Origin of the sequence: Dactylosporangium sp. McL0621, assembly GCF_049995355.1 — a bacterium.
GTDB lineage: Bacteria > Actinomycetota > Actinomycetes > Mycobacteriales > Micromonosporaceae > Dactylosporangium.
In genome coordinates this window covers 11,478,063-11,535,203 of record NZ_CP188259.1, presented here as the reverse complement: position 1 = coordinate 11,535,203, position 57,141 = coordinate 11,478,063, and the positions used below count along the sequence as shown (strand labels likewise).

Genomic DNA, 57,141 nt, shown 5'->3' with positions numbered 1-57,141 from the left:
CCGCTCGTGGCACTCGTCGAGCATCACCACGTCGACGCCGGGCAGCTCGGGGTCGGCGAGCAGCCGCTGGACGAGCAGCCCGGTCGTGACCACCTCGATCCGCGTCTCGCGGCTGACCCGGCGGTCGCCGCGCACCGAGTACCCGACGCTCTGCCCCACCCGCTCCCCGCGCAGCTGGGCCATGCGCTGCGCGGCCGCGCGGGCCGCGATGCGCCGCGGCTCGGCGACGAGCACCCGGCCCTCGAACGCGAGCGGCACCAGCGTCGTCTTGCCGGTCCCGGGCGGCGCCACGAGCACGGTGGGCCCCCGCCGCACCTGGGCGACGACTTGATCCAGCACACGGGTGACCGGCAGGGATTCCACGACGCCCATCTTGTACCGTCGCCGGAGTGCCCGAGCTGCCAGAGGTCGAGTCCGCGCGTGCCGTCCTGCAGCGGCACGCCCTGAACCGCCCCATCACCGACGTCGACGACACCGACACGTGGGTCTGCCGCCCCCACGCGCCCGGCGCGATCCGCGACGCGCTGCTCGGCGTCTCGCTGACCGCCGCCAACCGCCGCGGCAAGAGCATGTGGCTCGACTCCACCGGCCCGGTCCTGGGCATCCACCTCGGCATGTCGGGCAAGATCGTGGCCATCGACGAGTCGGGCGGCGAGACCGACGGCGGCGACTACTGGCAGCGCGGCCGCGCCCCGGGCGACCACCGGTTCGCGCGCTTCTCGCTCTCCTTCGCCGACGGCACCCGCCTGCTGCTGGTCGACCCGCGCCGCCTCGGCCGCGTCCGCCTCGACCCGCCGGTGGAGCGCCTGGGCCCGGACGCGCGCGACATCACGCCGTCGCAGTTCCGCTCGGCCCTGGCCCGCGGGACGGCCCCGGTGAAGGCGCGGCTGCTCGACCAGGAGGCACTGGCCGGCGTCGGCAACCTGCTCGCCGACCAGATCCTCTGGCTGGCCAAGGTGAACCCGTCGCGGCCGGTGGACGAGCTGACCCGGCCCGACCTGGACCGGCTGCACCGCGCCGTGCGCAAGGCCGTGGAGTCGGCCGTCGCGGAGGGCGGCGTGCACACGCTCTCCGTCGTACCGGCCCGGCACGAGGGCGGCACGTGCCCGCGCTGCGGAACCCCGATGCAGCGAGCGACGGTGGGCGGCCGCACGACGTGGTGGTGCCCGCGCGAACAGCCCTGACTCCCGGTGTGAAGGTTCGGTGCGGGTCCTCGACCACCGCCGCGGCCGGGCCGCAGAATGGCACCGTGCGGCCTGCGACTGTTCCGCCTGACAAGACCGGCCCGGAGCCCGCGCGGTTGTGGGCGTTCCACCTGTTCGGGGCGGCCGGCCCGACCGCCGAGCTCGCCGACGGCAGCTTCGAGTCGCCGTCGTTCGCGCCCCTCGGCGGCGGCTGGTACGCCTGGACCGCGAGCTGGTGACCGGGTCCACCCTGGCCTCTCACGTCGCATCGGGCGTGCGGCGCGATGAGTCGGGGCGCCCTCGGTCGTTCCGGTTCTGGTCTGGTTGGCGGGCGGGGCGGACAATGGCCGGTGTGGCGTGGCTGAGCGTTGCTCCTGTGGACCGGGAGGAGCGTGGGGTCCGGCGGAAGGGCGCCGTGCTGGTCGTGGCCGCCCTGACCGCGGTAGCGGCCGTGGCGGCGGCGGTGGTCATTCTCCTCGACCGGGGCGAGGACGATCCGGTTCCGCACCGGGGCGAGCAGACGGCCACGTTCCGGTCCGCCGACGGCCGGATCGAGGCGGCCGTCTACCGCTTCGACCCCGCCGGCCGGTTCGGCCCGGTCACCGAGGTGGTTCTGCGCCCGGCCGGTGCCACGGCGAACCGTGACATGGTGTCGCTCGGCTGCACCGATGACGACGACGGCCTGAGCATCGTCGCGGTCACGGTGGGGGCGGACAGCATCGTCACCCGCAACTACAACGGCGCCGAGCGGACCATCGCCTTCGACCCGCGAACGCTGCGCCCGGAAGCCACCCTGGGCTCCTGCTAGGTCCCGTCCTGCCGATCATGTCGAGCCGAGACGAGGTCCAGATTTCGCCTGCGTGTGCCCCGCGGAGGCCTGGCTACCGGTGTTGTAACCCGGCCTTCGCGGGGTGCGCGCAGCGCCTTGGGCGGGCCGGCTTGGCGCAGCGCGCCGGGCCGGCCTGGGCGAGGGCCTGGGCCCGGCGCAGGCCGGCATGATCGGCAGGACAGGGCCTGAGCGCCGGGCCGCGCGGCGTTTGCCGCGCGGCCCGGTTCCGTGCTCAGGACGGGCTCACGCCTTCCTTGGTCAGGACGGGTTCACCCAGATCGAGAAGTAGGCGCTTCCCGAGTTGAGACCGCCCGCGGTGCGGCTTCGCACCAGCAGGGCGTGCGAGTAGGACGACTGCGGCGCCCAGGTGACCGCGGCCGTGCCGTCGGCGCCGACCGGGATCGTGCGCTCCGGCTCGCCGTCGAACGAGTACACGAACTCGGTGCTCCCGCTCAGGTGCGCGGTGAAGGTGAACGTGCCCGTCTGCCCGACGCTGCCGCCGTTCGGCCACTGGTACACGTCCGAGGTGACCGTCGGCTCGAGCGACTTCACGCGGAAGGAGTAGTAGCCCCAGTCCGACACCAGCCCGTTGGCGCTCGTGCTGCGCACCAGCAGCGCGACCCAGCCGCCGGGAGGATTGGCGGACGGGTCGGGCGTCCAGTGCACCGTGGCCGTGCCGTCGGCGCCCGCCGTGACCGTCTGCTCATCGCCGGCGCCGAACTTGTACGCGTACGACACCACGTTTGCCGCCGTTGGCCGGAACACGAACGCGCCCTCGATGCCGGGCCCGCCGCCGCCGTCACCGTCGCCGAGCGGGTAGTCCGCCGACGAGGCGGTCGGTGCGATCGAGGCCGGGTAGAACGCCCACCCGGTCTCCTCCGACTCGACGCCGTCCGCGGTCCGGCTGATCACCGTGATGCTCTGGCCGTACGGGCTGGTGGGCGTGTACGGGATCGTCACCGAGCCGTCCGGGCCGGCGGCGACCGTCTGCGGCGGCCGCTCGTCCTCCTGGTACTGGTTGAACTGGTAGGTGTACTCGACCACACCGTGCATGTGCGGCTTGAGCGTGAAGTGGCCGGCGGTGCCGACCGGCGCGCCCGGGGAGCCGTCGAACGGCCAGTCGGCCGACTCGACGATCGGCCGCGTGTCGATGAGGAACCACTGCGAGTTCTGGCCGGACTTCACGCCGCTCGCGGTGGTTGAGTACACGGTGAGCACGGCGCCGCTCGCCGGGGTCACCGTCACCTGCGCCGTGCCGTCCGCGCCCGCCGGCACCGTCTGGGCAGCGTCGTTGTCGAACTGGTACGTGTAGCTGACCGTGTCGGACATGTTGGGCCGGAACGTGAGGTGGTGCGGGTCACCGAGCCACGCGCCGGGGTCGGCGTCGTCGATCCCGGGCGCGTTGAAGCGCACGAAGATCTGGTAGTAGACCGTGTCCGAGACGTTGCCGGCGCGGTCGAGGCTCTCGACGTACAGCGTCATGGGCCCGGAACGCGACGGGGCGAACTGGATCGAGGCCGACCCGCCCAGCACCGGAGCGGCGATGTACTGGATCGGGTAGCCCTCGCCGTAGCGGTACCCGGCGACGTCGGCGACGCCGTTGGCGGAGAACGTGATGGTGCCGGGGATGCCGGGGCCGCCGTGCTGCTCGCCGTCGGACGGGTAGTCGGCCGAGGTGACGACCGGCGGCTGGGCGGGCCGCGTGGCGTCGACGGTGAACCGGCACTCCTCGCTCCACGGCGACACGTCCGCGTCGTCGCGCCCGCGCACGGCGAACGCGTAGGTGCCGCCGTCCTGCAGCAGGCCCTCCGGGACGCGGCCCCACGCCCGCGCCGGAGCGACCCCGGCCCAGTACTCGGGCAGCTCGACGCGGTCCTGCGGCCGGTCGACCGGCCACACGGCGAACGTGCCGTAGGCGTAGTCGCTGCCCCCGGTCGCGTTCACGTCGGGGTCGGTGAGCAACGCGTTGAACGTCGGCGTGGTCGTGGTGGTGTACAGCGGCGCGCCGGCGTCGCACGAGCGCCCGTCGACGGTGAGCTGCGTGGGCACCCCCGGCGCCGAGTTGGCCTTGATGATCAGGCCCGGGTCGTGCTCCACCCGGCGGCCGTAGTGCACGTTGCCCTCGAGCCGCTCGGCCACCCGCAGCTCGAACGTGATGGTCTTCTTCCCGGCCGCGACCGCGTTGCTGACCGCGTTGCCGAGCTCGGCCTCGAGGTAGCTGGCCGGGCAGACGGTGCCCCCGAAGGTCGCGATCTTGGCGCGCTCGCGCGGCGGCCGGTTCCACGAGGCGTTCGCCGCCACGGGGTCGGTGGTCCACAGCTGCAGGCTGCGCGCCTTACCGCAGTCGTTGGCCTGGGTCTCGGAGATGATGAAGCCGGTCGCGATGATGCGCTGGCCTTTGTACGTGCTGATGTCGTACGTGAAGTAGGACCTCGACACGTGCTTGCCGTTGGTGTCCTTCCACGCCCCGACCGGCGCGTCGGAACCCTGGTTGACGTAGGCCTTGCTGGGCGTGCGCGAGTCGGTGTACACCCAGCTGGTGGGCCGCAGTGCCCGCTGGGTCGTGGCGTGGGCCGCGCCGGGGGCGACCACCACCGCCCCGGCGAGCCCGACGACCACCGAGACCAGCCCGGCGACGAAACGTTTACCAGACATTTGGAGCTGCCACCCCCGTCGATTCGACGAATGTCGAATGAACGGTAGACCGGTCGGGCGATCCGGCGCAGCCCCGTTTCTCCAATGTGGACAGAGCGGCACAATCGCTGCGCGGTGGTCACATTCCGAGCGCGGCCGCCACCTGGCGGACGGCCTGGATCACCGGGGCGCCCACCTGGCCCACGACCGTGGCCACGCCCGCGACCGCGCCCAGCGCGCGGCGCAGGGTGCCCGGGTCCTGGCCCGGACCGGCCGCGAGGACCTGCAGCTGCTCGTCGACCAGCCGCCGGTCGGCCGGGGGCACCTGGGCGCGCAGCAGCTGCACGGCGCGCAGCAGGTCGCGGAAGGCGGCGTCCGGGTCGCGCCCGCCGTGGTGCTCGATGCGGCCGACGCTGTGCTCGCCGTACTGGTTGTACTGATCCCCGCCGACGTAGTTCACGAGCTCACCCTTCCGACGCTGTTGCGGCCGAGCTGGTTGTACTGGTCGCCCATCACGAAGTTGGTGATGGTGTGGGAGAACGTCGCCGCCGGGTTGTTGATGGCGGCGACGATCTCGGCGACCAGCGTGTTGAGCAGAGCGCGGTCGCCGCTGATGACGGCGCGGTGGGTCGCGCCGGCGGTCTCGATGATCAGGGCCCACAGGCTGCGCCGGCTCAGCAGCGCCAGGAGCATGACCAGACGCACCAGGATCAGCACGCCGACGAGGCCGCCGACGGCCTTGATCGCGAGGTCGGTCTGGTCGTCGGTCTGCAGCACGCCGCCGACGAACAGGCCCACCAGTACGATCACGCCGAGCAGGAGCCAGAAGAACGTGTGGGCGATGAAGCGCCCGACGGCGGCACCTTTGCGGTACACGACGTCGGCGGTCGAGACGCGCGAGATGTTCGAGAGCGGGTAGGCCTCGGAACCGATCCAGAGGACCCGCTGGCGCACGCCGACCTCGATCCGTTCGGTTTTCATGCGGTACAGATGCCGCGGTTCTCGTTTTGATACGTGCCGCCGCGGCGTATCACGCGGGGCGCCCCGGCATCCGACCGGTATGACTGAACCCATTGAGTTCGCGGCCGATGAGACCGCACCGCGCGACAGTCAGCCCGTCATCCCCGACTTCGAGGGCGCGCCCGACCCGGAGGCGGAGATCGTCCTGCAGGCGCTCGTCGCCACCGGCTCCTTCCGGGGCAACGCCGAAACGCCGGAGGGGTGAACGATGAGCGTCAACGCACCCGGCCTCACGCTGCTGCGCCGGTACGCCGACGAGCAGATCGGCAAGGAGCACTTCCTCGGCATCGTCGGCGATGTCAACCACACCTCGGGCTACCACCTGGGCCCCGACCGCATCCACGGCCCGGACTACTCGATGACGCTCGACCGCGACGTGACGGGCGCGCGGACGTTCCCGACGGCGGCGTGCGCGTACGACATCGGGATGGGCTGGCCGGCCGCCCGCGCCTGGCTGGCCTGGCTCGTCAACGAGTGCCGCTCCGGCGCCTTCCCGCAGGTCCGCGAGATCATCGGCTCCCTGGACGGCGTGCACAAGCAGTACTTCGGCCACAAGAACGGCTTCGCCACCGAGGGGTACGACGGCGACAACCACGTCTCGCACTCGCACATCAGCGTGTTCCGCGACACCGCGGCCACGGACCACAGCCCGCTGCTGCGCCGCTTCTTCGAGCGCACCCCGGGCCGCGCGGCCCCGCCCTTCCCGGGCCGCCTGCTCAAGTTCACCGAGGGCCAGCCGCGCCCGCGCGGCGAGGACGTGCGCACGTGGCAGGCGCGCATGCTGGCGCTGGGCTTCACGATCGAGGTGGACGGCATCTACGGCCCGAAGTCGCGGGCGGTGGCGGTCGATTTCCAGCGCCGGCACGGTTTGCAGGCGGACGGGATCGTCGGCCCCAAGACGTGGGCCGCGTCGTTCGCTCAGCCTGTCGGCTGAGCCGGGCCCCCGAGCCGGGTGGCGCGACGGTTGCCGCGCGACCCGGCTCATCGGCGGGGTACGGTCACCACGATCTTGCCGACCTGGGATCCGGACTCGAGCCGGCGGTGGGCCTCGACGATCTCCGCCAATGAGAAGGTGGAGTCGATGACCGGCCGCAGGACCTTGCGGGCGACGCCGCCGAGAATCCAGTCCACGGCGACGCTGCGGCGTTCGGGGTCGGTGGTCAGATCGAAGAGTTTGTACCCGCGGATCGTCAGGCTCTTGCCGATCAAGTCCAGCGCGGACACGGTCGTGGCCCCGGTGCTCAGCGCACCGTAGACGATCACGGTCCCGCCCGGCGCGGCGGCGCTGAACAGGCGCGCCAGAGCCGGTCCCCCCACCGGGTCGAAGATCACGCGCGCGCCCTGCCCGCCGGTGAGCTCGTTCACCGCCGCGACGACGTCTTGCTCGGTCGTGGCGACGACCGCCTCGGCGCCGATGTCCAGGAGCTGCCGCCGCTTGGCGCTGGTGCGGGTCAGGGCCACCGGCCGGGCCCCCACGCCGCGGGCGATCTGGATCGCGGCCAGCGCCAAGGCGACGCTGCCGCCGCCGAGCACGCCCACGAGGGGGGCGCCCAGCGCGCCCCCGCCGAACTGGACGGCGCCGAGCAGCGCCGCGGCCGTTCCGGCGGCCTCGCCGTGGCGGGTCATGGCCAGGGCCGGGGCGTTGGGGAAGGCGAGCCCGATCGCGGCGAGCACGAGGATCAGCGACGCCAGCAGTGTGGTCAGGCCGCCGAGGCCGGTCAGGGCGAAGAACAGCAGGACGGCCCCGGCGGCGGTGCCGGCGATCAGGGCGGCGCGCAGGATCTGCAGCGACGTGTACCGGCGCAGCAGTACCACGTTGAACTGGATGGCGCCGATGAGCCCGGCCACGCTGGCGGCGAAGACGAGGCCGAACTCCTGCTCGGTGAGCCGGTACTGCTGCTGCAGTACGAAGGACGATCCCGCCACGTAGGCGAACTGGGCGGCGGCGAACAGCCCGACGACGAGCACGAGAGCGACGAAGGCGCGGTCGCGGAACAGCCGGCCGTAGACGCGCGCGGTCGCCGCCGCACCGCCCCGGCGGCGGCGCGGCGGGGCAAGGGTCTCCGGAAGCCCGAATCGGTCGGCGACAGCCAGTCCGAGCTCAGCGCCCCCTTGTGGACGCCCATCTCGCGATAGGCATCCACAAGGGACGGTCAGGCCACTCCGGCAGCCCTCCGCCGCCGTCTACCCGGGCAGGCGAAAGAGTCGGTACCGACTCACGGTCGCGAAGCCGATGCGCCGGTACACCGGCTCACCCTCGCTGCTCGCCTGGAGTGTGGCGATGCGCCGGCCCGAATCCCGGGTGATGCGCAGGGCCTCCATGGTGAGTGCGGTCGCAACGCCCCGTCGCCGGTGGTCCCGGTCGGTCGCGATGCAGTACAGCGCGCCGATGTCCGTGGCGAGCGCAAGCGTGCAGGTGCCGACGGTCTTGCCGTCGACGATGCCGGCGAGCCGGACCACGCTGGTGTCGGCGTGGCGCATCTCGCGGTCCACCACCGTGTCGAGGTCGTCGGCGGGGAATCCGAGCGGCTCGGCGTATGCCCGCACGTAGTCGTACATCTCGGCCCGGTCGGAGACTAGGCGGATCTTCAGGTCGGTCGGCGCCGGCGCCGGGCTGGTGACGGTGGTCACGTCAACCGCCATGACCGGCATGTCGACGGTCAGCTCCGCCCCGCGGGCGAGTAGGCCCTCGGCCGTGCCCTCGTCGCTGTCTGCGCCGACCCACCAGCTCCATTGCGTGCCGGCCAGCTGCCGCCTGGCCTCCTCGATCGCCTCGTCCAGCCCTCGGTTGCGGATCCGCAGCACCCCGTTGAGGAGGCCCTGCTGGATTCCGGTGCGATAGATGGGCAGGTCGGTGTCGGGCGAGCTGCTGGCCCAGCCGCTCCAGTACCGCCGGTTGGCGGTCAGTTGCGGCTGCAGGTCGTGGATCGCGTTCGTGTGCATACCCCCAGGACTGCAGCCGTGGCCCGAAAGTTCGGTTGCCGGGGCGACATTTTCGGTCGCGACCCGGGTACGGGCGGCGGGCCCCTCGGGTGACGGCTGCGGCGACGGATTTGGTCCTCCCGCCAACCGAACTCTTTGCTCGCGAGCCGCGTCCAGGTGATGGACTCCCGCCCGCTTCCCGCTGGAGGGGCGTACGGATGGCGCGGAGTGACATGGCTGATCGACAGGTTGGGGAGACTGTGAGCAATTGGGGTACGGACGGATGGGTCGTCCGCTCTGGTGCGGGGGAACGCGTGGCCCTGGGCGGTCCGCATGTTCCGGAGGTGCTGCTGCGAGGCCGGGATGTTGCCGGCGCTCTCGGCGTCTTCACCTTCGACCACGCGGTCATCAGCGAGAACCCGCCGCACGCGCACAACGGCTTTGCCAAGATCGCTTATGTGCTCGCCGGCGACTACGAGTTCCGGGTCGGCGACGCAACGTTCTCCGGCGGGCCGGGCGACATGGTGGTCGTACCGAAGGGCAGCCATCACACCTTCACCACCGCGACGGGCGGCAAACTGCTGTTCGTGTGCTCACCCTCCGGGAACGAGGAGATGTTCCTCGAGATGGGCAAACTCGGCCCCGCTGCGACGATTGAGCAACTGAAGGCGCTCAACGAGCGGTTCGACACCGTCGGCCTGGCCGGCGACGACGCGTCCTGGCGGCAGGTCCAGCCCGGCCGTGAGGACGGCTCGTAGGTCGCCGATCGCGACGCCGTTCATGGTCGGTCCGCCGGCCGTGAACGGCGTTGCGATGTGTTCACGCACGGCGGCCACGGCGCCAGCCGTACTGGTTGCCCAAGGTTCGTTCCATCTCCGCACGGCCAGTTGACGGCCGCCGGATCCGCCCGTCGCGATGCAACGCGCCGCCTGCGTGGATGGCTAGCCTGGGATGTCCGAAGTGGACACCGGGGGACTGGTGGCCGGGGCGTCATCCGGCGGCGGGCATCGCCTGCGCCTGTTCCGGGCGGGCGGCGTGGATGAGGCGTACCTCCCGTACCAGGCCGCCCTGCTCGCGCAGCAGCCAAGTGGCGGCCGGCGGGCAGTGGTCGGGGTCCTCCGGGGGGTTGATGAACTCGTTCTCCCAGATCGTGATGCCCGGCCCGGCGACGACGTTGATTAGCCGGCACCGCACACCGGCGTCGTAGTCCTCGCCCATGGCGGCGAAGATGGAGCCCAGCCCGGTCTCTCGGGTGCCGCTGGGCCATCGCATGGCCATGTCCTCGGCCCAGCGGCCGTCCAGCTGGTGCAATGCCACGCCGTTGGCGACCGCGGACATGATTGCCGCCGCCTCCTCGCGCCGCTCGGCCGTCAGCCTCGAGGTGTCGTGGTGGCGGTCGTCATGCACGCGGGGGAGCGTGATGCTCAGCTGCCGCCGCACCTCGCTCAGCCGGCTGCGCACGGTCCCGACCGGTACTCCGCAGAGCGCGGCGATGTGCTCGTAGGAGTTGTTCTCGGTGAAGTAGCGCAGCATCGCCACCGGCTGCAGGGTCGGCGACAGTTGCCCCAGGCCGTGCCAGATCCAGTCACGCAGGGCGCTGCGCTCGATGCATGCGACCGGGTCGTCGAGGTCGGAGGCGTGCAGGTCTTCACCGGCTGTGCCAACCGGGACGGGCTTACGGGCGCGCAGGATCGTCCGGCAGTTGTTGCGTACGATCGCGTGCAGCCACGAACGGACGGCGCTGGCGTCGCGCAGCTCGCCGATACGGGCGAGTGCGGTGATGACGGAGTCCTGGCAGGCGTCCTCGGCGTCGGGGCCGTGGCCCAGGAGGTGCTTGGCCACGGCGAGCATGCCCGCGTAATGGTGCTCAATGAGCAGAGCGATGCTCTGCTGGTCGCCCTGCCGGGCCGCGTGGGCGAGTTGCTCTGTCTCAGGGGCGACGCCGGACAACGGGTAGCGCAACGGCACTGCTGAACGTTAGCGCCGCGCCCGGGGGACCAGCTGGGGGCGATGTACGCGGCCGAGCCGATGCTGCCGTCGTGTCTGATTACCCCGCCCAGGTCGCGACGTGAGCTGGGTCACCTTGAGCCGGATCAAGACGCCGGTCGTTTCGCGGAAGTCGCCGTCACGCGACGGTGGGTGGCCCACACCCGCATGTGGTGATCGAGACGGCAGCGCCGGCAGCGATCGTGATGCTGCCGTTGACCGTGGCGTTTGTGATGCAGGTGGATCCGGCGGTCAGGTTGAGGCCGCCGTTCTGGGTGCCCGTCAGCGTCCTGCTACAGGTCACTGTCTGGGTCAGCGTTCCGCTGCTGTCCAGGAAGAAGTCGTCCCCGCCGTGTGTGGCGCTGATCGGGTTCTGGCCGACCTGCAGGATCGGCACCGTCAACGCGCTGTGGCCGACGGCGTCCAGGCCACGGGTGCCGAGGCCGATCGTGCTGCGAAGGAACCGCACCTGTCCGGCCGGTGCCACGGGGCCGGGGTTGGCGGCGGCAACGGTGGCCGTGAAGGTGACGTCCTGACCGAAGTCGGACGGGTTCTTCGAGGAGGCCAGCGTCGTGACGGTCCGGCCCTTGGCGATGGTGAACGCCGCGCTGACGGTTGCCGCCGCGAAGCGGTGGCCGGCGTGCGACGGGCGACGTCGCGTGGCATGCCGTGGGGATGGTTCAGTCCGTCGGGGTACCACTCACTGGCTAGTTGTGCGGCGCTGCGTTGTGCGGCGGCGGTGTCGCGGTTGGCGGCACCGAAGTGGGCCGCGTTGTCGGGCATGCCGCCGACGGTGTGTTCGTCGATGCCGCTCGTGGTCGGGTTGTCGGGAGTCGCTGCGTCGGCGTGGGACGCATGGTCAGTTCGGCGACGGTGTCAACTGACACGCGGGTCCGGGCCTTCGGTGATTCCCCATGTCTCCGCGAGCCGGCCATCTTCAATGCGGAAGATCTCGATCAGCGTTGGCTGTGCGTCGCCGTCCGGGGTCGTGATCCCCTGGACGGACGAGCGGATGGCAACCTTGTCGCCGTCAACCAGGATGTCCTCGGCGACGACGCGCATGTCGGGGAACTGGGCCACGACCTTGCGCCAGACGTCCTTGCCCGCCTCGAACCCGGTGGTGCCGAGCGCATGGCTGAAGTAGCCAGGGGTGAACAGGCCCTCAGCCTGGTCGAATTGCCGGGTGTTGAAGCACTCCTGCATCCGCAGGACCAGGGCGCTCGCGTCGTCGCGCGTGGTCATGGGCGTGGTCTCCTTCTGGGTGGTGGATCCGGTCTGATGAAGGACACACATCCGTAAGCGGTGCGCCGCCCCGGTTATGACCGGCAGCATACGGGGCGGCGCCCCGGTTATGCTAGTGGCGCCATGTCCAGCCAACTGCCCAAGCGGACCCCAGCGAAGTCGTCGGCAGCTCACGGGAGCGACCGAGAGCTGCGAGCTGACGCGCGCCGCAATCGCGAGCAGGTTCTGCGGACGGCGCAGCGGCTGTTCGCGACGGAGGGCCTCGGCGTCTCGCTCGACGAGATCGCCCGCCGCGCGGGCGTTGGCCCCGGCACCGTCCACCGGCACTTCCCCAGCAAGGAAGCGCTGTATCTCGCCGTCGCGACCGATCAGTTCGAACAGCTCGTGGCCGAGGCGGAAGTGCTCGCCGCCACCGACGATCCCGAGGCCCTGTTCACACAGCTGTCCCGGATGATGGCTACAGGTGCCGAGAACGTTGCTGTCAAGAGCGCGCTTGAGGCCACCGAGCTCGACCTGCGCACCGCCGCCCCGAAGGTCGCGGCAGATCTCACCCGCCATGTCGCAGACCTGCTCGATCGCGCGCACGCAGCCGGCGCCGTGCGCCCCGACGTCACTGTCGACGAGGTGATGGCACTCGTCGCCGGTGCCTTCTCCGCGATCCGCCACGCCAACGCAGAGACCAGCCGCGAACGCTCGGCACACATCGCACAGATCATCCTCGACGGGCTACGACCCCAACGCCGTCGTCCCGCTGATGAACGACGCCCGCGGCATCATCTCTGACGATGTGAAGGCCCAAGTCATTGCCCTGGTGCCGAGATTGTGGCGGCGTGGCACCGTCACGAACGAGGAATGACGCTGGCAGATTCGCAGAGCGCCGTGTGCTGGCACCACGATTGCCAGTCGGCCGGAGCTGGCCGGCTGAGTGCGGCGGGGTGATCGCCGCGCGGTTGCCGTCGAATTCACGGTGGCCACTGGTGCCTGGTCGGGCGCAGCTGTACCGCCAGCTCTACTGGCAACCTGGGATATCGCAACTCGCGGAATGCCGCCTTCAGGGCTCATTGACCAACGCGGAGTGGGCAGCCCAACGATGCGGGGTGACCGCTGAGAGCAGCTGCGGGAGGCGGCGGTTCCGCCGCCTCCCGCTGCCAGGATGGGCCGCTATCGTGCGGTCGGCCGGACCGTGCGTGATGTGCCGTTCGGTGCCGGCGCCGTCAGGCCGGGGGCGGCGGTGTTGGTGCCGCCGGTGACGGCCAGGCCGCCGGTGGGCACGGACATGCCGAGGTGGAAGGTGCTGCCGGTGGGCGCGGTGCCGATCGGGATGACCGGGTAGGCGTTGCCGCCGGGGCGGACCGAGGTGGAGATGTAGTCGCCGAACATGCGGCCCTGGGAGGTGTTGGGGATCCAGGACAGGTTCATCGGGCCGGCGATCTGGGTGGCGCCGCTCCAGCTGGTGCCGCCGTTGGTCGAGGAGATGTACCCGGCGCTGAGCTGGCAGGTCGCGGCAGTGCACGAGGAGTTGGGGTAGAAGTAGTACGTCAGCCCGATGCGGGCCGACGTGCCGGATGTGGACGGGTCGACGCCGATGCCGGGGACGAAGTGATCGACCGTGCTGCCGGTGGCGTCGATCGGCACCCGGGTCGGGGCCGCCCACGTGGTTTCGCTTGTCGACTTCGACAGGACGATGTCGTTGCGCGGGCAGCCGGAGCGGAAGCGGCAGTCGGACCAGGTGACGTACACGGTGCCCGCTGCGTCGACCTCGGCCGAGGGGAGCGTCTCTTCGCGGAGGCCGCCGGCGACGGTGTGGTGGCTGATCGTGGACACCTGGACCGTGGAGTTCCACGACGCGCCGCCGTTGGTGGAGCGGAACGAGCGGATCGTGTCCGACAGCGACAGGTAGGGCACGAGGACGTGTCCGTTGGGCAGCACGACCGGCTGGCCGCCGAGCCCGGTGTGGGTGCCGCCGGGGGCGAGCGCGGCGCCCCAGGTCGCCCCGCCGTCGGTGGACGTCTTCATCCGGATCGAGTCGCCGGAGTTGGTGATGTCGTACTCGGTGTAGCAGTTGCCGTAGAACGGGCTGGTCGTGGTGTTGTCGCAGACGATCCAGTTCTTGTCCAGCGAGCCGGTGGCGGTGGTGACCGGGTTCGACCAGGTCAGGCCGCCGTCGAGGGAGCGGCTGGTGAGGACGTTGACGGCGGAGCCGTTGATGCCGAGGGTAGAGATCAGCCACACGTTGTGCCGGGCGTCAAAGGCGACGGAGGCGTCGCTGACCTGCAGGTAGGTGCCGCCGGCGTTCGTGGTGATGCCGGGCAGGAAGCCGTTGGTCCAGGTGGCGCCGCCGTCGCCGGAGCGGGCCCAGCCGATGTTGGACGCGCCGCCGCCGGAGACCCGGCCGACCTGGAACGCCGCGACGATGGTGCTGCCGGACGCGAACGTGTCGGGCTCGACCTCGGTCTGGTGCTGCGCCTGCGCGTCCGTGTACGGGTCGGTGCTGACCTGGGCGACCGGCACGTTGGCGGCGGCCGGTCCGGCGCCGAGCAGGACCGCGGCGAGGGCGGCTACACCCGTGGTGAGGACGCCGATCGGGACCGTGCGTAGGAGGGTGCGTGGATGCATGGTGACATCGCCTCTCCGGAGGGACGCGACGGCGAGGGGCTCACCGTCGCCAATCCCGTTGGTATCAGAACCATCACCCGGAGTAAATAGACTGCTGTCGATAAATGGCTGACGGTTTGGCTGTGGCCGGGTGGTCCGGCCACAGCCCGAGAGTGCTGTCCGGCTAGGGGTTGATCTCGATGTTGGTGAAGATGTCGGTTTCGCCGATGCCGGTTTGCGCGATGGCGCTGTCCCGGCCGTCCGTCCACACGGGGTAGACGGCCTTTGTGCTCGCGGCGAGGCCGTTGTAGTCGCCGATGAATGCGCCGCTGGAGAGGAAGCCCAGGTTGGGGTCCCAGTCCTTGGTGCTGATCTTGGCGCTGGTGAAGCTGGCCGCGTTGTTGCCCGACACCGCCTGCCACGTGTTGATCCGGATGTTGGCGGGGTCCTGGCGCCGATCGAACCAGATCGCGTAGAACCGGCCGTTCTCGTCGGAGGCGGCCCACGGCAGGAACTGGTCGTTGCGGGCCGGGGCGCCGTTGTTGTTCGTCGACAGGAACGCCGAGTCCGACCAGTGCAGGCCACCGTCCGCGGACGTCTGGTATGAGATGTCAGCCGCGGAGACTGGTCGGTTGATGTTGTTCTGGTAGACGTACAGCAGGGTGCCGGTCCGCGGGCTGTAGGCCAGCGACACCGTGTTGGGCGCCCGGAAGCTGGTCGGCGGCAGGGTGTCGTCGCGAGCGTCGTCGAGGAAGTCCGCGTACTGCCCGGGCTTGTCGATCTGCACCGGCTGCGGCAGGAACGTCGCACCGCCGTCGGTGGACTTCTGGAACAGCAGGTGCGGGTCGTAGGAGTCGTTGCACTCCTCGGAGACGAAGCCGACGTCGAGCGCGCCGCTCTTCTCCACCACCGGGACGCTGAACTGGTTCGCCGACAGGCCGGTGCCGTCGCCGCCCGGGTTGTCCGGCTGGATCGCGGTGTGCGCCCAGGTGGTCAGCGCCGGGTTCTCGGTGGGGACGGTGTCGGTGTACGACAGCTGCAGCGGGCAGTAGTCGCTGAACCCGTCCGGCTGCAGGTGGAACTTCGTGTACGTGACGTAGACCCGGCCGTAGTGCGGGCTGGTCGGCGTGTTGTCGACGGCGATGAGCTCCTTGTCGTTGAAGATCGACTCGTCGACGGTGCCGGCGGTGTAGTCGTAGTTCGACGCGGCGCGGGCGGCCTGCCGGCCCGGGGTCCAGGTCTGACCGTTGTCGACCGACTTGTACACCTGGACCTCGGAAAACGCCTGCGACCGGAAGAAGCACAGCTGCGAGAGGTAGAACGCGCCGTCGCGACGGCTGTACGCCACGCCCGGGTCGCCGCCGTTGCAGAAGTCACCGGTACCGCGGAACTGCGGCGTGATCCGGGTGCTCGCCCAGTGCCGGCCGCCGTCGGTGGTGCGCATGACCACCACGCCGCCGCTGACGTAGTCGTTGGCCGCGGCGACCGCGATCAGCGGATGGTTGACGTTGTAGGCAACCGCGGTCTCGTTCTGCGGCAGCGGCGGGTTGCTGTCGTCGTTCATCTGGACATTGCCGCTGTTGCTCTTGGGCGCGGCCACGAAGCCGTTGGCCTTGGCCTGGGTCGCGGCCCGCGAGTTGGCCGCGGCGGCGCCGGCGCCGGCCGCGGCGTACATGGCGCGCACCCCGTTGGAGATCCCGCCGGAGTACTGCTTGATGTGGCTGACCCACCGCGGGTCGCCGGCCGCGTGTGCCGCCGCGGGTGCGACCAGGGCGCCGGCGACCAACGCCAGCGCGGCCGCCGTGGGAATGGTTCGTCGCATGAGACCTCCATGCAGGCAGAAGGCTCAAGCCGACCTGCATCGCTTCGCCATCGTGCCGGTGCCGGTGAAGTCACAGGCCGTGCTCAAGATGACGAATCGACGCTAGCCCTCGCCGTGGCCGGCCGAACCCTTGCCGTTACCCGACGTGCACGGGTCAGCGCAGGCCGTTGTCCAGCCGCATGGTGATGGTGGTGTAGTGCCCGGCGGTCACGGTGACCGGCAGGTTGGTCGGCCGGCGGGCGGGGCCGCCGCCGATGAGCACCGGGCGCAGCAGGTAGCTGCCGGCGGGCACGGCCACCGTGAACTGGCCCCGGGCGTCGGTGTCGACCGTGGCGGCGACGGCCTGAGCGGTCGCATTGAGCACCGTGAGCCGGGCCTGGACCGGCGTGGGCGTGCAGGGCGGGTCGGCCCGGTCGACCGGGCAATTGATCATGACGGTCTGCCCGGCGATCCCGCTGCCGGTAGGGACATTGCGGGACGGGGCCGGCGTGGCCGCGCTCGACGGCGGCGTGACGGTCGATGGCTGAGCGGCTGACGGGACGGCGGACGGTGACGCTGGGGAAATCGTCCGGGTCAACGCCGGTTGCCCCGTGTCGTGCGGATCGGAGGCGCATGCGCCCGGCGCGACGAGCAGCGCCGCGGTGAGCAGGGCGAACAGTCTGCGAGGCATGACGATGTGATGCTAGCGCCGCCCGAGCCGTTCCGCCGGTCTGTCGGGAATATTCGGTATGGCCAATTGCGAATATCGGCATGTCTCACCACGATCAGTTCTATTCCGATCGACTGTCTCGTACCGGCATTCCGTGATGTGGCATCTCGTTGCTGGCGGCGAGAACGACTATCTTCGGAGGACGGGGTGACCGGCCGCGGCCGTATCGCTGCACGCCGCTTCGAGCAGGTCAGCGTGCTGTTCCGGGCGCTGGCGGTACCGGTGCGCCTGGCCATCGTCGAGCTGCTCATCGTGCACTACGGGCTGCAGGTGCATGAGATCGTGGCGGCCATCGTCGTCACCCAGGCGTTGGGGTTAGCTCGTTGGTTTCGGGGCCGGCGTTGCGGGGGGATCTCGGTCGAGATCGAGGCGGGTTCGCCGGTGCCGGTGTCGGTCACCTTGTAGGAGCCGGTGCCGACCTTCTGCACATGCCGCGTGCCGGCCGCCGGGGCCGCCGAGGCGCTGCCCGGCAGGGTGAGCGAGCCGAGGACGGCGGCTAAGGCCGCCGCCGCGACCATGGCGCGTCTTGTGGACCTGGGTCTCCGTTCGTCAGCGGAATGGAGGATGCCGAGACCCAACGCGCCCGATGTCCCGGTCGGGGATCGAGATTCCGCGAGGGCCCAAGCGCCCGTCTCGACCTGAACGCCGACGTTTGGAAAGCTTCGTTTCGAAATCCGTCGCTTAGATCACTACAAATGTGCTATGCCGCAAATCCGATATCCCCAACCTCAACCATCCACTGATACGTAACGGTGTCGCCTTATACCCTTTCCTTCACCCTCCATCAGTCCGTTATTGATCCGCATGCTTTGATGTTGGCGGGCCGGGGGATGAACGATCAGCCGTGTAATGCGCCGGCGACCCTGACCGGCGCCTCGGCTCTGGAGGGAGCGGGCCTTGCCGCCTGCACTGCCACCCATAAGGCATCGACGTGTCCTCATCGTCGCGGGCTTATCCGCGATCGCGCTCACTATGGCCGGCGCGCCCGCCGGCGCCGCACCGGGCAAGCCGCGCCCGGCCCGCGCCAACGACCTGGCCGCCACCGCCCACCGCAATGCGAAGGGCGCCTCGACGTTTTCGGCCAAGGCAGCCGGTGACGACGACGAAGAGGGCTCCAGCGACATCATGGAGCAGGCCGACCAGTGGAACGAGGCCCGCAGCGCGCCCGGCATCGTCGCGCCGGGCGCCTACTCGGCCGCGTGGGCGCAGCTGCAGTCCCTGCCACACACCGGCGGGCGCTGGACCGACGAGACCGGGCTGCCGTACAACTCGGACGACCCGCGGTACCGCGACATCAACTCGAACTCATCCGGCGGCGCGGGCAACGTGACCGGCCGGGTCGTCGGCATGGCCGCCGACGATCACGGATACGTGTACGCCGGCTCCGCCAACGGCGGCGTGTGGCGCTCGTCGACGGGCGGCGGGCACTGGCAGCCGATCTCCGACAAGCTGCCCGCCCCGGCCACCGGCGACCTGCGCCTCGACGACCGCGGCCGGCTGTGGTTCGCCACCGGCGAGGCCAACACCAGCGCGACCAGCTTCGTCGGCACCGGCGTCTACCTGCTCGCCGACCCGCGGCACGGCGAGTTCCGCAGCTCGGACCGGGTCGGCGGCACGGAGCTGGAGAACACCACCATTCGGGCGCTGCGCTTCGGCGGCGACAAAGTGTGGGCGGCGACCAGCCGCGGCGTTTGGACGCACTCCACCACCAACCTCAGCGGGCCGTGGCACCTCGAGTTCGCGCCCAACCCCTCGTTCCTGCCCGGCGGCGCCGACGCAGGCGATGACGCCGCGGCGTACAAGAACATCGCCAACGACGTCGCGATCGACCCGCGCGACCCGTCGAAGGTGGTCCTCGCCATCGGCTGGCGCAGCGGCGACGACTACAACGGCTTCTACACCAAGGTCGGCGGCACCTGGCAGAAGACGACCCTCGCGGGCGACATCGCCAGCGACCCCGACAACCTCGGGGCCGTCACGTTCGGCCGGTCCGCGGACGGCTCGAAGTACTACGCGATCGAGCAGTCGCCCGAGATGCTGGCCACCAACGGCGACAGCAACCTCTACGGCGTGTTCGTCTCCGACAGCGGCTCGCCCTTCGGGCCGTGGAAGCTCGCGGCCGACTACCACAAGCTGGCCGCGTCCGGCTCGGCCAACACCGCGCCGGGCTACATGCCGGGCATTCAGGCCTGGTACAACCAGTTCGTCCAGGTTGACCCGAAGGACCCGAAGCACCTGTACATCGGGCTGGAGGAGGTCTTCGAGTCCAAGGACGCCGGCGCCACGTGGACGACGCCCGGCCCGTACTGGAACTTCAACTTCGCGTGCTGGAGCATCGACCCGTCGAAGCAGACCGGCGACTGCCACCAGACCGTCCACGCCGACCAGCACGCGGCCGCGATCGGCAGCAACGGCGGCAAGCCGTACGTGGTCGTCGGCGACGACGGCGGCATCTACAAGCGTCCCGTCAACGGCCAGGCGGACGCGTCCGGGCACGCCACCGACTGGGTGTCGCAGAACGACGGCAGCATGGACGTGCTGCAGTACTACTCGGTCGGTGTCGGCGCCGACCGGCAGGGGCACAACGCGGGGGTCGCGATCAGCGGCGGCCTGCAGGACAACGGCGAGTCGATCCTGCGGCCGGGCGACCGGGTGATGGGCTCCAACTTCGGCGGCGACGGCGGCGACACCATCGTCGACCCGAACAACGGGTGCAACATCGCGGCCGAGTACGTGTACCTGGCCCTGTCGGTGACGAACAACTGCGCGGTCAACGACGGCTCGTGGACGACCGACCCGAGCAAGGTCTCCAGCCGCAACATCGCCCCGCCCGACAACGCGCTGGGCTCGGCCGGCGCGCGGTTCATCGCGCCGATCGCCGCCGACCCGAAGAACGTCAACGACTGGGTCGCCGGCGGCCGGCACGTGTGGATCCAGCACAAGGGCTTCAACATCCAGTCGGGCGCGGACTGGGTCAACGCGTTCGACCTCGGCCCGGGCCACGTCGCCACCGGTGTGTCGATCTCCGGGGGTATGGTCTACGTCGGCTGGTGCGGCCCGTGCAACAACCAGGGCTTCACCCGTGGCATCGCGGTCGGCAAGGCCGACGGCACCGGCTGGCACCAGCTCACGCTGCCGGTCGACGGGGTCATCCCGAACCGGTACGTGTCCGGCTTCGACGTCGACCCGGCCGACGCCAACCACGTGTTCGTGGCCATCAACGGCTACTCCCGCAAGTGGACCGAGGGCCCCGGCGCCGGCGTCGGGCACGTCTTCGAGTCCCGCGACGCGGGCGCCCACTGGACCGACATCTCGGCCAACCTGCCCGACATCCCGGCCAACGCGCTGAAGGTCCTGTGGGGCGGCGGCCTGGTCGTCGGCACCGACCTCGGCGTGCTGTACCGCCCGCCGGGCCAGGCGAACTGGAAGGTCCTCGGCCGCAACCTGCCCACCACCACCACGATGGAGCTACGCAGCGGCCTGTTCGGGCTGCGGCTCTACACCGCCACCCACGGCCGGGGCATCCAGTCCTACGACCTGTGGCAACTGCTGCTCTTCGGATAGTCCAGCGGCACAGCACCACCGGTGGCCCGGAAGCTTCTGCTTCCGGGCCACCGGTCTTTTCGGCTTCCCGGAACGGATTAAGCCGGTGGAGCGCGACCGCCGCTCGCGGTGGATGAAGCATTGGCTGCTGGGTACGACCAGCATTCAGACCGGTGAGGTCTTCGCACGGCCAGAGCCGATCTTGTATGTCAGCCACGACGCCGACGACGGACTCTGGCAACTTATCGGCCCGAGCCACGCCGACCCCGCAACGGGCAAGCTCAGCCACCTTCACCACGCCGTGGAGCACGACCTCACGTTGCTCAACGTGCTCGACCTCGAGCCGGACGAGAGCGCCTACCGGACCGGGCCGGACGGGAGACCGGCCCGGGCCGCCCGCGCCGCCGATCACGCTGCTGCCCGAGGCGCTGCCGTACGAGGCGCTGCTGTACGAGCACGTAAGGCGGCCGTCGCGTCAACCGCCCGCGACGGCCGAGTGCGGTTCGGCGGTCAACCGGCTGTCGCGCCCGATCGCGACGAGCTGCTCGAGGGTCAGCACCGGGTCGGCCTGCGATCCCGGGGCGGCGCCGGCCTGGCCGCCTTGGTTATCCGCCGCGAGCACGATCGCCTGGCCGTCGGGGCGGTCGACGATCACGAAGTTGGAGCGGATGCCGTTCGCGTTGGTCACGCGCTGCAGCACCTTGGTCCCGTCGGCCTCGGTGTGTACGTTGCACGGCCCGGTCTCGCCCTGCGCGAAGCACTCGTTCGGCGGGTGAAAAGCCGGCCCCCGGGTGCCCAGGTTGGCCACGAGTCTGCCACTGCGTCCCTGAAGCTGCAGGTTCGCCTCGGCGCGGTAGCTGTCGCTGGCGATCGTGTCTGTCCACATGTACTTCGGGTTGAACGCGTGGGCCGGAATAACTATGCCGGGGGCGTGGGCCGTCATCGCCTGCGGGAGTTCCTGTGCCAGGTACATCTCCACGTAGTTCGCCCGGTCCCGCGCCACCGGGCCCTTTGGCTGGGAGGTCCCGCTCGCGCCGCCCCCGGACGGCGGCCCTGGGCTGTCGACGACAGACGGGGCGGCCACCGCCGCGCCGTTCGAACCGGCGCCGTTGCCGCCGGGACCGCCGACACCGCTCCCGCCGGTCGAGCCGCTGGCGAGCACCACGGCGGCGCTGACCGCGGCGGCCGTGGCGGCGCCGCCCGAGCCCACCGTGGCCAGGCGGCGCACGACCGCGCGGCGGCGGCCCCGGGCGATCACCTTGTCCACGTCGATCGGCGATGGCGGTACCACGCCGATCGCCGCGTCGAAGTCTTCGCGCATCATCACACCTCCGGTGGTCGTGTACAAATCAGTTCTGATGCCCGCGCGGGGTGGTCGCAACGGGCGCAGACGGCCGTCATCCCCCCACCTGCGACGGGTCGGGCAGCACCGCTCGCAGGGTGTCCAGGGCGCGGGCCGTCTGGCTCTTCACCGTGCCGGGCGAGATGCCGAGCACCTCCGCCGTCTCCTCGACCGAGTGGTCCAGGTAGAAGCGCAGCACGAGCACCGCCCGGCGGCGTTTCGGCAGCGAACGGAGCAGGGCCAGCAGGTCCCCGTGTTCACCGCGCGGGGGCACGGCGACGTCCGCCACCTCCGGCAGCTGGTCGGCGGGGACCTCGCGCCGCCACGGGCGCCGGCGCTCGTCCAGCCAGGCGTTGACCAGCATCGCCCGCACGTACGCGTCGATGTTGTCGGCCTGACGGGCCCGGCGCCACTTGTCGTACAACTTGGCCAGCGTGGTCGAAACCAGATCGTCGGCCGTGTGCCAGTCGTGGCACAACAGATAGGCCGTGCGCCGCAGGACGTCCATCCGCAGCATGACGTACTCGCGGTACGCCGCCTCTTGGGATCGCTGCACGTCCCTCCCTTCCTATGTCTCTACATTGCGGGACGGAAGGACGCGGCGATCAGGTTGCTTTTGTCAGTAGCGCGGCGCGAGCCGACGGTTCGTCTGCAATCAGACCTACGACCGCAGCCCGGCCAGGCTTGGTCGTGGTGACCGGTGGGGTCCTTCGTATCGCGGCTGCCCGCGGCGGTTTGGTGTGGCTCTCATCTGGCATGCGTCCTGCCGGTCACCGTGGCGCGGAGAGGCTCAAGAGGGTCTGCCCAGCTCGAAGTAGCGCTGCCCTCCTCGCCGACACAACCTGTCGAATCGAGGAGGACGGCGTGGGACGCGTCATCATCGGCATGGACCCGCACAAGCGGTCCGCGACCGAGATCATCAACGACCGGGAGAAGATCCTTGCCCAGGGCCGGTTCGGCACGGACCGGCCGGTGGACGGCGTTTCGGTCGCACTACGCGATCGAAGCGTTCTACTGCCAGCCGGGACTGGGCGGAGAGCATGAGAAGGGCGGTGTCGAAGGGCAGATCGGCTGGTTCCGCCGTAACCACCTCGTCCCGGTCCCGCAGGTCTCCTCCCTGGACGAGCTCAACGCCATGGTCGACGCGTGGGACGCCGCCGACGACGCCCGGCGCGCATCGGCACCCGCGTCCACACCGTCGGGGAACAGTTCGCCATCGAGAGGCCGCTGCTGCCCGAGGAACTGTTCGAGACCGGGACCTGGCTGACCCCGCGGGTCGACCGGTTCAGCCAGGTCACCGTCCGCACGAACCGATACTCGGTGCCGGTACATCTGGTCGGCCGGCAGGTCCGTGTCCACCTGCACGCCTCCGACCTTGTCATCTACGACGGCCGGGTAGAGGCCGCCCGGCATGAGCGGCTGATGGCCAAGAGCAGCGCCCGGCTGGACCTCAACCACTATCGGGAAGCGCTGCTGCGCAAACCCGGTGCACTGCCCGGCTCCACCGCGCTGGAGCAGGCCCGCGCCGCTGGGAAGTTCACTCCCGTCCGTGAGGAGCTGTCCGGAGCCGCGGCTCTGGTGCATCATGGGCGCCGATGGAATTCGCGCTGTTCTCCGATTACGAGCAGATCGAGCTGTATGACGTGGCCTCCGGTGCGCTGCTTGCCGACCACTGGGCCCCCGACGACGCCAATCCGTTAGGTGACCTGTTCGCGCTGGCCGACGACGCGGTCGCGATCTGGACTGGCGTTAACGACGACGTCGTCGTCACCGTCGAGGTGCTGGCCGCCCCGGCGCCGCTCGACGTGGACGCCTTCGCGATCGTCGCCGAGTGCAGCCTGCGCTCGCCGTCGGGCCGGCTGCGCCTGACCTGCCCGACGTACGGCGAGCACGACGGCGACCGTTTCGACGTCCCAGCCGGCGGCCTGCGCCTGCGGGTGTCGCTGACACACGAACTGCTCGCCGCGCAGTCCCGCACCGGCAGCCCGTTCCCGCTGCGTCTGCAGCTCTGGCCGGCGCCGCCAAAGCCGCCGGTCGTCGTCAGGGACTTCGGCGTACCAGCGCACGCCGAGCCGGTGGACGGAATACCTCCCCGCCAGGAGTAGGCCGGATCAGCTCCGCGGGCAGGTCGTCCCTGCTCTGCCGGGATCGATCCCGGCTGGTCGGGAAGAGCGGGCTGGCGCCATCCGCCACGGCGCCCACTGTGGATCCGGATGGTCGGCGGGTGTCTCGGTCGTCGGGGCTGCGAACCCGAGGCCGTTTCGGCTAGCGTGGCCGCGGACTCGGGGGAGGGCAGGACGGTGACACAACGCAGGACGGCAATCGCGCTGCTGGTCGTGGCGGTGCTCGTGGTGTTCGGCACGGCGGCGTGCAGTTCGAAGGCGCAGCCCGCGACGGCGCAGCCCGCGGCGGTCGTGCCGTCGGCCGCTTCCGGGGAGCCGTCGCTGCCGCCCGAATCGTCTACGCCGTCGACGTCGTCGCTCGCACCGTCGGTCCGGGCCTCGCGGACGGCGGGTCCGTCCGGCACGCCGAAGGCGTCCGCGGAGAGCGCTTTTGCCGTCCGGCCGCCGGGCGTCGGTTCCGGCCCGGCCGGGTCCAGGGCGCACACGGGGTCGACGGCGGTGGCGTTGACCTTCGATGACGGCCCTGACCCGGTGAACACTCCGAAGATCCTCGAGGTGCTGCGCGCCAACGGTGTGAAGGCTACGTTCTGTCTGGTCGGCTTCCGCGTGCGGGACCATCCCGAGCTGGTGCGGCAGATCGTCGCCGGCGGGCACACGCTGTGCAACCACTCCTGGCAGCACCTGACGGACCTCGCCCAGCGGGACCAGACCTATGTCGACTGGGACCTCCAGCACACCAACGACATGATCCACGCCGCGGTCGGCAACGACGTGCCGATCAAGTATTTCCGCGCTCCGGGCGGCAACTTCACGGCCGATCTCGTGGCGAAGGCCCAGTCGATGGGCATGGCCCCGATCTATTGGGATGTCGACCCGCAGGACTGGAACCACAAGAACGACGCCAGCGACGCCGCCCACATCGCGCGGGTGATCGGCGAGGTGAAGCGGCAGGTGCGGCAGGGCTCGATCATCCTGTCGCACGACAACGTGCAGCCGGACACCATCGTGGCCTACCAGACACTGGTGCCGTTCCTCAAGCGGTACTTCACGCTCGTCGCGCTGCCAACCTGACGCGCCGGCTGCGCGGTTGCTGGGATCGGCGGACTGCACTGGGGTTGGCCGGTCGCTTCGATACGCACGACTCCGCTGCAGGCGCCGCCGGTTTGACGAGACGTCGGCGACGGTCGTGGCTGGTCCCGGGCTTGTCGGCGGGGCTCTGTTCCGTCTGGCCGTGGGCAAGATCGAGGCTTGAGCGATGAAGCTCGCTGCCCGGCAACTGCCGAGGGTGCCGCCGAGGTCGGCGTTCGCCGGGTTCCGATTTCCGTCTGAGGTGATCGTGGTCGCGGTCCGCTGATACCTGCGCTACGGCCTGTCCTACCGCGACATGCTGAAGGTTGAGCCCACCGAGGTGGTCACCGACGCCGCCGCGGTCTACCCCGCCGTCCTGGACGAGCTGATCCCGTCGGCGTGGCACCACGTCGAGCAGTACGCCAATAATCCGATCGAGGCTGATCACAGTCGGCTGAAGCACCGGCTGAAACCGATGCGCGGGCTGAGAACGGAGCAGGCAGCACAGGTCATCATCGCCGGACACGCCTTTATACAGAACCTTCGACGCGGCCGCTACGAGCTCGCCGTCGACGCCTCGCCCGCGCTGCGGGTCGCCACCGCGTTCACCGAACCCGACAGGCGATCTGAACGCCGGACACCCGACACGGGCTCGACCGGTCCGCCGATCCCTCAACGCAACGGCACCGACCGAACTGCCCAGACGATCATCGCCGGACACGCGTTCATGCAGAACCTCCGCCGCGGCCACTACGAACTCGGACTCGACGCGCCGCGCGGACTCCGCGTCGCCGCGGCCGTTCACCGAACTCGCTACCGCTATCTGAAGACCGGCCGCACTCGCTCAAACGCACCCTCCGATCGGCAAACGCAACAACGCCCTTGCGGGTGAGTTGGCCCGGCCGGGCGGCGGAGCGCCGCCGCCCGGCCGGTGCCGCTATCGGACCATGAAGACGTAGTAATACGGGTCGGAGGTAGTGCCGTCTGGACTTACCGTCCAGACGTCCAGTTCGTACCAGCCGGCCGAATCTGGTGTCCAGTTGATGGTCGCTGTGCCGTCGGGCCCGACTGGCGCGGTCTGCGTCGTCGTCTCGAAGTCGAACGAGTAGGCGAACTGCGTGCTACCGGGCACCTTTGCGGTGAACGTGAAGGAGCCGCTGACGCCGGCTCCGCCCGCCTCGGCGCTCTCTGGGTAGTCCGTCGAGCTGACCGTCGGCGTCGTGTCGAAGTAGAAGTAGCTTTGGCTTGCCGGGGACACCCAACCGTTCGACCCCGTGCTGGTGACTGACAGCCATGCAGGTCCGGGCGTGGTGAACGTGATTTGGGTGCTGGCTGTGCCGTCGGCCGCCGCCGCGACAGTCTGGGCCGGGCCATCGTTGATCTTGTACGTGTAGCTGGTCGGGAGATACCCGGAGCGGTCGATGACGCCAGGAGCGAAGCTGACCGTGAACGGTGTACCGAAGGCCGGCGTGCCCGTGTAGCTCACGGCGGGCCACGTCGCCGAGACGAAGAACCGGTAGTCCGTCGTGGGCGAAAACCAGCCGGCCCGGTCGACGGCCGTGACCAGCAGGTCATCGACCGAGGGTCGGGGAGGCGTCAACGAGGCGGTTGCGGTGCCTCCAAGCGTGTTCGCTGGAACGTATCCGGCCGTGCCGCCGCCGCCCCACTCGTAGGTGAAGCCGACCACGTCAGGATCATTCGCGGTGAACACGAAGGTTCCCGGGATTCCTTGTCCCTCGGACGTGACCCCGGTCGGATAGTCCGCTGAGCTGACGCCCGGTGCGTGTGTCGGCGGCTCGGTATCAACCTGGAAATAGCACGGGGCCGACCAGAGCGACGTAGCGGCTCCGTCGGAGGCACGGATCTGCCACGCGTAGCTGCCACCGTCGGTGAGGACACCGGCCGGCACTCTCCGCTGGCCGACAGAGCCGCTCGGCACATCGGGCATGCTGAACGTGGTCCGGTTGTCGGGTTGGTCGACCGGCCAGATCGCCACCTCCCCAGAGGTTTGGTCCCGGTCCGGGTCCGAAAGCGTCGCATAGAGCGTCGGCTGGGTGGTGTTCAGGAACGGTCCCGGAGTTTGCAGTGCGCAGTCTTTCCCGGCCCCGAAGCCGTCACCATTCCGCAGCCCCGTCGGCGCGTTCGGGGTCCTGTTGTAGGTGATCGTCAAGCTGACTTTGTTGGCGAACCACCGGCCCAGCTTCGCATCGCCCTCATGCGGCGCCGGTACGCGAAGTTCCAGGGTCAGAACGCTCCCGCCGCCGGCCAAGGCGTCACGCAGACCTGCTGTTGCATCCCAACCGAGGTACGGCATCGGGCACGTCGTTCCGGCGGTGTACCCGACGGTGGCCAGCTTCTGCTGCTCCACTGCCGGATTCTTCCACGTGGTGGCGGAGCTGACCGGGCCGGTTTCCCAAAGCTCGACCGCGCGGTCCACGCAGTCGGTCGCCCGGGTCTCGGCCGCGGAGAACACCGCTGTGGAGATCTGAGCTCCCCGCAAGCCGGAGATGTCGAACGTGAAGTATGCGCGGGCCTTGTGGTCATTGCCGTCCGCGTCGGTCACCCCACCGACGGGTACGTCGCCCGACTCGTTGACATGACTGCTCTTCGGAGTTGCCGAGTCGACATACGCCCACGACGAATTCTGGGGGGTGACAACGCTGCCCGCGCTGGCCGGTGCCACCACCACAACCGCGAGTACCCCCGTCGCAGTCAGGCTCGCCGCCGCAGCGGCGCCAAGCCTGACCAGCCATCTACCTGCGTCCATTGATGGGTTCCTCCCGCCCAGAAGAGGATCTCCATGGGCGGGCTCATGTTCCCAGAGCGCGGGGAAGCTGTCCGCCCCATTCGTGGCGCTCGCTGCGGCTGATCATCACTAGCCGCCGGTTCTGCAGGGCCACCGCGGTCGCCTAGTACGTGCTGCCGGCCGTCACACCATCAGGACAGCCGTTCCCGATCCAGGTCAGAGCTGCGGTTGCCGATCGTTGAGCTGCTTTCGGTCGTCGGGCACAGTCCCACTCAACCGCCGCATCGCGCTGTACACCAGAGCCCGTCACCCCGTTGTGCAGCCGATGCCGGTCACCCGGGCGCCGTTGCGTTCTGGGATCTGCGGACGCGGTTGACCCGTGTCGGGTCCGCGGTCAGATTGCTTGGGCGAGTTCGGTGAACGCAACGGCGACGCGCCGAGCGAGCGGGGCGTCGACGGCGAGTTCGTAGTGTCCGCGGCGGAGGTTCTGCATGAACGCGTGTCCGGCGACGATCACTTGTGCTGTGTTGTCGGTTCGTAGTCCGCGCATCGGTCTCAGCGGCGCTGTTGCATTTGAGCCATCGTCAAGATCGCCTGCCGCAAGAATTTCGGCCGGGTCCGCGCTAGCGTGCCGCCGAGGCAACAAAACAGGATATAACGGACAGCGACAGGGACGCTGGGCAGCGACTGCCGACCTCCGGCGGACCTCGCGACGAAGAATTTTCGGTGCTCGCTCGACGCGATCGCTCAATGCAACAGCGCCCGATCAGGCCTCCGATCAGCGCGGCGAGGCAGAGCCCGTTGCCTTCCCACACAGGATCGGACGCGCGGGTCGTCGGGAGCGTCGATCGGGCCACAGCGCCTCATGCGGCGCAGCTGGAGGACTTGTGCCGGCTCGAACTGGATCTGTCCGGCGTCACGTTTCCTCTCCTAGCGCCGGTCTGTCCACCCTGCGCGGCGCTCGTCCCTGTGCGGGTTGCCGCGCTGGGCCCAGGCACTGCCTGGGCCGCAGATCGTCGTCGTCTGTGACGTCGACACGTTCCGGGCCGAGTTGACCATCGACGCATCGGCCCTGCGGTAGGCCGGCAGCGCCGCACCGTGCACCACCGGCGACATCACCCGAATCGGTGTCGTAGCGGTCGGCGCGCCGACCAGCAGTACGTACTCGTGCTGCGATGGCCAGAAACTGTGACCACTCCGGGCCGTCTATTTGTTGCGGTTGGACCGAACCTTCGGTGCGATGCGCATTAACGCTGCCCCCACTGCTACGAACGCGAACCCGGCCAGAACAACCCACATTGTGTTTGCCCCGGTTGCGGCCAGTCCACCGCTAGTGGCCAGACCGCCACTGATGATGCCGCCGCCTGTGTACCCATCCATCGCCTACCACTTTCTCTCTCGACGCAGAAGTGCGTCCGTGAACGCCTTCGCGTGTACCAATTGGAGGAACATGTCGAACACCAGCTCATACATGCTCGCGGCCAGAACCATGTGCTTCCAACCGCGATACCGCACCGTCACTACCCGTTCCAGAACGAAAACGGCAGTAACCAGCATCCAGAGGGGACGGAGGTGAAATCCGCCCACGGCCGCCGCGTATATCAGCGAAGCCAAGTATGTGAATGTAACGAGTACGCCGAGCATGGTGAACAACTGCCGGCCCCAGTAACGCCACGTGATACGGGTGAGGCCGTATTGAAAGCAGTTCTCGACGGCTCCGCGTTTCCAGCGTTCGCGTTGCTTCCACAGTGCACGCCACGTCGACATAACTTCGGTGACGAGGGTGCATTCCTTCGGGCTGAGAACCTTGTAGCCAAGGTGCAGTAACGCGAAGGTCAATTCGTTGTCCTCGGTAAGGACGCTGGTGTCATAGACACCACCCATCCCGTCGCCAGGAGGCAAGATGCCCGCAATGCGCCCGCGACTGACGGCCTTGAGGGTGCCGACCCGAAACAGCGCCGCCGTGCCCGTAACGACGAGGCACTTGCCGTTGAGGCGTGCCACATCTCGGGCATAGCGTGCGTACTCGTTGCGCTGCAGATGACCTACGAATCCGCCGCCTGGACCGCCTCGGAAGATGCCGCCGATTGCGCCCATGTTGGGGTTGGCGTTCAGCTTGGCGACCGCGTAGTTCAGGAAGTCCGGATCCAGTTCGCTGTCAGCGTCTACGACCATGACCATGTCATGGTCGGCCATTTGTGGTAGCAGATCAGCAAAGACCTGGTTGAGCGCCCCCGCTTTTTTGTACCTGTTGTGCTGAGTAACAAGAACCTGCGCACCAGCCCAATAGGCCAGTTTCGCGGTCTTGTCGGTGCAATTGTCCGCCACCACGACGACACGGCTCGGCCGGTACGTCTGATTCTGCAAGGCGTCTACCGCACCGCGGATACCTTCTTCCTCGTTGTGTGCCGGTATCACGACGATGAGCCGGCCCTTCGGGGTTGCGCGACCAACAGCGAGGACGCTCTCGCGTCGCGGACGCTGCTCCGGTTTGCGAAGCGCAGGGCGACGGTATTCCCGCGAGGGCGGACTCACTGGCGTGCTGCCGTGCAGAGTCGCCGCCCCAGCGTTCGCCGAATCGAACACCAGGCGGTGACGGCCTGCAACCGGTACCCCGGCGTGGGGTCTGTGGGTTGTTGTGGCCTGAGCCCTGATCCACCGATCAGGTTTCAGTGATCAGCTTGCGGGACCTCATGATCGTGGGTGTTCGCCGGAGCATGCTGGGGTGACCGGCCGGGTTGCCGGTGCGCTCGATGGCTCGTCGGGGGACGGAACTGGTGGGTGGCCGGCGCCGGTCGCGGTATGACTGTCTGTTGTGGACGGTTAGGCGGGTGGGGCGTGGGCGGTGGTGAACAGTCGTAGCCAGTTGTGTTGCCAGGGCCAGTGCTGCGGCAGGTGGAGGGTGATCTGGCGGGCGTGGCGGGTGATCCGGGCGGCGACGTTGATCAGGTGCCGGCGGATGGTGGCGGCGCGGGCGGTGTGGTGGGGTCGGCCGGCCAGGGTGGCGGCGGCGCGGGTGAGGTTGTGTGCGATGGCGATGCAGGACAGCCAGGCGTTGTTGGCGTTGAACCGGCCGGACGGCAGGTGGGCCAGGGGTCCGTCGATGAGTTCGGCGAAGACTTGTTCGATGACAGCGTGGGCGCGGTGCTGGGCTTCGGCCTGGACGAGGACGTATGGGCTGTTAGTGAACGCGGCGTGGTAGCGCCATACGGTGAACAGCGCACCCTGTCCGTCCAGTGTGGATTTGTTCAGGTCGGGGACGCGACGCACGATGAGCCGGGCGGTGATTTCGTGGCGGGTGCCTTCGAACGCGGTGTAGGTCGTTTCGGCGATCTGGGCGCGGGAGATGAACCGCTGCTGCTCGTCGTCCCAGACCGGTTGCGGATACCGGATCTCCACCCAGGCGTCGTCGCTGATCGTGGTGAGCGTCCGGCGGACCTTGGCGTCGATGCGGACCGTAATCGAGAACCGCACCCTGGCCCGGCGGCAGGCGGTGATCACGCTGCGGGAGTAGAACGCTGAGTCCGCGCGGAGCACGATCTCACTCGCCGCCATCGTCGTTGTCGTCGCGGTGGCCGGGGTCGCGGGCTGGGCGGCGAGGACGGCCTTGGTGGTGGCGATGGCCTCGGCGACCAGCGAGGCCGCACCGCGGGCTGAACCGGTACTCCCGGCCCGCAGTTGCGTCGCGGCGATCACCGGCGCGACGTCCGGGGTGCTGATCGTGGCGATGAGGGGGTTCAGGCCGCGGAGCAGGATCTGGTAGCCGCCGACCTTGGCGTGACCGAACGCAGCACCCTGTTTCTGCTTGCCGTACACCCTGCGCAGCAGGGAGTCGACGTCGACGAACGTGACCGCACCGGCACTGGGCAACAACGGCGCGCGTTGAGCCAGCCGGACCAGGAACTGCCGCGCGGCAGCCTGCAGTTGCCGGACATGGCCGTGGGTGAACGCGCGCAGGAACGACCCCAGCGTCGAAGGTGCGTACACCCCGCTGAACAGTCTCGGCATCCCGCCGTGGCGCAGCACGTCCAGGTCGTCGATCGAGTCCGCGCCGGTGAGCATGCCGGCCACGATCGCGGCGATCTTCCCCGACGCGTTGGACCCCTTGTCCGTCGGGACATGCAGCCCAGCAGCGACGACGCCGTGCAGGTCGCACCGCTGGGCGAGGGCCATCACCGGCTCCAACCCGGCACACGAGACCAGACTCGGATCATCGAACGATGCGCGCACCCGTGCCGCGCCGTGCGATATTCTCACCTCGACGGTGCCCTTTCGAGCCGGACGATAGATGCCTCAAGAACCTCTATCTTTCCAGCTCGCGGGGGCATCGTCGCGCCCCACCTGTCACAGCCACGTCAATTCATCGGTGGATCAGGGCTGAGTTCCCCGGCCTACCCACGCCCAAGTTCCCAAGCAGAACCCCTTCCCGCGTCGACGTTCGGCCGCCGTGCGGTCGTCAAGAGAACAAGAGCATTTCGATATACCAATCCGCAATGGGGTCGGATTGGCACAACACCGCAATACAGGGTCACCGGCGTCCGCGTCCACAATGGATGCGCACGTCACGGTCGGCAAGGCAACCCGTCGATATCTCACCCGGGATTCACCCCGGGTGAGATGACGAGCGGGGCGGGGCGGCTGCGTCACCGCTGACACCGGAGGCGGGCTGCCGGCGGCCGGGGTGCCCGGTGAGCAAGACGATCGCGTAAGTCGTGTTTGCTGCTGGCCACCGCTGCGATGGCGACCCCGGCGTCGTGCGGCAGCAGCGGGCCTGCGCCCGCTCGGCTGATAGCGGCGGGCGCGGCCGACCGACGTTGGGCGCTTGCCAGAATCCGTTGGTCGCGGTGCGCGGCGCGATCGTGGCGATCGCGCGTCGGTCAGGTAGTCGCCGCCGTCGAGGAGGATCACGTCCAGTGTGGCAGGCAGCGCGTCGAGCGGCGCATTAGCTGCAGGCTCGTACCGGGCCACCGGCCGCAGCGCGATGGCCCGTTCGCCGGCGCCCATCACGATCTTCGTCAGCGGCAAACTGTGTGGCCGACGGCAACGAGCAGCCGCTGCGCAGGCCCGGTAGCTCATAGTTGATCGACGCTTGGGCGGTAACCGTGGAATTCAACCTGCACGTGCAAGGCCGCATCGACGGCGGCACCGTCATCGTCGTCCGCAGAGACCTGGACTACGCCGCGGTGGACCGATTCTGGACCTGCGTCGAACAGGCACTGCAACCGCCGCCCGGCATTCTGTATGTCGACCTGCTAGTAGAGGTTGAGCGCACCGCCGTCGACGCCGCAGCCGAGAGACTGTTCGGCTGAGTGTCCCGCATCGTGTCAGCCGTGCGACAGGGTGTTGCATGGCTGACGCGATGCTTGGGCAGTGGGACGCCGCAGCTGAGAGGCCGTTCGGCCGAGCGCTCCGCTATCACGGTAGCCGTGCGACACACTTGCTAAAATACCCAACACAAGCTTGGGTCTTTCCGTAGAAACACGTAACGTTATCCGGGAAGTCGTTACGACTCGACGGCAAGAAAGTGGCCGGATGGGATCGCAGCCCACCCGGCCGGTGTAACTAGTCGTTGCTGCGCTCACGATCAGTGATCGCGATTGCGGCGGTCAGGCAGGCGCTACCTACCCTTGCGAGTCCAGCAAGGGTAGGTTCGCTGCCTGCATCGGCCCATACCGACGCTGCTGTGAGAACCCGCTGGACCGCGAGCAGTAAGCGCTGCGTGCGGTGCCTTCCCTGCTGGGTCTCGCTCGGGCGGAACGCCGGATGGTTCTCCGTTGCCATCTCACCCTTCTCCCGGCCCGGGGACATACCGGCGCCAGGCGCCTACGGCGCCGGGCTGGCCAGGCTGGGTTGCATCTAGAGGTGTGTCGACTAGAGGAGTGTCATCCGCGCGCTAACGTACTCCGCGCAATTGCCAAATTGGCGCTGACACGCCAGCGGCGTGGATTAGTAACGCCAACTTCAGCTATCGGCCTTCCCGCGATACCGCGGACGCTTGGCTGTACAACTTGGCTGTACGGTCTCGGGAATGACAAAGACCCAAGTCCGGCTCTGTGCCGTGACCTGGGCCTATCTTGAGTACGCCGCGTAGGACTTGAACCTACAACCCTGTACCGTTCGATAACTCGGTCAAAGGGTTCTGACGTGCGCTTTTGTGCGTCCCCGCCGCGCTCGTCGTGGGCAGGCTGACGGTCATGATCCTGTCGTTCGGGTATCTGGTGCTGCGCCAAGTCCTGCACCTGGTGATCCTGGGGCTGCGCGGCGAGCGGTCCAAGGAGATCGAGATCCTGATACTGCGTCATCAGGTCGCGGTGCTGCGCCGTCAGATCCACCGGCCAGACCTCGCAGCCGCCGACCGGGCGGTGCTGGCCGCGCTGTCCCGGCTGCTGCCGCGCCGGCGATGGCCGACGTTCTTCATCACCCCCGCGACGCTGCTGCGCTGGCACCGCAACCTGATCGCTCGCAAGTGGACGTATCCGCGCCAGCGTCCCGGGCGTCCACAGGCGCGAGCGGAACTCCGTAACCTGGACCTGCGCCTGGCCCAGGAGAAACAACCTGGGGCTGCCGGCGCATCCAGGGCGAACTGGCCGAACTGGGCTACCGGATCGCGGCGAGCACCGTGTGGGCGATCCTGACCAAGGCCGGCATCGACCCGGCACCTCGCCGGGCTGGGCCGACCTGGACCCATTTCCTCACCACCCAGGCCAAGGGCATCCTGGCCTGCGACTTCCTGCACGTTGACACGATCGGACTGACCCGGATCTACGTACTATTCCTGATCGAGATCGAAACCCGGCGGGTCCACATCCTCGGTGCCACTCCGAATCCGACCAGCGCGTGGGTCGCCCAGCAGGCCCGCAACCTGATGATTGAACTCGGGAGAGGGTCGAGCAGTTCCGGTTCTTGATTCGCGACCGGGACGCGAAGTACACCGCCATGTTCGACCAGGTGTTCACCGCCGGGGGCATCAGGATCATACGGACGCCGCCGCAGGCGCCGAGGGCGAACGCCTACGCCGAACGGTGGGTGCGGATGGTACGCCGCGAGTGCCTGGACCGGATGCTCATCTACAACGCACGGCACCTGCTCACCACGCTGGGGCAATACGTCGCGCACTACAACGAACACCGACCACATCAAGGGCGCGACCAACGCCCTCCAGCCCCTTGAGACCTTGCCGGCACCAGTCACCGATCTCGCCACGGTCCGGGTCCGCCGCCGCAAGGTCCTCAATGGACTGATCAACGAATACTCGCAGGCAGCATAGCCAGAACCGAGGTTCCGAACGGTACAGGTCGGACTGGTCTGCGGTTGTCGGCATCGGTCGAGCCCATCGATGGGTCGGCGGTGCTTGGTGCTGGTGCTATCCGGTTAGCCTGCGAGGGTTTGCAGGACGCAGCTGACGTCCGGAGCCGGTTTGGCCCCATACCCCCTCGACCCGAACATCGCCCGACGCATCCAGGCTGACACCTGACCACCGACGGACGTTGAACCTCGCCCGAGTCTCCAGTAGCCGGCACCGCGCGGTGTGGACACCAGCTGGCGACGCTTCCTCCGGACTCAGGCGGACGGGCCGCAGGCCACCGATTTCTTCCACCTCGACACCATCGCGCTGCGGCGAATCTACGTGTTGGTGGTGATCAAGGTGGTCACCCGCAGGGTGCACGTCCTCGGCTGACTGCGAGCCCGACCGGGGACTGGACCACGCAGCAGGCCCGGAACCTGATCGTCGACCTTGGTGAGCGGGCAAACTCAGTCCGGTTCCTGATCCGCTCTAGTTGCGGTGTCGGCGAAGGCCGGCCGTGCGGGCGGCCTGGCCCGCGGCGGCCCGGTCGGGGGCGCCGATCCGGTCAAGAAGCGCCGATACCTGGTTGCGCACCGTCTTGGGCGCGAGGTGCAAGGCGCGGCTGATCGTCTGGTTGTCGGCGCCCTCGGCGAGTAGTTCGAGCAGGTCCAGCTCGCGCTCGGTGAGGTCGGCGAACGCCTCACCGCCACGCGTCGGCCGGCTGGCCGCCATCGCCCGCGCGACGCGCGGTCCGATCTCCGGCGCGAGTACCATCTGGCCGGCCGCCGCCGCGCGTACCGCGCGCTCGATGTCGGCGCTGCCGGCACCTTTGACCAGGAACCCGGCCGCGCCGGCCGCGAGCGCGTCGGACAGGTGTGCGTCGTCCTCGTGCATGGTGAGGACCAGGCATCGGCAGGACGGCAGGTGGCGGGCGAGTTCGGCGATGACCCGCGCTCCGTTGAGTTGCGGCATGTCAAGGTCGACGATCGCGACGTCGGGGCGAAACTGGGTGGCCAGTTGGATCGCGGCACGACCGTCGGCGGCCTCGCCGACGACCTCGAGGTCACCGCGGCGCTCCAGGACGAGCCGGAGCCCCTCACGGACGATGGGGTGATCGTCGGCGATGAGTACTTTGATCGGCCTGGTCACGGTGCCGCCCGCCTGGACAAGGGCAGTCGGGCCAGGACCCTGGTTCCCGTACCGGCACCGGCGGTGACGGTGACGGTCCCGCCGACCGCGGCCGCCCGGTCCCGCATCGACCGCTGCCCGGTGCCTTCGCCGGGGCCGTTGTCGGCGTCGAAGCCCTCGCCGTCGTCGCTGATTTCCAGTTCCAGTTCGCTGCCGGTGTCGCGCAGCTGGATACGGCAGCGGTCCGCCCGGCTGTGGCGGATCACGTTCGTCATCGCCTCCAGGCTGATCTTGTATGCCGCGTCCTCGACCTCGGGCGGCAGATCCGGCAAGAGGGTAGGCATGTCGAGGTCGAAGGTGGGCGCGTTGGGCGAGCGCAGCCGGGCCGCCGCCGCGGCCACCGCGGCAGGCAGCCCCAGTTCCTCCAGCTCACCAGGTCGCACCTCCCGCACGATTCGCCGGACGTCTTCGGTGGCGCGGGCGGCCTCCTTGTGCATGCGTCGGGCCAGTGTTCCGAGCTCACCGTCGCCGGCGAGATCGGCCGCGACCTCCAAGTGCAACGTCAGCCCGGTCAGCGTGGAACCGAGTCCGTCGTGCAGGTCACGGTGGATGCGGAACCGCTCCTCTTCCCGAGCGACGAGCAGCCGCTGCTGCGCGGCGCGTAGGTCGGTGAGCAGCCCGACCACCCGGGCGGCGACGCCGCTGTGCCGGGCGAGGTCCGACAGCAACTGCCGGTCCAGCGGTGAGAGCGTCTTCGCATCAGGCCGGGGCGCCACGACCAGCCGGCCGACGACCTGGTCACCGACGCTGATATTGAGGCTCTCCACGTGCGCCGTCTCCGCGTTCGCTGGGCGCCGTCCGCGCTGCCGGGTGGCCTGCCATCCGGTACCCGACCACAGCTCCACCGCCACGTACGGCAGCCGCAGGCTCTCCGCAGCGGTGTCCACAACGGCGGCCAGCAGCGACTCCGGGTCGTCGGACGCTTCCAGCCGCAGCCCGAGGCGGTGCAGCACCAGTTGCGGATCTCCGCCCGTACCGAACAGCCGACGGGTGATGACCCGCTGCGCGGCCGCGCGAACCGGGGCGAACGCGACCGCGACCAGGCCGGCGCCCGGCAACGCGGCGGCCGGGCCGGTCTGGCCGCTCAGCGCGACGGTCACCGCGGCCGCGGCCAGGTACAGCCCGAGCAGCACCGCGCCGCAGATTACCGCGACGAGGCCCCGGTTGAGCGCGAGGTCCAGCTCGAACAGGTCCCGCTTGCCCACCGCGACCGCGACTGACGCCGGGAAGACCAGCAGCACCAGGCCGAACCCGAACGTGCCCGCCGGTATCGCGATCCACCTGCCGATCACCATGACGGCGATGGCCGTGGCGAAGCCGAGCACGACGATCTGGGCCCGGCGGCGCGCCTCGGCGTCTTTGCGCAGCCATATCCAGCGCACGATCATGACCAGCAGAGCGACGAGGACGCACGGCTCCCAGATCAGCTCGGCGACGAGGTCCATCCCAGCGAGATGCTCGAGCTGCGGACCCGCGACCGCAGCCCGCACGGCGAACCCCGCGGTGATCAACAGCGGCGCCGTCGCCACCGCCAGCCACGGTCGGCTGCGGAACCAGACGACGGGCCTTGGGAAGGCGAGCGCGAAGAGCAGGGCGCTGATCCCGGTGACGAGGTAACCGCCGATCCCGAGGAAGGCCCAGACGCTCACCCAAGGCCGGGCGACGAGGTCAAGCGGCGTTACCCACGCCCAGGACGACACGTCGTCCGACGCCCAGCCGGCGGCGAACACCAGGAACGCGTGCGCCGCGAGCACACCCGGGCGGCGCAGGAACAGCCAGCACGCGAGCCCCAGCATCGCCAGCGACACCAGCACGGCGTCGGGCTGCCCGGCCGTGACCAGGTTGAGCAGGTCTGGGTGGGCGGCGATGCGCACCGGTACGTCGCGGACCTCGGTGTTGTGCCGGATGCGGTAGGTCAACACGTCGCCGGCGTGGACCGACCGGGCCGGCGCGCCGCCGTGCAGGTACGCCGAGACCGGTACGCCGTCGACGGCGAGCAGCAGGTCGCCCGGCTGGATCCCGGTGACCGTGCCGACCGGCTGCAGCGCCACCGCGCCAGCGGTCTCTCCCGTGCCGGGCGGCCCCGTCAGCAGGTTGTCGCTGGGCAGCAGCGCCTTCACGGCGAACAAGAGCGCGGGTACACCGATCAGCCAGATCACGATTCCGACGGCCCACCGCCGGGATCGGCGGATCGTTCGCTCTTCGGCCATGCCCGCCTCCCTCCATAGCTAACCCGATCATCTGGTACCCGGCGTCCCTGCGTCGTCGGACGGATGTCCCGAACATCGGGGACGCACAGGTAGAGACGCCGGGACGCCGGTGATCCGACGCTGACCGGGCCGGAGGTTCGAAGGCTCCGGATCGATGAATGGAGGGATCCACATGCGAACAATCGGACCGGTGACGGGACTGGTCGCCGCGGCGGCGGTGGTGCTCTCGGCAGCCGGACCGGCGGCGGCGAGCAGCTCGTCCGGGCGGGACCGGGTCACGGTGCACCCGGGGGAGTCCATCCAGCGCGCGATCGACGCCGCGCCGGCGGGCGCGACGGTCGTCGTGGCCGCGGGTACCTACCGGGAGAATCTGCTCATCACGCGGCCGGTCACCCTGGCCGGTCAGGGATCGGTCACCCTCGTACCGCCCGCGACGCTCGCGCGCAACCTGTGTACAGACGACCCGGACGCCATGGTGGACGACCAACCGTCGCCGGTGGGGATGTGCATCCTCGGCACGCTGGCGCTGCCTGACCCCGGCGAAGGTGACTTACCGACCGTGGTGACGCCAGTCGCCGACGTGCACCTGAAGAACCTCACCGTGGCGGGCTTCGTCGAGGGCATCGAGGCCGTGGGTACCCGAGGCATGACGGTGGAGTCGGTGACCGGCCGGGCCAACGCTGACGCGGCGCTGCTGAGCTTCTACGGTGACGGCACTGTCCTCTCGCACGTCACCATGACGGGTACGGCCGGGTTCGCCGCCGCATCGCTGCGCAACTCGCGCGATGTCCGCGTCTCGGCGAGCCGCTTCACCGGGAACAGCGGGATCGGGCTTGCCCTGCTCGACACCCGTACCGGCACCTTGTCCGGCAACGTCATGACGGACAACGCCGTTGGTCTGATGGTGGCCGACACCGGCGACCCCCACCCGACCGGCGACATCCGGGTCACCGGCAACGACGTCAGCGACAACACGCGCTACTTCCCAGGCGACGGCGACGCTCCGTCCATGAGCGGAGCCGGGGTAACGCTTCTCGGTACCCACGAGGTGACCGTCTCCGGTAACCGGATCGTCGGCAACGCGCCGAGCAGCCCGGCCGCGTTTGGTGGCTTCGGCGTCGGCGTTCTCGACGCGAGCGCCATGACCGGCGGCGCTGCGCCCACCGGCAACCGGGTGACCGGCAACCGGATCAACGGATCGCCCGTCTCCGTGAACTACGACGGCAGCGGCTCCGACAACACCATCCGCGGCAACCAGACCAACTGACCTCGACCCCTGGAGACGATCATGGCTGACCACCGATCCCGACTGCCGCTCGTTGGCGTACTCGCCGGGCTCACCTTCGGCGTGGGACTCTTTACCCTGTTCACCATCCCCGGTGGCGGCGAGGCCACCGACCAGCAGGTCACTGACTTCTACAACTCCGGCGGAAGCCGGGCGACGGCCCTCGGGCTCTACTTCGTCCTCGTCGTCGGTAGCTGGCTGATGATGTCGTTCTACACCGGGCTGGCCGCTCGGCTGGACGACGACCCGCTCGCCGGATTCGTCCGCCGGCTGGCCTCGATCGGGGCCGCGGCCGTGATCATCGGCGGTGCGATCGCGCTCGCTCCGTCCAGTGTGCAGATCAACTCCGGGCGGCCGTTCGTCGGCGTCCCGATCGCGCAGACGTTCGACCACGCCGGTCTGATGGTCGCCATCGTGGGCGGCGTGTACTCCTTCGCCGCGGCCACGTTCGTGCTGTGCCTGCGGGCCCGCCGCACTGCGACGCTGCCGGGGTGGATCGCGATCAGTGGCATGGTCATCGCTGTCCTGCTGCTCGCTTCGATCGTGGTCGCGCCGGCGCTCCTACTGCCGCTCTGGGTGATCCCCGCCGGGCTCGGCGCGCGGCGCGCGCCGGCTGCCACGGCCGGGTTGGGCGAGGCGCACGCGGTCGCCTGACCGAAGAGCCAAGGTCAGCGCAGCCCCGGTTCAACCGGCGCTGCGCTGGCTGCTCGGAAGACACGGACACGCCACCACAATGCCGTACTCACACGTGACAGGGCCGTTCCTCATCAGATCCAGGGCATTGGGTCAACGGGGCGCCCGCCCAGGCGTACCTCGAAATGCAGGTGTGGGCCTGTCGACGCGCCCGTCGATCCGACCTGACCGATCACCTGACCTGCGCTGACCTGCTGGCCCGGTTGGACCAGGATGGCTTGCTGGTGGGCGTAGCAGGTGGTGAGCCGCTGCCCGTCGACCTGGCCGTGGTCGATGCAGGTGTACCTGCCGTTACCGCCGGACCAACCGGCTCGCGTCACCCGGCCACTGGCGGCCGCGATGATCGGGGTGCCCGCCGGCGCGGCGATATCCATGCCGGCGTGCAGTTGCCAGACGTGGTAGTACGGGTCGAACCGGTTGCCGAACGGGCTGCTGACCCGGCCTGGCACCGGCCGGCGAAGCTTGCCGCCGCCGTACGTCGTTGCGGCCGCCGGCACCGGCGTGTCGATGCTCAGCGTTTCCCGGACACTGTCGTTGACCTGCTGCTGCAGCGACTGTGCCGCTGACTCGCTGCGCGTCAGTTCGGCCTCGCCAGAAGCAATCGCCGCGGACAGGGCAAGGACCCTGCCCTGCGGGCTGTCGAGCGCGCCACTGAACGGCACCGATGCGGTGACCGGCGGCGACGCTCCGGCCGGCGCAGTCGGGGCGGTGAGCAGCGTGATCAGCGAGGAGACCGGGTCGAGTTGCGCCTGCGCGATCGCCAGATCGGCGCGCATGCGGGCAAGGACGTTGTGCAGGTACTGAACCCGATGCTGGACCTCGTCCAGCCGGGCGACGACACGCGCGTGGGCGCTCGTGGCCGGATCGACCGACGGCTGTGGGTACAGGTCAGCGGCCGGATCGTTGGCGATGATGCCGGCGGCAACGTCGGCGGTCACCATGGGGGCTGAGTTGACAGCACCCGGGTCGGTGGCCTCCGACGTGCCCCCGGTGGGCAGTGGGGCCTGTGGTGCCGCAGGCGAGCCGGGCCGCCCGGGCAGGCCGGTCGGCGGGGTGGTCGGAGGACGGGTGGCCGTTGAGTGGTTGCCGGTGGGGAGCGGCAGCGCAGGCGGGCTCAGGCTCGGCGGCGAGGGCACGGCTGGCAGCGGGGGCAGGACCGGCAGCGAGGGCAGCAAACCGTCTGCCGCGGCGGACGGTGGGCCGGGCAACGCACCGGCGCCCGCCGTGGTGCTTGTCATCATGACCAGCGCGGCAACCACAGCTGTCAACAGCGCCGCACGCACGTACCGCGTTGGATGGTTCATCCCGAGCCCCGCAACCACGTTCGTCGTACCGATCGTCTACATGCTGTATCGGTCGGGGCGACCGGTTCGCAACACTCAGGATCATGAACGGCGACGCCGGAGCAGGATCAGAGTCGCCAGCGCGCCCAGCACCAGCACGGCGGCCGCGACCGGCACCAGGTAACCCGGCCTTCGCCCCACGCTGTCCGAAGATCGCGCGGCGCTGGGCCGGCTCGTCGGGCTACCGTTCGAGCCCGGTATCAGGTACGCGTTGCTCGCCGCGTTGTTGGACACGTCGGCGTCGGGCGGTTCCGACGTGACGTTGACGAGGTTCCGGACGAGTGCGCCGCGGGCGGTTCCCGGCTTGACGGTACCGGTGATCATCACCCTCGGCGGTGCGGCGTCAGCGTTCGGGAAGTCCACGACCCCCAGCTCACAGACGACCGTGAGCGCATCGACGATCGAGCAAGCCCCTTGGCTCGCGCTCGCCGCGACGCCGTCGAGGCCAACCGTGGTGCTGAACGTGAGCCGTACTCCCGTCAGATTCCCTGTACCGGTGCCCGACACCAGAATCGTGTGCGTGACCAACTGCCCGTCCACCGCGCCGAACGGTGCCGACGTCAGCACAGGCACGACATCGACGCCGCCCGACGGGGCTAGAGCGACGACCTGACCCGCCAGCGCGACGGCGACGCTGACGAGAGGGACAGCACGCGACAGCAGCACACCCGAACTGTAGACACACGCGCGCCAAGTTGCGGACGACCGACCGTGCAGGCCGAGGTACACCAGCCCGCAGTCCTGAGGGCCGGTCGCGCCCGGGCTGGCACAGCGCGCACGGCTGGTGTTGGACGGCGCTTAAGTGGGGGACCTACAGGCGGTCCGGCGGCGTTCGTGGTGACCACATGATCGAGCCTGATTGAGGCTTGGTCTCCGGCGGCACCATGAACACCAAGTCCGTCGAGCGGTGTTGTCCCGCAGCGGCGGACGCTGGCAGCCCGGACGGCACAGCCGGGCGCGGCGGGCGCACACCATAACGGCACCGCCGCCCTGCTTATGGTGTACGTGTAGTCGATCATCTGGGTGGGTCGATATCGGTCCTGGCCGCTAGTTCGGCGCTGAGCGCTTACGATCTTGTGCCGGATTGCTGTGGGGTATGAGCTGCCCGGGTGCATGTGGCGGGTTACCAGGTGAGTCCGGCCGAGCGGTCAGAGACGATGCCGCGATTGAGAGAGGTTCAAAGGCTTGGGCGCCGCGCCGGATATGGAACTGCCTGAGGTGGCGGGCCGCCAGGTGGCTCCATCTGATGCATCGCCGCGCGTGATCGGACCTCGCCCGTGAGGCCGCGCATGTAGCCGACGTTGCGCGGGACGTTCCACCACAGCCCCGTCCGGCTCTTGAGCAGTCGCTTGATGATGTGCTGAGGGCGGTAGAACTGGGTTTTTGCCCACTCGTAGCCTGCGAGTAGCTCGTCGGGCGCCATGAGCAGCGGCCGGTGCACGACGTGCGTCTTGCCGTTGTAGTGCCGCCAGTCGTGGTCGACGATCCGGCCCTCGGCCTGCAGCCGGGTGTAAGCGGGTGTGCCAGGGTAGGGCACCATCAGGCTGATCGTCGCGTTGTCCAGGCCGATCTCACCCATGACGTCCACGGTCCGGGCGAAGATGTCCTTGGTGTCATTGTCGAACCCGAACATGATGCCCGCCTGAACGGCGATGCCGTGCGCATGGAAGCGCTTCAGAAGCTGCTTGTATTCGCTCACCCGGTTGTGGGCCTTGTGCGCACCGGCGAGGCTCTCCTGGCTGACGCTCTCGAGGCCGAGGAAGAGCGCTTTGCACCCGCTCTCGGCGGCGAGTCGCAGGAACTCGTCGTCTCTGACCGAGGCCATGGTCGTCTGGCTGGTCCACCACTTGTTGAGAGGTGTCAGCGCCCGGAAGAGCGCTTTGGCGTACCGGGGATTGGCGCCGATGTTGTCGTCCCAGAAGACGATGCCCTTGTCGGGGATGGCGGCGACCTCCGCCGCCACTTCCTCGACCGGCCGGAAACGCATCTGGCGGGCCTCGGGGTAGAGCACCGGAATGGTGCAGTAGTCGCATCGGTGCGGGCAACCGCGCGTCGCGATAATTGCCCCGCTGGTCGCCCACCACCTATTCCAGCCGCCGTGGCGGATCAGATCGCGCCGGGCCGGCGGTAAACCGGCGAGGCTGGCAGGCTGCGGACACCGGTAGATCTTGGCGCCGTTCGGCAGAACTTCGACATTCGCGCCGGTAGCCTCGTCGATGACGTGCCGGCCGACGGTATATCGAGCCTCCTCCTCGATGTCGTGCAGGACACGCGGCCACACCGTCTCGGCCTCGCCGACCACAACGATGTCGGCGAACTTTGCGACTTCGAGAGGCATCAGCGTGGCATGCGGACCGCCCATCGCCACCATGACGCCGTTCGCGCGGAAAGCATCGGCCAGCTCGTAGGCGTGTGGCGCGCCAGGCGTGGCAGCGGTGATACCCACCAGGTCGTAGCGTTGTCCGGTGTCGACAGTATGGGTGATTTCGTCGGTGTGCGTCACCGTCCAACTCCCGGGCGTGAGAGCGGCGAGCAACGGCATGGTCAGCTGCGGGAAGCGGATGAGCTCGCGGGCCCGGGCATGGAGAGTGAGTGGGTCTTCCGCTGTGACTAGATGGACGTGCATGTCCGCTCCTCGATCAGCATCTGGGCGCGTGCGGCGTCTGGACTGAGCCCTTCCATCGTGATCATGCTGGTCATGGTGGGGTGTGGCGTCAACGCTCGTCCCCAGTAACGGGAAGACCCGGTTGCGCCTCAGCGAGAATGACATCGGCCCCGGCGCTCGATCTCGTCGGCAGAGCCTACGACGTGGCGGAGAGACCGATTTCTTTCGTATCCTTACGGTCAGTGCACAGTAGACACCAGGTACCTCGGTCGGCGCCTCCGGAAGAATCAAAAGTCGCAGCATCTCCTTCTTGACCTCGATCTCAGCCTCTCGATCAACCGAATCGTCCTAACTTGATCTTTAACCTGTGCGGCGTGGCCGAGGGTTGGTCGATTGCTTCTTTCGAGGTTTCGGTGTGTCGGGTTTGCTGCCGGTGGCGGTGTGGACGTCATAGCGGCGGGTGGGGTAGCGGTTCGGCTGGCCTGGTGGTCGTCCGGGTCCTGCCCGGGTGGGTTTCGGTGCGTTCGCGGGGCAGGTGCTGGTTGCGCGGAGGTGCCGAAAGTCGCGGCGGACGCGGGCCGGGGTGAGTCGTTGTGGTGGCGCCGGTCGCTCCCATGGGCGGCGCAGGTCCGCGGCGATCGGGCGGGCCAGGCGCAGCTGGGTGTGGGCGGTGATGATCAGCCAGGTCCATCGGTCGGCAGCTTGTGGGTCACGCAGTTTCGGCACGGTCCAGCCGAGGGTCTGTTGGAACAGCCGGAACGTATGCTCGATGTCGAAACGGCGCAGGAACGCCTGCCACAACAGGTTCACCATCGCCGCGTCCGGTGTCGAGTCGTTGCCGGTGCTGGTGGAGCACCACAGCCAGACCGGTTTCGCGGTGGCGCCGGAGGGCAGACGGGTCACGTCCAGGCGGATCAGGCCGCCTTCCAGGATCGGCAGGTCGGGGCCAGTCGGCCCAGCGGGTCAGACGCGGGTGCAGCCGGTGCCAGGCGCGGGCTGTGGCGGTGCCGTAGAGGCGGGTCTCGGTCACGGTGGTCACGTCGGGGTCGTCCCAGCTGGCCGGGTCACCGAAGATGAACTCGCCGCTGTGGCGGCGGGACCGGCCCAGCATGCCGGGCTGCCTGGGCCGGACGGGTCGGCGCAGCACCCGGTCCGAGCGCAGCCGGGCCAGAACCCGCACGGGAAGGTCACGCAGCAGCCAGGCAAGGCGGGCGGCGTCGTAGCCGGCGTCCATCACGACCCACACCTGCGGATCGCCGGTGCGCCAGTGCCCGGCTGCGATCAGCCGGGCGAGTACGTCGCGGATCTGCGTGGCGGTGACCGCGGCCAGATCGGCGCCCGGCGTCAGTCGCACCGCGTCCAACGGTGCGGTCCACGAACTACGCCCGGACTCCAATGCGACCACGAACGAGTACGGCCAGCCCGGCACCCCGATGTGCTGATCCTAAGGATCTTCAAGCGTGCGCCGTCGGATCATCGGACTCGTCGTGTTCGCGATCGCCCTCGCGATCGCGGTGGCCGGCGTCGTGCGCTGGCGCCTGGAGCACGGCCCTCGGCAGTATCCGGACAGCGATCACGTCTCGCTCGCCGAGGCATTGCGATGGGCTCGACTGGTGCTACCTGGGTGCGCGGAGAGCGGCATGCGGTACGACTACCACAGCAACATTTTGGGGAGGCCGACCTGCTGATGCGGATTTCGGCCCCGCGTGTGCGTCGAGGAGGTCCTCTCCGCCAACGCGGCCGAGCCAGTCGCCGCCCGGACCGGCCCGCCGGCCTTCGTCATCGATGCGCCCGATACGTGGGGCTGGCCGAGCGACCGTCCGCTCGACGCCTACCGCATCGCCGCCGACCGGACTGCACCGATCGTCCTGGAACTCGCCGCCGACCCAGGCACCGCTGCAGTCGCGGACCTGTTCGTCCACGCGCCCAACGAGTAGCGGCGAGCGCACTCCGCGGCAGATCAGTGCGCAGGTAGCGCCTGCCGCGTCGGCCCGCAGGGCGTTCTCGGTGCGGCGGCGAGGCGACGGTCGCGCCATCCCGGGCGAGCCGGGGCCCGATACCGTGGCTGGCACCGGTGACGAGCGCGATCTAGTCCGGTCTGAGTGGCCCCGCTATGCGACGGCACCGCGGGCGGTGGCAGGCCTGGCGATATTCTGGCTGATGCGCCTCGCCTGAGCCATTCTTGGCGAGTGACAGGCGCCAGCTCAGCCGGTTCCTGCCCGCTGCATCGTGTGCTGTTCACCGCCGGACCGGGCACACTCGCCCACGACGCTCTGAGACTGAGACGCAGTTGTCGAATGGTTCGATGACGGGACCGTGAGGACTGGGCACCTTCCTACAGCCAGCGTCGGCATCGGTGATGACGCAGTCCTATTCTCACAACAGGCTCGGCAGCAGCGAGCAAACGGCGGTGCGGGCCGCCTGGGGAAGCGGCCCGCACCGTTACCGATTGCCGAGCATCAGCGGTACCCCTGTCTGCGAGTTATCGCTGGTGAGCGGGAACCCGCCGGTCTAGAGGTCGGCCGTCGTCACACGGGAGGACTCGTACGTCGTGGAGGCCTCGGGAAGGCCCGGCACGGTGGACACGTCCTTGACCAGCATGCCGGTCTCGGCGTCGATGGTCAGCACCTCGCTGCCCTGGCCGCCGAACACCTCGGGGCCGGCGGTGATCCTCAGCGTGGCCTTGCCGTTCGTGGTCGAGTCCGTGACGCTGACCGCGGAGATGGTCGACAGCAGACGCAGAACACCCGCCCGGACCTGTGTGTTGCCGTCGCCGGCGGACAGCGCTTCGATACTGTACGTCCACAGGGCGTTGTCGAAGTGCTGCTGGACGGCCTGCGGGCTGTACGGCTTCGGCGCGGCGCTGCCGCCCTTCTGCCGAATGATCGCCTGGGCGGCCGCCTGTTGCTTGTCCCACTCCGCCTGCTGCCCCGCGGGGTCGAGGCCGACCAGCGGGTCCTTGGCCGCTTTGAGCATCTGGGTCCGGCCGTCGGCCGGGCTGCTGTCCGCCGCGGCGACGGCCGCCTCGAGGAGCGGAGCGTAGCCGCCGTCCTTCATCTGGTCCTGGTGGCCGGTGATGGCACGCTTGATGTCCTGCACGCTGTTGCCCGTGTAGATCCCGCGACCGTCGGTGTAGAGCGTGTAGACGACCTGCATGGTCTTGGTGCCGTGGACCTGGGTCGCCTTGACCAGCCACGCGTCGCCGGTCGACGAGGTCATCGTCTTGATGTTCCCGGCCAGGGCCAGCAGCGGCACACGCTCGCCGGACCCCTCGACGGTGGCCGACCCTCCGGTGGCCGGCGAATCCTTGCCGGCCACCGCGCTCCCGGTCGCTGACAAGTTGAGTGCCAGGGCGACGACCGCCCCCGCGGCGGCAACCCCGGCGCCGATGCCGAACCGGCCCGCGATGCCGATCCTTCGACGGCGCCGCATCGCCGGGCTCGACCCGTGGCCCCGCGTGGTCGTCGTTTCCGTGGTGGAATCCGTCTCCATAGATGTGTCCTCCGCTGATATCGTGCCCAGCAACCGCACGGTTCCGGGGTCGGCCATCGCTGCCCGCAGCACCGCTCGCGCCCGCCGATACGCCTCCGGGCGCAGTGGTTGCGCGCTGCCCAACTCACCGATCAGATCCAGCTCGTCGGTCATCGGTGTCTCTCCTTCGCGCTGTTGCGATCCTTCAGAAGCGCGGACACCCCCGGTGCGTCGCGCAACGCCGTCCTGGCCTGGCTCAGCAGCCGCCGGGCGGTGCCGGCCGGTATGCCCAGCGCCCGCGCGGCGTCGGCTGCCGTCAGGTCCTCCCAGGCGACGAGCCGCAGGACCTCCAGCTCTTCGGGTTTGAGCCGCATCAGGGCTGACCGGAGCACGGCCCGGGCGTCCACGCCGAGGTCGACCGCCGACCACGGATCCCAGCCGGTAGCCAGCTCTGTCACGTCCGCGACCAACTCCTCGGCCGGCCGGGACCGCCAGTAGCGACGCAACCGGTTCAGCGCCACCCCGTACAGCCACGGCCGCGCGCCGTCGTACGACCGGTCGTACGACGCCCGCGACTCGAACGCCGCCACCCAGACTTCGCCCAGCAGGTCCTCGGCCGCATCGCGCCCCGCCCGACGAGCGAGGTACGAGCCGACCGCGACCTCATGACGCTCGACCACCTCCACGAAGGCGTCGACGTCGCCATCGAGCGACCGGCCGATCAAATCCGCATCCGATGCCATGGGCCTCCTCGGCAAACTCCGCGCTTCCAACCTGTCATTGCCAATCGGTCGGCAAAGTGTTCAGGCTCGAAGACACCGAGGTCCGCCGTCCGCTGAATCATCCGACGATGGTGTTCGCCAAGGGCGAGCGCGGCCGGCAGGCGGTGTGGCTGTCGACCGTTGGCGTGCGCGGGCCGAAGCGCCACCACGCTGCCTCGACAACGCACTCACATCGGCATGAGTGTGCGCCGGCGGCGCCGAGCCGCGGCCACGGAGCGTGACGACCTCCGGGTTGGCCACCGCGCGAGAATCGCGGCATTACCGCGCACCCGATCATGGCCGTCGGGACGGTAAGGCCATTGATCTCAGTCCCGCGACCAACAAGGGCAGCAGAGCCGTCCCGCGGGCGCTTCGCAATTGGCCGAGGGTCTTTGACGCTCGAGGCGGGCATGGCGCCGAGCCGCACCGGGTCAAACAGATGGTCAAGGCCTCGGAGGCGGGCCCGGTCGAATATCTGTTCGTTGCGACGGCCAGCCCGTACGTCCCAGGATCTCCGTGGCGATCTGGTCAGCGAGCCGGTCGTCCGTGTCCACCCGCAGATCACCGACCCCGTCCAGGGCGTCGACGATCAGCGCCGCCTGGTCCGCGATCTCGTGCAGTCGCGCCTGTGGTTGTCCGAGCAGCTCGTCGCCGGCCAGACCCCGCGTTGGTGTGAGGCCTCGGCCCCGGCGCGCGACCCGCTCGGCCAGCACTTGTCGGCTTGCGTGTAGCTGGCACAGCGTGATCGTGGCGGCGGGCAGCACGGCGGTGTAGGCCGCCAGATCCTCCGGCCGGTCGAGCGGGCCGACCGCGATCAGACATTCCGCCCCGCTGTCCCGGAATGCGTGCCAAACCGCGGCGAGGTTGGCGGCTTTGAGCCGGTGGTTGCCCGGGTCGCCAGCCGCGGCCGGGCGGTGAAAGCCGATCTGGTCGAGGTCCACGAACGCGGCACTGATACCGACCCGCCGGACTTGCTGGTATACCTGCCAGCCGACGGTCGACTTGCCAACGGCGGCGGGTCCGTGCAGCCACAAGATTTCGCCCGGTGTGGGGTCCGGTACCTGCCGGGTCGCGCTCGGCTTCTCGACCGGCGCCGCCAGATCGGGCCAGCCGGTTCGCGCCCGGACGCGGTCGACGACCTCGCCGACCGTGAGTCCGGTGGTGTCGACGCACGGTTCGGTCGCGAAGGCGCGGTCGAGGGCGTCGGCGTACGCGATCTGCTCTGCGTGATCGTCGTTCGGGCTGCCGCGGGCGGCCAAACGCCGGCTCAGTTCCGCCGGCTCGGCGCGCAGCCGGCATGTGGTCAGCGCCGCGTGCGGGACGAGGTCGGTCTCCACCCCGCGAACCGGGTCGGTGACGCCTGGGACGATCACGCACCTGGCACCCGCGTCCTGGAAGTTGGCAACAACCGCGTCGAGCGTGCGGGCCTTGAGCTGGTGGCGGCCGGGATCTGCGGCGGGCTCGGGCGCCCAGTGTTGCCGCGTCGGCGGGCCATAGCACATCCCGAGCTGGTCGATGTCGACGTAGCCGGCGGCTACGCCCTCCCGGGTGAGCTGGACGAACAACTCCCAGGTGACGGTGGTCTTTCCGACCCCCGACGCCCCGTACAGCCACAGGACGGGCAGCGCAATCATGGCTGCGAGTATCGAGACTGGGCGGCGCCCGGTCGACCGATATCCGTCGCTCAGCACCCGGTCACTACATGCCGAGACGGCGGCGGTCTTGGATGCACTCTTGGCCCGGAGCGAACGCAAACCGCGGCGTCCGCACACCGGCACGAGCGGAAGCCCCGCCCGGCCGAGGGCCACTCACCGTCGGTGACGAAGACCGGCCCGACGCAAAGGCCCCCGCAGCGGCCATGAACGGAAACGTGATCAAGCGGCCAGGACGGCAGTTCGGGTTCTCCGCTTGGCGATCAAAGGCGAGAGCCCGGAACTGAGGAAGGATGTTGGACTGGCGTCGCCCTGACGTACGCTCTCGTGCCATGGCCTCCACCATTGGCGCGGCGGCCGCGGGCCTGGTTGGTGTCGTCCGCGAGATCAACGAAGCGTTCGACAGCCCGGTCTCGATCGCGGAACTGCTGTATGTCATCGAGCAGTCGCTGCCCTACGCCGACCACCGGCTGTCGGCGTCCCGGTTTCCGGCCGAGGTCCGGGTGGTCCTCGTTGACGGCACGGTCCTGCGCTCGCGGGCGGCCGGGTGGGTGACCTCAACGACGGGCCGTTCGTCCTGGCGACGCAGTGGCTGGCCGACGTTCTCGACCGGTGTGCGGGCGGCCGCGAGTCGGTCGAGCTCGGCGAGCTGGCGCCGCACCTTGCCGAGGCGCTGCGCGGCGTTGCGGCCGGCCTGCTTGAGCGGCCAGAGTCGATCACGGTCGTCGAGTTCGCCGGTCCGCCCGCCCGCGCCCGTCGCGTGCGGCCCGGGGACGTCGTGGCGATTCCGTCCGCGAGTTGTGGGTATTACCTCGCGGTCATGATCATGAGTAACCGGTTCGGCGTGGCGTTCGGGTTCTTCGCCGGCAAACGGCAGACCGCCCGGATGCCGTCGCGTGACGAGGCGGTGGACCCGTATCCGGTCTATTCCGACGATGACTCGGTGCGCACCGGACGATGGTCGGTCGTGGGGAACGATGCCGCCCTGCTCGAGCTGTTCCCGTCGGAGCCGGAGATATTCCACGTCTCGGGCGTCGCGGAGACCGCCGCCGGTGTGACTCGTCCGTACTCGGACGAGGAGGCCGAGGCGTTTCGCCCGTGGGATCGCTACTACCAGATGTTCTATTCGAGCGAGCACCTGCACAAGTTCCTCGACCTGCGGGGCGGCCGCGTGCACTGATCACGGGCTACCGGGCAGGCCGCCGAGCGCACGCAGCGGCAGATGCGTGCACCTGACCTTGGTAGACGAGCGCCGGGATGGACCGCCCCGGTGCTGTGGGTCGGCGGCGGGTCGAGGTCGGCCCGGTAGTGGGAACCGCCGGAAGTAAGCGTTGCCATGACCGCGCCGCCGGCGGTACGTCGACGCGGTCATGGTCAAACGGGCTGGGAGCTGTTGCAGGCGTTAGCCTTGCGCGAGTTCGTAGCTGTAGTACACCAGGCCCTCACCGAGCTGTCGGGTGTCGACCAGGTGCAGCGGCTTCTTGGCGCTGGCCTCGTCGAACAGACGCCGGCCGGTTCCCACCACAACCGGAAAGACGACCAGCCGCAGTTCGTCGAGCAGGTTGTGTTCGATCAGCGTGCGTGCGAGCTGGTAGCTGGCGTAGATGAGGATTTCCCCGTCCACTTTGCCCTTCAGCTCCGAAACCTCCTTGACCGCGTCGCCGCGCAGGACGGTGACGTTGCTCCACCGAGGGTCGTCGACAGTCGAGGACACAACGTACTTGGGCATGCTGCGCACCCTGTTCGCCCACTCGGGGCTCACACGGCCCTCCGCCAGGTTCTGCTCTGTCATCCGGTCCGCGAACCACTCATTGGTCCGCCCGCCCAGCAGCAGCACCTCGGCATCCAGCGCCTCCTGCGTCTCACGGACGGTCCAGTCTTCGAGGTCCTGGGCTCCCACGAACTGGTGGAACCAGCCGCCGTGTTCGAAGCCGTCCGCGCCGTCCGGGTCTTGGACCACTCCGTCGAGTGTGACGTTCGAGGTGAGGGCGATCTTTCCCATTTTCCGTGCTCCTTTGACGATGTTGTCGGTTGTCACGGGATGGACGCCGCGACACCGGAAAAGGGGGCGCTGCCAGAGCGCCCCCTTCGCGCAGCGGCCGGCGTCCGTACAGGATGGAACCGCACACACGGAGAGAGGCGGCGGGTGTGGAGTTGGCGAGAACAGACCTGATGTCGAGGGCGCGGGCCGGCGACGGCGAGGCGTTCCGAGCGCTGACCGAGCCGCACCGTCGCGAACTACAGATGCATTGCTACCGGATGCTCGGATCGTTTCAGGATGCCGAGGACGCTCTTCAGGACACGATGTTGGCCGCGTGGCGTGGCCTCGACCGATTCGACGGCCGCGCCTCGCTTCGCACGTGGCTCTACCGCATCGCGACCAACCGGTGCCTCGACGCGTTGCGCGCCGAGCGCCGGCGTCCCGCGAAGCAGTGGGACGTTCCGGGAGTCGAACTGCCCGAACCGACGGGCTTCGGCGAAATCCATTGGCTCGAGCCCTATCCCGACACCCTTCTGGACGGTGCGATCAGTGTGCCGCTGGGTCCGGAGGCCCGCTACGAGCAATCCGAATCCATTTCCCTGGCGTTTGTGACCGCCCTGCAGATCCTGCCGCCTCGCCAGCTCGCCGTTCTCATCCTGCGCGACGTCCTCGGATTCCACGCCAACGAAGTAGCCGACATGCTCGACACGACCGTCGAATCGGTCAAAAGCGCCCTCAAGCGCGCACGTGCGGGCATGCAACATCGACTGCCGGTGACGGCTGCCGGAGCCCAGCCGCCCGCCGCCGACTCGCCTGCCGAGAACGCGATCGCGGCGAAGTTCGTCAGCGCCTACGAATCCACCGACATCGATGCGTTGGTGGCGCTGTTGACCGACGACGTCTTCATGTCGATGCCACCGATATCGTTGGAGTACCGGGGCCGAGACAGCGTGGCCCGCTTCTGCGCCCTCGTTTTCGGCTCGGCACCGAGATTTGAACTGGTGCCGACGCGAGCCAACGGTCAACCGGCGTTCGGTGTCTACCGACCCACCCCCACCGGTAGTCAGGGAGTCGGCCTGTTCGTGCTCACCCTCGCCGGCGACCGAATCAGCGCCATGACCCGCTTCGAAAAGATCGTCCTCCCTACGTTCGAGCTGCCGCCATCCCTGCGACGTGCGCGGTAGAACGCCGTCGACTCATGCCACGTACCGCCGTCACACCGCCCCCGGCCGGCGGCGCCGTCATGTCCACCCGATTTCGTGGCGCGTGCCGCCCAGTTTTGCCCGTCGGGTGGGATCTATCTGGGTGACGAGTCATCCGGCGCACGCCGCCGTCACCGACTGACAGGAGTTCGTATGACCCCCGTATCTTTGACGTTCGTGCTGGTCCATGGCGCGTTTATGACCGGCGATATGTGGAAGCAGACCGCAAGCGTGCTGCGCGGCGACGGGCACATCGTGCACACCCCGACCCTGGCCGGGCACGATCCGGGCGATCCGATGACGTTGGCGCACGCCGACGCCGTCGCCTCCCTGACCGGGTATCTTCACGACCATGACCTGTCCGACGTGGTCCTGGTCGGCCATTCAATCGGGGGCGCATATATCGCCCAAGCCGCCGCACAGGCGCCGACGCGGATCAAGCGGTTGGTGTTCTTGAGCGCGTTCGTTCCCGGTGCCGGCCACGCACTGGCCGACGAATTCCCACCAGCGGACGCCGCCTTCTTCGACATGACCGATCCGGCACAGGGTTTCCTGCTGCCGTTCCCGGTGATCCGCGAACGCGCGTGCAACGACATGGATTCCGCTGCCGCGACAGTGATCTACGCCCAGATGTCGCCCCTTCCGGTCAGATATTTCACCGACGAACTCGACCTCGACACGTTTCACGAGCTGATCGCGTCGGGCGGACTGCACGCCAGTTATGTGAATCCGATCAGCGACACGGCTCTGCCGCCCGGCGAATACGCCTCCTTCCCCCGATTCGCCCAACGTCTGGGTCCGCTTGCCCGGATCCTGCAGATCCCGGGCTCGCACTACGTGATGTTCAACCGACCCGCGGACCTGGCCGAGACGCTCGTCTCGGCAGGCTGCGACTGATTCGATACGAGGACGATGCGGTGACAGCGGAGTTGATCGCCAGGTGCCGGGCCGGTGACGCCGACGCGTTCCGCGAGCTCGTCGAGCCCTTCCGTCGAGAACTGATGTCGCACTGTTACCGGTTCCTCGGTTCGATTCACGACGCCGAGGACGCCCTGCAGGAGACGTTGCTGGACGCCTGGAAGGGACTGGGCGCGTTCGAGTCGCGGTCCTCGGTCCGGACTTGGCTCTACCGCGTCGCGACGAACCGCTGTCTCAAGATATTGCGGTCGGCGGGCAGGAGGCCTCGAATGGCGAGTTCCGGTGAAAGCTCGGCCAGGTTCGAGCTGCCCGAGCCATCCGCGCACGGTGAGGTGGCGTGGCTCCAGCCGTACCCCGACGTCCTGCTCGAGGGCCTCGGTGACCCCGCTCCCGGCCCCGAAGCGCGCTACGAGTCCACACAGGCGATATCGCTTGCTTTCGTGACGGCCGTCCAGCTTCTACCGCCACGTCAGCGAGCCGTGCTGATCCTGCGCGACGTGCTCGGCTACCGTGCCGCCGATGTCGCCGAATTCCTCGACACCACGGAGGAATCGGTCACCAGCGCCCTCAAACGCGCCCGCGCCGCCATGCAACAGCGGGCACCCCGAGACGCGCAGCAACCGCCCTCGCCCGACTCACCCGCCGAGCGGCTGCTCGTTGAGCGGTTCACCAGGGCCTTCGAAAGATGCGACGTCGACGGCGTCGTCGCATTGCTCGCCGACGACGTTCGCTTGACGATGCCGCCGCTGCCGGTCGAATACCTCGGCCGCGAGGCGGTTACCCGTTTCCAGGCCGCCGTTTTCGCCCAAGCCCCTCGTTATCGTCTGGTCGCGACGCGAGCCAACGGCCAACCTGCCTTCGGCGTCTATCTCCTGGACGCCCGTACCTCCGCCTGGCACGCCACGGGCCTGATGGTCCTCACCCTCGCCGCCGATCGCATCACCGCTCTGACCCGGTTCGACAACAGCATCCTGGCCCGATTCGGCCTCCCCCGCACCCTCCCCGGATAAGCGCCGCCCACTTCTTCGTGGCGGTGGGATCTGAACGGATGACGGCGCACTCCACGGTGCACCGGAACGTTCAGACGAGATCGAAGGAGCCGACGATGGCCAAGTTCGTGTTCACCTACCGGATGCCCCCGGAATTCACCCCAGGCAAGCCCGAAACACTCACGGCGTGGGGTGCCTGGTTCGGCACCCTGGGAGACCAGGTGATCGATCAGGGTTTGCCGACACACGGAGCAACCGCCGTAGGCGAGTGCGGGGCGCGCAGCGTGCCCAGCGGCTATTCGGTCGTGGAGGCCGAGAATCTCGAGGCGGCGGTCGCGATCGCCGAGCGCTGCCCGGCCTTGGCCGAGGGCGGCGGAGTCCAGGTCGGCGCGGCGGTCGACCTCCCAGGTGCGGCGCCGGCCGGTGGTGCGGCATGAGCACCGGCTGGGAAACCGGCACACCGGAAAATCGACTACGGAGGCAAGCGCTATGCGGAAGATAATCGAGTACGTCCTGGTCTCGACCGACGGGGTCTACGAAGACCCCGTGGGCATGATGCGGGTCGGCGAATACCAAGATGAGGCATACCTGCGCGACGGCCTGGGCCTGCTGACCGCGTGCGACGCAATCCTGTTCGGCCGCAACACCTACGAGGCATTCGCCGAACTCTACGGCGGCGGCGGAACCCACAAGCCGATGTGGGCCGACCGGCTCAACACAATCCCGAAATACGTGTTCAGCTCCACACTGGACAAGGCCGACTGGGGCAATCCCACCATCGTTCGAGGCGACGTCGTCACCGAAGTGACCCGGCTCAAACAGCAAGACGGCGGGAACCTGCTCATCCTCGGCCACGGCCAGTTCGGGGAAACCCTACTTCGGGAACGGCTGATAGATGTCATAGACCTCACCATCTACCCCCTCCTGCTCGGACGCGGCAAGCAGTACTCCCAAGCCGTTCAACCCGCCAAACTGAAGCTCGCAGCCGTGAAAACCTTTTCAAAGGTCGTGAAGCTGACCTACGAGACCACCAGCTGAGCCGCGTTGTCACGGGCCGCCGACGACCGGCGGCCCCGTGTAGGCCCGGAACTCCCGAAGCTCCGGTGAGCCGCCAGCCGGTCGATCTCGGCGAGTGCCGAGAAACGAGGGTCTGTCGACACTCGGGCTCCGACCTGCGTCTTCCCAGGTCGGGTCTGTCGAGAACCCGTGTCGGCAATCAATGTCGACAAACCCCGGGGCGAACGCTCGACATCCACGCACCCAACGGGATCGGCGCAGCTCAGCACCCGTAGCGGCGGCTCACCGGAGTGTGACCTTCGGAACTTCCGGGGGCTGCCTCACTTGGTGGGGAGTGATCACGGAGCGCGAGTTGGTGTCGTTTCGGCTCTGAGAGCTGATCGCGATCGTGTAACTCGCTGCACATGAGCACGACTGCCCTGTAACGATCTGGATCGCCAAGATCAGGATCGTGAAGAGCGGCCGTGGGAGTCGATTGTGGTGCACGAGCTCACCGACAGGGAAGTGTGTCTGTTGTACCTGCTGTTCCCGCATCTGAACGGACTGGTCCTGGACCAGGTGCGAGACCAGGGCGGCAGTGTGAAGATCGTGGCCCGTACGGGATCGGAGTCGGCGGCCTGCCAGGAGAGCGGGGTCCTCTCCACGCGGGTCCACGACCGGTACCAGCGTCGCTGTGGGATCTGTCAAGCGCGGGACGGCCGGTCCAGGTCGGATACAGGTCCGCCGGTTCATCTGCGACAACACGCTGTGCCAGGTTCGTACGTTCGCCGAGCAGA

At 69.0% G+C, this 57,141-nt stretch carries 54 protein-coding genes and 3 pseudogenes (1 of these 57 cut by a window edge); 29 read left to right on the top strand and 28 right to left on the bottom strand.

Annotation, left to right across the window (positions count from 1 at the left end; genetic code table 11):
- Positions 1–372, bottom strand: the beginning of a protein-coding gene (gene hrpB / locus ACPPVO_RS54705; protein ID WP_426507479.1) for an ATP-dependent helicase HrpB. It extends 1,908 nt beyond the left edge of the window; 372 of the gene's 2,280 nt are visible here — the first part of the coding sequence; it begins with the start codon at positions 370–372; its stop codon lies off the left edge, out of view.
- Between the two features lie 17 nt (positions 373–389).
- On the opposite strand from hrpB, the gene ACPPVO_RS54700 reads away from it, so the two are divergent.
- The 3 genes from ACPPVO_RS54700 (at position 390) to ACPPVO_RS54690 (ending at position 1,992) form a co-directional block, all read left to right on the top strand.
- Positions 390–1,184 (top strand): Fpg/Nei family DNA glycosylase, encoded by a 795-nt coding sequence (locus ACPPVO_RS54700; protein WP_426507477.1) that lies wholly within the window; start codon positions 390–392, stop codon positions 1,182–1,184.
- A 65-nt stretch (positions 1,185–1,249) separates the two neighbouring features.
- Positions 1,250–1,423, top strand: coding sequence for a hypothetical protein (locus tag ACPPVO_RS54695; protein ID WP_426507476.1), 174 nt, complete (start codon positions 1,250–1,252; stop codon positions 1,421–1,423).
- Between the two features lie 113 nt (positions 1,424–1,536).
- Complete coding sequence (locus tag ACPPVO_RS54690; protein ID WP_426507475.1) at positions 1,537–1,992, top strand: hypothetical protein; 456 nt, start codon at positions 1,537–1,539, stop codon at positions 1,990–1,992.
- 279 nt (positions 1,993–2,271) lie between these two features.
- Here the strand turns inward: ACPPVO_RS54690 and ACPPVO_RS54685 are convergent, their stop codons facing one another.
- The 3 genes from ACPPVO_RS54685 to ACPPVO_RS54675 form a co-directional block, all read right to left on the bottom strand.
- Positions 2,272–4,668: a hypothetical protein gene (locus ACPPVO_RS54685; protein ID WP_426507474.1), complete on the bottom strand. Its 2,397-nt coding sequence runs from the start codon at positions 4,666–4,668 to the stop codon at positions 2,272–2,274.
- A 118-nt stretch (positions 4,669–4,786) separates the two neighbouring features.
- A complete protein-coding gene (locus ACPPVO_RS54680) occupies positions 4,787–5,107 on the bottom strand; it encodes a hypothetical protein (protein ID WP_426507472.1) in 321 nt (106 codons plus the stop codon).
- Positions 5,104–5,628: a DUF6232 family protein gene (locus ACPPVO_RS54675; protein ID WP_426507470.1), complete on the bottom strand. Its 525-nt coding sequence runs from the start codon at positions 5,626–5,628 to the stop codon at positions 5,104–5,106. Before ACPPVO_RS54675 ends, ACPPVO_RS54680 begins: the two co-directional genes overlap by 4 nt.
- 79 nt (positions 5,629–5,707) lie before the next feature.
- On the opposite strand from ACPPVO_RS54675, the gene ACPPVO_RS54670 reads away from it, so the two are divergent.
- Together ACPPVO_RS54670 and ACPPVO_RS54665 are read left to right on the top strand one after the other, a co-directional pair.
- Positions 5,708–5,872, top strand: a complete 165-nt coding sequence (locus ACPPVO_RS54670) for a hypothetical protein (protein WP_360384951.1) — start codon at positions 5,708–5,710, stop codon at positions 5,870–5,872.
- A gap of 3 nt (positions 5,873–5,875) precedes the next feature.
- On the top strand, positions 5,876–6,601 hold the full coding sequence (locus ACPPVO_RS54665; protein ID WP_426507468.1) for a peptidoglycan-binding domain-containing protein: 726 nt from the start codon (positions 5,876–5,878) through the stop codon (positions 6,599–6,601).
- A 47-nt stretch (positions 6,602–6,648) separates the two neighbouring features.
- Here ACPPVO_RS54665 and ACPPVO_RS54660 read toward each other — a convergent pair.
- Positions 6,649–7,737, bottom strand: a pseudogene (locus ACPPVO_RS54660) (MFS transporter); the annotation flags it as partial.
- A gap of 114 nt (positions 7,738–7,851) precedes the next feature.
- Positions 7,852–8,610, bottom strand: coding sequence for a GNAT family N-acetyltransferase (locus ACPPVO_RS54655; RefSeq protein ID WP_426507466.1), 759 nt, complete (start codon positions 8,608–8,610; stop codon positions 7,852–7,854).
- Between the two features lie 212 nt (positions 8,611–8,822).
- On the opposite strand from ACPPVO_RS54655, the gene ACPPVO_RS54650 reads away from it, so the two are divergent.
- The gene (locus ACPPVO_RS54650; RefSeq protein WP_426507464.1) at positions 8,823–9,347 is read left to right on the top strand and encodes a cupin domain-containing protein; all 525 of its coding nucleotides are present in this window, start codon (positions 8,823–8,825) and stop codon (positions 9,345–9,347) included.
- Between the two features lie 232 nt (positions 9,348–9,579).
- On the opposite strand, the gene ACPPVO_RS54645 is transcribed toward ACPPVO_RS54650, so the two are convergent.
- The 3 genes from ACPPVO_RS54645 to ACPPVO_RS54635 form a co-directional block, all read right to left on the bottom strand.
- Positions 9,580–10,557, bottom strand: coding sequence for an RNA polymerase sigma factor (locus ACPPVO_RS54645; protein WP_426507462.1), 978 nt, complete (start codon positions 10,555–10,557; stop codon positions 9,580–9,582).
- Between the two features lie 157 nt (positions 10,558–10,714).
- Positions 10,715–11,275, bottom strand: a complete 561-nt coding sequence (locus ACPPVO_RS54640; RefSeq protein ID WP_426507460.1) for an Ig-like domain-containing protein — start codon at positions 11,273–11,275, stop codon at positions 10,715–10,717.
- A 176-nt stretch (positions 11,276–11,451) separates the two neighbouring features.
- The gene (locus ACPPVO_RS54635) at positions 11,452–11,817 is read right to left on the bottom strand and encodes an ester cyclase (protein WP_426507458.1); all 366 of its coding nucleotides are present in this window, start codon (positions 11,815–11,817) and stop codon (positions 11,452–11,454) included.
- A gap of 123 nt (positions 11,818–11,940) precedes the next feature.
- On the opposite strand from ACPPVO_RS54635, the gene ACPPVO_RS54630 reads away from it, so the two are divergent.
- A complete protein-coding gene (locus ACPPVO_RS54630) occupies positions 11,941–12,600 on the top strand; it encodes a TetR/AcrR family transcriptional regulator (RefSeq protein ID WP_426507456.1) in 660 nt (219 codons plus the stop codon).
- Positions 12,601–12,978: 378 nt separating this feature from the next.
- On the opposite strand, the gene ACPPVO_RS54625 is transcribed toward ACPPVO_RS54630, so the two are convergent.
- From ACPPVO_RS54625 to ACPPVO_RS54615, 3 genes are all read right to left on the bottom strand, one after another.
- Positions 12,979–14,433, bottom strand: coding sequence for a sialidase family protein (locus tag ACPPVO_RS54625; protein ID WP_426507454.1), 1,455 nt, complete (start codon positions 14,431–14,433; stop codon positions 12,979–12,981).
- 163 nt (positions 14,434–14,596) lie between these two features.
- A complete protein-coding gene (locus ACPPVO_RS54620; protein ID WP_426507452.1) occupies positions 14,597–16,234 on the bottom strand; it encodes a sialidase family protein in 1,638 nt (545 codons plus the stop codon).
- A 154-nt stretch (positions 16,235–16,388) separates the two neighbouring features.
- Complete coding sequence (locus tag ACPPVO_RS54615) at positions 16,389–16,904, bottom strand: hypothetical protein (RefSeq protein ID WP_426507450.1); 516 nt, start codon at positions 16,902–16,904, stop codon at positions 16,389–16,391.
- A gap of 186 nt (positions 16,905–17,090) precedes the next feature.
- Here ACPPVO_RS54615 and ACPPVO_RS54610 point away from each other — a divergent pair, with 186 nt between their 5' ends.
- Both ACPPVO_RS54610 and ACPPVO_RS54605 read left to right on the top strand, forming a co-directional pair.
- A complete protein-coding gene (locus tag ACPPVO_RS54610) occupies positions 17,091–17,348 on the top strand; it encodes a hypothetical protein (protein ID WP_426507448.1) in 258 nt (85 codons plus the stop codon).
- 567 nt (positions 17,349–17,915) lie between these two features.
- Positions 17,916–20,507 carry a glycosyl hydrolase gene (locus ACPPVO_RS54605; protein ID WP_426507447.1) on the top strand — a complete coding sequence of 864 codons (2,592 nt, stop codon included), beginning with the start codon at positions 17,916–17,918 and terminating at the stop codon, positions 20,505–20,507.
- Between the two features lie 454 nt (positions 20,508–20,961).
- Here ACPPVO_RS54605 and ACPPVO_RS54600 read toward each other — a convergent pair whose 3' ends face one another.
- Entirely contained in the window at positions 20,962–21,807 is an 846-nt protein-coding gene (locus tag ACPPVO_RS54600) for a hypothetical protein (protein WP_426507445.1), read from the bottom strand.
- Between the two features lie 76 nt (positions 21,808–21,883).
- A complete protein-coding gene (locus tag ACPPVO_RS54595; protein ID WP_426507444.1) occupies positions 21,884–22,384 on the bottom strand; it encodes a SigE family RNA polymerase sigma factor in 501 nt (166 codons plus the stop codon).
- 308 nt (positions 22,385–22,692) lie between these two features.
- Between ACPPVO_RS54595 and ACPPVO_RS54590 the strand changes: the two genes are divergently transcribed.
- The 5 genes and pseudogenes from ACPPVO_RS54590 to ACPPVO_RS54570 form a co-directional block, all read left to right on the top strand.
- Positions 22,693–22,872 carry a hypothetical protein gene (locus tag ACPPVO_RS54590; protein WP_426507442.1) on the top strand — a complete coding sequence of 60 codons (180 nt, stop codon included), beginning with the start codon at positions 22,693–22,695 and terminating at the stop codon, positions 22,870–22,872.
- Positions 22,873–22,974: 102 nt separating this feature from the next.
- On the top strand, positions 22,975–23,529 hold the full coding sequence (locus tag ACPPVO_RS54585; RefSeq protein WP_426507441.1) for a Mu transposase domain-containing protein: 555 nt from the start codon (positions 22,975–22,977) through the stop codon (positions 23,527–23,529).
- The gene (locus ACPPVO_RS54580) at positions 23,424–23,933 is read left to right on the top strand and encodes a hypothetical protein (RefSeq protein WP_426507439.1); all 510 of its coding nucleotides are present in this window, start codon (positions 23,424–23,426) and stop codon (positions 23,931–23,933) included. The genes ACPPVO_RS54585 and ACPPVO_RS54580 overlap by 106 nt, the downstream gene beginning before the upstream one ends.
- A gap of 195 nt (positions 23,934–24,128) precedes the next feature.
- Positions 24,129–25,022: a polysaccharide deacetylase family protein gene (locus ACPPVO_RS54575; protein WP_426507437.1), complete on the top strand. Its 894-nt coding sequence runs from the start codon at positions 24,129–24,131 to the stop codon at positions 25,020–25,022.
- Positions 25,023–25,350: 328 nt separating this feature from the next.
- Positions 25,351–25,632 (top strand): annotated as a pseudogene (locus ACPPVO_RS54570) (DDE-type integrase/transposase/recombinase); the annotation flags it as partial.
- A 324-nt stretch (positions 25,633–25,956) separates the two neighbouring features.
- Here the strand turns inward: ACPPVO_RS54570 and ACPPVO_RS54565 are convergent.
- The 4 genes from ACPPVO_RS54565 to ACPPVO_RS54550 form a co-directional block, all read right to left on the bottom strand.
- Positions 25,957–27,786 carry a hypothetical protein gene (locus ACPPVO_RS54565; protein WP_426507436.1) on the bottom strand — a complete coding sequence of 610 codons (1,830 nt, stop codon included), beginning with the start codon at positions 27,784–27,786 and terminating at the stop codon, positions 25,957–25,959.
- Between the two features lie 373 nt (positions 27,787–28,159).
- A complete protein-coding gene (locus tag ACPPVO_RS54560) occupies positions 28,160–28,282 on the bottom strand; it encodes a hypothetical protein (RefSeq protein WP_426507434.1) in 123 nt (40 codons plus the stop codon).
- An 866-nt stretch (positions 28,283–29,148) separates the two neighbouring features.
- Positions 29,149–30,132, bottom strand: coding sequence for a glycosyltransferase (locus ACPPVO_RS54555; protein WP_426507432.1), 984 nt, complete (start codon positions 30,130–30,132; stop codon positions 29,149–29,151).
- Between the two features lie 456 nt (positions 30,133–30,588).
- Positions 30,589–32,022: an IS1380 family transposase gene (locus tag ACPPVO_RS54550; protein ID WP_426507430.1), complete on the bottom strand. Its 1,434-nt coding sequence runs from the start codon at positions 32,020–32,022 to the stop codon at positions 30,589–30,591.
- An 845-nt stretch (positions 32,023–32,867) separates the two neighbouring features.
- Here ACPPVO_RS54550 and ACPPVO_RS54545 point away from each other — a divergent pair.
- From ACPPVO_RS54545 to ACPPVO_RS54525, 5 genes are all read left to right on the top strand, one after another.
- The gene (locus ACPPVO_RS54545; RefSeq protein ID WP_426507428.1) at positions 32,868–33,074 is read left to right on the top strand and encodes a hypothetical protein; all 207 of its coding nucleotides are present in this window, start codon (positions 32,868–32,870) and stop codon (positions 33,072–33,074) included.
- Positions 33,075–33,959: 885 nt separating this feature from the next.
- Complete coding sequence (locus ACPPVO_RS54540; protein WP_426507426.1) at positions 33,960–34,400, top strand: hypothetical protein; 441 nt, start codon at positions 33,960–33,962, stop codon at positions 34,398–34,400.
- Positions 34,385–34,672, top strand: coding sequence for a hypothetical protein (locus tag ACPPVO_RS54535; protein ID WP_426507424.1), 288 nt, complete (start codon positions 34,385–34,387; stop codon positions 34,670–34,672). Before ACPPVO_RS54540 ends, ACPPVO_RS54535 begins: the two co-directional genes overlap by 16 nt.
- A 29-nt stretch (positions 34,673–34,701) precedes the next feature.
- Positions 34,702–34,935: an integrase core domain-containing protein gene (locus tag ACPPVO_RS54530; protein WP_426507422.1), complete on the top strand. Its 234-nt coding sequence runs from the start codon at positions 34,702–34,704 to the stop codon at positions 34,933–34,935.
- A 358-nt stretch (positions 34,936–35,293) separates the two neighbouring features.
- Positions 35,294–35,443: a hypothetical protein gene (locus tag ACPPVO_RS54525; RefSeq protein WP_426507420.1), complete on the top strand. Its 150-nt coding sequence runs from the start codon at positions 35,294–35,296 to the stop codon at positions 35,441–35,443.
- 96 nt (positions 35,444–35,539) lie between these two features.
- Here ACPPVO_RS54525 and ACPPVO_RS54520 read toward each other — a convergent pair whose 3' ends face one another.
- On the bottom strand, positions 35,540–36,199 hold the full coding sequence (locus tag ACPPVO_RS54520) for a response regulator (protein ID WP_426507419.1): 660 nt from the start codon (positions 36,197–36,199) through the stop codon (positions 35,540–35,542).
- Positions 36,196–38,448 (bottom strand): histidine kinase, encoded by a 2,253-nt coding sequence (locus ACPPVO_RS54515; protein ID WP_426507417.1) that lies wholly within the window; start codon positions 38,446–38,448, stop codon positions 36,196–36,198. The genes ACPPVO_RS54520 and ACPPVO_RS54515 overlap by 4 nt, the downstream gene beginning before the upstream one ends.
- Positions 38,449–38,791: 343 nt before the next feature.
- On the opposite strand from ACPPVO_RS54515, the gene ACPPVO_RS54510 reads away from it, so the two are divergent.
- Both ACPPVO_RS54510 and ACPPVO_RS54505 read left to right on the top strand, forming a co-directional pair.
- A complete protein-coding gene (locus tag ACPPVO_RS54510; RefSeq protein ID WP_426507415.1) occupies positions 38,792–39,715 on the top strand; it encodes a right-handed parallel beta-helix repeat-containing protein in 924 nt (307 codons plus the stop codon).
- Positions 39,716–39,736: 21 nt separating this feature from the next.
- The gene (locus tag ACPPVO_RS54505) at positions 39,737–40,387 is read left to right on the top strand and encodes a hypothetical protein (RefSeq protein ID WP_426507413.1); all 651 of its coding nucleotides are present in this window, start codon (positions 39,737–39,739) and stop codon (positions 40,385–40,387) included.
- A 113-nt stretch (positions 40,388–40,500) separates the two neighbouring features.
- On the opposite strand, the gene ACPPVO_RS54500 is transcribed toward ACPPVO_RS54505, so the two are convergent.
- The 4 genes and pseudogenes from ACPPVO_RS54500 to ACPPVO_RS54485 all read right to left on the bottom strand — a co-directional run.
- Entirely contained in the window at positions 40,501–41,367 is an 867-nt protein-coding gene (locus tag ACPPVO_RS54500) for a M23 family metallopeptidase (RefSeq protein ID WP_426507411.1), read from the bottom strand.
- A gap of 444 nt (positions 41,368–41,811) precedes the next feature.
- Positions 41,812–42,435: a hypothetical protein gene (locus tag ACPPVO_RS54495; protein WP_426507410.1), complete on the bottom strand. Its 624-nt coding sequence runs from the start codon at positions 42,433–42,435 to the stop codon at positions 41,812–41,814.
- Positions 42,436–42,946: 511 nt separating this feature from the next.
- On the bottom strand, positions 42,947–44,395 hold the full coding sequence (locus ACPPVO_RS54490) for a B12-binding domain-containing radical SAM protein (RefSeq protein ID WP_426507408.1): 1,449 nt from the start codon (positions 44,393–44,395) through the stop codon (positions 42,947–42,949).
- A gap of 339 nt (positions 44,396–44,734) precedes the next feature.
- Positions 44,735–45,818: pseudogene (locus ACPPVO_RS54485) on the bottom strand (transposase); the annotation flags it as partial.
- Between the two features lie 16 nt (positions 45,819–45,834).
- Between ACPPVO_RS54485 and ACPPVO_RS54480 the strand changes: the two are divergent.
- Both ACPPVO_RS54480 and ACPPVO_RS54475 read left to right on the top strand, forming a co-directional pair.
- Positions 45,835–46,062, top strand: a complete 228-nt coding sequence (locus ACPPVO_RS54480) for a hypothetical protein (protein WP_426507407.1) — start codon at positions 45,835–45,837, stop codon at positions 46,060–46,062.
- Between the two features lie 18 nt (positions 46,063–46,080).
- A complete protein-coding gene (locus ACPPVO_RS54475; protein ID WP_426507406.1) occupies positions 46,081–46,311 on the top strand; it encodes a hypothetical protein in 231 nt (76 codons plus the stop codon).
- A 574-nt stretch (positions 46,312–46,885) separates the two neighbouring features.
- Here ACPPVO_RS54475 and ACPPVO_RS54470 read toward each other — a convergent pair.
- The 3 genes from ACPPVO_RS54470 to ACPPVO_RS54460 form a co-directional block, all read right to left on the bottom strand.
- Positions 46,886–48,019 (bottom strand): hypothetical protein, encoded by a 1,134-nt coding sequence (locus tag ACPPVO_RS54470; RefSeq protein WP_426507405.1) that lies wholly within the window; start codon positions 48,017–48,019, stop codon positions 46,886–46,888.
- Positions 48,016–48,588, bottom strand: a complete 573-nt coding sequence (locus ACPPVO_RS54465; RefSeq protein WP_426507404.1) for an RNA polymerase sigma factor — start codon at positions 48,586–48,588, stop codon at positions 48,016–48,018. The genes ACPPVO_RS54470 and ACPPVO_RS54465 overlap by 4 nt, the downstream gene beginning before the upstream one ends.
- A 461-nt stretch (positions 48,589–49,049) precedes the next feature.
- Positions 49,050–50,240 (bottom strand): hypothetical protein, encoded by a 1,191-nt coding sequence (locus ACPPVO_RS54460; protein ID WP_426507402.1) that lies wholly within the window; start codon positions 50,238–50,240, stop codon positions 49,050–49,052.
- A 565-nt stretch (positions 50,241–50,805) separates the two neighbouring features.
- On the opposite strand from ACPPVO_RS54460, the gene ACPPVO_RS54455 reads away from it, so the two are divergent.
- A complete protein-coding gene (locus tag ACPPVO_RS54455) occupies positions 50,806–51,438 on the top strand; it encodes a hypothetical protein (protein WP_426507401.1) in 633 nt (210 codons plus the stop codon).
- 222 nt (positions 51,439–51,660) lie between these two features.
- Here the strand turns inward: ACPPVO_RS54455 and ACPPVO_RS54450 are convergent, their stop codons facing one another.
- Positions 51,661–52,260, bottom strand: coding sequence for a dihydrofolate reductase family protein (locus ACPPVO_RS54450; protein WP_426507400.1), 600 nt, complete (start codon positions 52,258–52,260; stop codon positions 51,661–51,663).
- A gap of 146 nt (positions 52,261–52,406) precedes the next feature.
- Between ACPPVO_RS54450 and ACPPVO_RS54445 the strand changes: the two genes are divergently transcribed.
- From ACPPVO_RS54445 to ACPPVO_RS54425, 5 genes are all read left to right on the top strand, one after another.
- The gene (locus ACPPVO_RS54445; protein WP_426507398.1) at positions 52,407–53,423 is read left to right on the top strand and encodes a sigma-70 family RNA polymerase sigma factor; all 1,017 of its coding nucleotides are present in this window, start codon (positions 52,407–52,409) and stop codon (positions 53,421–53,423) included.
- Between the two features lie 195 nt (positions 53,424–53,618).
- A complete protein-coding gene (locus tag ACPPVO_RS54440) occupies positions 53,619–54,338 on the top strand; it encodes an alpha/beta fold hydrolase (RefSeq protein WP_426514873.1) in 720 nt (239 codons plus the stop codon).
- A gap of 20 nt (positions 54,339–54,358) precedes the next feature.
- Positions 54,359–55,369 (top strand): sigma-70 family RNA polymerase sigma factor, encoded by a 1,011-nt coding sequence (locus tag ACPPVO_RS54435; RefSeq protein WP_426507396.1) that lies wholly within the window; start codon positions 54,359–54,361, stop codon positions 55,367–55,369.
- Between the two features lie 95 nt (positions 55,370–55,464).
- Complete coding sequence (locus ACPPVO_RS54430) at positions 55,465–55,785, top strand: hypothetical protein (RefSeq protein WP_426507394.1); 321 nt, start codon at positions 55,465–55,467, stop codon at positions 55,783–55,785.
- Between the two features lie 52 nt (positions 55,786–55,837).
- On the top strand, positions 55,838–56,386 hold the full coding sequence (locus tag ACPPVO_RS54425; protein ID WP_360889359.1) for a dihydrofolate reductase family protein: 549 nt from the start codon (positions 55,838–55,840) through the stop codon (positions 56,384–56,386).
- Positions 56,387–57,141: the final 755 nt, after the last annotated feature.

Coding starts and splice junctions, on each gene's coding strand:
- ACPPVO_RS54685 (WP_426507474.1), bottom strand. CDS start 4,668: ATGTCTGGTAAACGTTTCGTCGCCGGGCTGGTCTCGGTGGTCGTCGGG.
- ACPPVO_RS54675 (WP_426507470.1), bottom strand. CDS start 5,628: ATGAAAACCGAACGGATCGAGGTCGGCGTGCGCCAGCGGGTCCTCTGG.
- ACPPVO_RS54670 (WP_360384951.1), top strand. CDS start 5,708: ATGACTGAACCCATTGAGTTCGCGGCCGATGAGACCGCACCGCGCGAC.
- ACPPVO_RS54665 (WP_426507468.1), top strand. CDS start 5,876: ATGAGCGTCAACGCACCCGGCCTCACGCTGCTGCGCCGGTACGCCGAC.
- ACPPVO_RS54655 (WP_426507466.1), bottom strand. CDS start 8,610: ATGCACACGAACGCGATCCACGACCTGCAGCCGCAACTGACCGCCAAC.
- ACPPVO_RS54650 (WP_426507464.1), top strand. CDS start 8,823: ATGGCTGATCGACAGGTTGGGGAGACTGTGAGCAATTGGGGTACGGAC.
- ACPPVO_RS54635 (WP_426507458.1), bottom strand. CDS start 11,817: ATGACCACGCGCGACGACGCGAGCGCCCTGGTCCTGCGGATGCAGGAG.
- ACPPVO_RS54630 (WP_426507456.1), top strand. CDS start 11,941: ATGTCCAGCCAACTGCCCAAGCGGACCCCAGCGAAGTCGTCGGCAGCT.
- ACPPVO_RS54625 (WP_426507454.1), bottom strand. CDS start 14,433: ATGCATCCACGCACCCTCCTACGCACGGTCCCGATCGGCGTCCTCACC.
- ACPPVO_RS54620 (WP_426507452.1), bottom strand. CDS start 16,234: ATGCGACGAACCATTCCCACGGCGGCCGCGCTGGCGTTGGTCGCCGGC.
- ACPPVO_RS54615 (WP_426507450.1), bottom strand. CDS start 16,904: ATGCCTCGCAGACTGTTCGCCCTGCTCACCGCGGCGCTGCTCGTCGCG.
- ACPPVO_RS54605 (WP_426507447.1), top strand. CDS start 17,916: ATGGCCGGCGCGCCCGCCGGCGCCGCACCGGGCAAGCCGCGCCCGGCC.
- ACPPVO_RS54600 (WP_426507445.1), bottom strand. CDS start 21,807: ATGCGCGAAGACTTCGACGCGGCGATCGGCGTGGTACCGCCATCGCCG.
- ACPPVO_RS54580 (WP_426507439.1), top strand. CDS start 23,424: ATGGAATTCGCGCTGTTCTCCGATTACGAGCAGATCGAGCTGTATGAC.
- ACPPVO_RS54565 (WP_426507436.1), bottom strand. CDS start 27,786: ATGGACGCAGGTAGATGGCTGGTCAGGCTTGGCGCCGCTGCGGCGGCG.
- ACPPVO_RS54540 (WP_426507426.1), top strand. CDS start 33,960: ATGATCCTGTCGTTCGGGTATCTGGTGCTGCGCCAAGTCCTGCACCTG.
- ACPPVO_RS54530 (WP_426507422.1), top strand. CDS start 34,702: ATGTTCGACCAGGTGTTCACCGCCGGGGGCATCAGGATCATACGGACG.
- ACPPVO_RS54515 (WP_426507417.1), bottom strand. CDS start 38,448: ATGGCCGAAGAGCGAACGATCCGCCGATCCCGGCGGTGGGCCGTCGGA.
- ACPPVO_RS54505 (WP_426507413.1), top strand. CDS start 39,737: ATGGCTGACCACCGATCCCGACTGCCGCTCGTTGGCGTACTCGCCGGG.
- ACPPVO_RS54500 (WP_426507411.1), bottom strand. CDS start 41,367: ATGGTGACCGCCGACGTTGCCGCCGGCATCATCGCCAACGATCCGGCC.
- ACPPVO_RS54490 (WP_426507408.1), bottom strand. CDS start 44,395: ATGCACGTCCATCTAGTCACAGCGGAAGACCCACTCACTCTCCATGCC.
- ACPPVO_RS54470 (WP_426507405.1), bottom strand. CDS start 48,019: ATGACCGACGAGCTGGATCTGATCGGTGAGTTGGGCAGCGCGCAACCA.
- ACPPVO_RS54465 (WP_426507404.1), bottom strand. CDS start 48,588: ATGGCATCGGATGCGGATTTGATCGGCCGGTCGCTCGATGGCGACGTC.
- ACPPVO_RS54460 (WP_426507402.1), bottom strand. CDS start 50,240: ATGATTGCGCTGCCCGTCCTGTGGCTGTACGGGGCGTCGGGGGTCGGA.
- ACPPVO_RS54450 (WP_426507400.1), bottom strand. CDS start 52,260: ATGGGAAAGATCGCCCTCACCTCGAACGTCACACTCGACGGAGTGGTC.
- ACPPVO_RS54430 (WP_426507394.1), top strand. CDS start 55,465: ATGGCCAAGTTCGTGTTCACCTACCGGATGCCCCCGGAATTCACCCCA.
- ACPPVO_RS54425 (WP_360889359.1), top strand. CDS start 55,838: ATGCGGAAGATAATCGAGTACGTCCTGGTCTCGACCGACGGGGTCTAC.